Annotated in this window: 47 protein-coding genes, 1 tRNA gene, 1 pseudogene and 1 riboswitch (1 of these 50 running past the window's edge); of the genes and pseudogenes, 27 read left to right on the top strand and 22 right to left on the bottom strand. The window is 74.1% G+C overall.

Features of this window, described 5'->3' with window-relative positions; genetic code table 11:
* Positions 1-105 (top strand): annotated as a pseudogene (locus AB0N76_RS20010) (phosphomethylpyrimidine synthase ThiC); the annotation flags it as partial.
* On the opposite strand, the gene AB0N76_RS20015 reads toward AB0N76_RS20010, so the two are convergent.
* Both AB0N76_RS20015 and thiC read right to left on the bottom strand, forming a co-directional pair.
* The gene (locus AB0N76_RS20015) at positions 106-1,647 is read right to left on the bottom strand and encodes a serine/threonine-protein kinase (protein ID WP_363558819.1); all 1,542 of its coding nucleotides are present in this window, start codon (positions 1,645-1,647) and stop codon (positions 106-108) included.
* A gap of 444 nt (positions 1,648-2,091) precedes the next feature.
* Positions 2,092-3,909, bottom strand: a complete 1,818-nt coding sequence (thiC, locus tag AB0N76_RS20020; protein ID WP_363558820.1) for a phosphomethylpyrimidine synthase ThiC — start codon at positions 3,907-3,909, stop codon at positions 2,092-2,094.
* A riboswitch (TPP riboswitch) is annotated at positions 3,905-4,039 on the bottom strand. (Overlaps the previous gene by 5 nt.)
* Before the next feature lie 182 nt (positions 4,040-4,221).
* Between thiC and AB0N76_RS20025 the strand changes: the two genes are divergently transcribed.
* From AB0N76_RS20025 to AB0N76_RS20055, 7 genes are all read left to right on the top strand, one after another.
* A complete protein-coding gene (locus AB0N76_RS20025; RefSeq protein ID WP_363558821.1) occupies positions 4,222-4,428 on the top strand; it encodes a hypothetical protein in 207 nt (68 codons plus the stop codon).
* Between the two features lie 103 nt (positions 4,429-4,531).
* The gene (locus AB0N76_RS20030; protein ID WP_363558822.1) at positions 4,532-6,058 is read left to right on the top strand and encodes an SPFH domain-containing protein; all 1,527 of its coding nucleotides are present in this window, start codon (positions 4,532-4,534) and stop codon (positions 6,056-6,058) included.
* Between the two features lie 75 nt (positions 6,059-6,133).
* Positions 6,134-7,147, top strand: a complete 1,014-nt coding sequence (locus AB0N76_RS20035) for a 3-oxoacyl-[acyl-carrier-protein] synthase III C-terminal domain-containing protein (RefSeq protein WP_363558823.1) — start codon at positions 6,134-6,136, stop codon at positions 7,145-7,147.
* On the top strand, positions 7,144-7,929 hold the full coding sequence (locus AB0N76_RS20040) for a glycosyltransferase family 2 protein (protein WP_363558824.1): 786 nt from the start codon (positions 7,144-7,146) through the stop codon (positions 7,927-7,929). The genes AB0N76_RS20035 and AB0N76_RS20040 overlap by 4 nt, the downstream gene beginning before the upstream one ends.
* 34 nt (positions 7,930-7,963) lie before the next feature.
* Positions 7,964-9,445 (top strand): class I adenylate-forming enzyme family protein, encoded by a 1,482-nt coding sequence (locus AB0N76_RS20045; RefSeq protein ID WP_363558825.1) that lies wholly within the window; start codon positions 7,964-7,966, stop codon positions 9,443-9,445.
* Positions 9,442-10,518, top strand: coding sequence for a cytochrome P450 (locus tag AB0N76_RS20050; protein WP_363558826.1), 1,077 nt, complete (start codon positions 9,442-9,444; stop codon positions 10,516-10,518). Before AB0N76_RS20045 ends, AB0N76_RS20050 begins: the two co-directional genes overlap by 4 nt.
* A 67-nt stretch (positions 10,519-10,585) precedes the next feature.
* Complete coding sequence (locus AB0N76_RS20055; protein WP_363558827.1) at positions 10,586-11,536, top strand: NAD(P)-dependent oxidoreductase; 951 nt, start codon at positions 10,586-10,588, stop codon at positions 11,534-11,536.
* A gap of 46 nt (positions 11,537-11,582) precedes the next feature.
* Here the strand turns inward: AB0N76_RS20055 and AB0N76_RS20060 are convergent, their stop codons facing one another.
* The 3 genes from AB0N76_RS20060 to AB0N76_RS20070 form a co-directional block, all read right to left on the bottom strand.
* Positions 11,583-11,783, bottom strand: coding sequence for a DUF5326 family protein (locus tag AB0N76_RS20060; RefSeq protein ID WP_363558828.1), 201 nt, complete (start codon positions 11,781-11,783; stop codon positions 11,583-11,585).
* Positions 11,784-12,013: 230 nt separating this feature from the next.
* A complete protein-coding gene (tenA, locus tag AB0N76_RS20065) occupies positions 12,014-12,688 on the bottom strand; it encodes a thiaminase II (protein ID WP_363558829.1) in 675 nt (224 codons plus the stop codon).
* Positions 12,689-12,748: 60 nt separating this feature from the next.
* Positions 12,749-13,066, bottom strand: a complete 318-nt coding sequence (locus AB0N76_RS20070) for a cupin domain-containing protein (RefSeq protein ID WP_363558830.1) — start codon at positions 13,064-13,066, stop codon at positions 12,749-12,751.
* 102 nt (positions 13,067-13,168) lie between these two features.
* On the opposite strand from AB0N76_RS20070, the gene AB0N76_RS20075 reads away from it, so the two are divergent.
* Together AB0N76_RS20075 and AB0N76_RS20080 are read left to right on the top strand one after the other, a co-directional pair.
* Positions 13,169-13,552: a phage holin family protein gene (locus AB0N76_RS20075; protein ID WP_363558831.1), complete on the top strand. Its 384-nt coding sequence runs from the start codon at positions 13,169-13,171 to the stop codon at positions 13,550-13,552.
* A 104-nt stretch (positions 13,553-13,656) separates the two neighbouring features.
* On the top strand, positions 13,657-14,184 hold the full coding sequence (locus AB0N76_RS20080; protein ID WP_363558832.1) for an NUDIX domain-containing protein: 528 nt from the start codon (positions 13,657-13,659) through the stop codon (positions 14,182-14,184).
* 30 nt (positions 14,185-14,214) lie between these two features.
* Here the strand turns inward: AB0N76_RS20080 and AB0N76_RS20085 are convergent, their stop codons facing one another.
* The 4 genes from AB0N76_RS20085 to pdhA form a co-directional block, all read right to left on the bottom strand.
* Positions 14,215-15,810: a globin domain-containing protein gene (locus AB0N76_RS20085; protein ID WP_363558833.1), complete on the bottom strand. Its 1,596-nt coding sequence runs from the start codon at positions 15,808-15,810 to the stop codon at positions 14,215-14,217.
* A gap of 306 nt (positions 15,811-16,116) precedes the next feature.
* Positions 16,117-17,457 (bottom strand): dihydrolipoamide acetyltransferase family protein, encoded by a 1,341-nt coding sequence (locus AB0N76_RS20090; RefSeq protein WP_363558866.1) that lies wholly within the window; start codon positions 17,455-17,457, stop codon positions 16,117-16,119.
* A 5-nt stretch (positions 17,458-17,462) separates the two neighbouring features.
* Positions 17,463-18,470, bottom strand: a complete 1,008-nt coding sequence (locus AB0N76_RS20095) for an alpha-ketoacid dehydrogenase subunit beta (protein WP_363558834.1) — start codon at positions 18,468-18,470, stop codon at positions 17,463-17,465.
* Complete coding sequence (gene pdhA / locus AB0N76_RS20100; RefSeq protein WP_363558835.1) at positions 18,470-19,609, bottom strand: pyruvate dehydrogenase (acetyl-transferring) E1 component subunit alpha; 1,140 nt, start codon at positions 19,607-19,609, stop codon at positions 18,470-18,472. The genes AB0N76_RS20095 and pdhA overlap by 1 nt, the downstream gene beginning before the upstream one ends.
* A 149-nt stretch (positions 19,610-19,758) precedes the next feature.
* On the opposite strand from pdhA, the gene AB0N76_RS20105 reads away from it, so the two are divergent.
* Positions 19,759-20,229 (top strand): Lrp/AsnC family transcriptional regulator, encoded by a 471-nt coding sequence (locus AB0N76_RS20105; RefSeq protein WP_363558836.1) that lies wholly within the window; start codon positions 19,759-19,761, stop codon positions 20,227-20,229.
* 59 nt (positions 20,230-20,288) lie between these two features.
* Here AB0N76_RS20105 and AB0N76_RS20110 read toward each other — a convergent pair whose 3' ends face one another.
* A complete protein-coding gene (locus AB0N76_RS20110) occupies positions 20,289-20,873 on the bottom strand; it encodes a TetR/AcrR family transcriptional regulator (protein ID WP_363558837.1) in 585 nt (194 codons plus the stop codon).
* A gap of 175 nt (positions 20,874-21,048) precedes the next feature.
* On the opposite strand from AB0N76_RS20110, the gene AB0N76_RS20115 reads away from it, so the two are divergent.
* From AB0N76_RS20115 to AB0N76_RS20125, 3 genes are all read left to right on the top strand, one after another.
* Entirely contained in the window at positions 21,049-22,317 is a 1,269-nt protein-coding gene (locus AB0N76_RS20115; RefSeq protein WP_363558838.1) for a hypothetical protein, read from the top strand.
* A gap of 151 nt (positions 22,318-22,468) precedes the next feature.
* Complete coding sequence (gene paaN / locus AB0N76_RS20120; protein WP_363558839.1) at positions 22,469-24,169, top strand: phenylacetic acid degradation protein PaaN; 1,701 nt, start codon at positions 22,469-22,471, stop codon at positions 24,167-24,169.
* 134 nt (positions 24,170-24,303) lie between these two features.
* Complete coding sequence (locus AB0N76_RS20125) at positions 24,304-25,827, top strand: FAD-dependent monooxygenase (protein ID WP_363558840.1); 1,524 nt, start codon at positions 24,304-24,306, stop codon at positions 25,825-25,827.
* A 118-nt stretch (positions 25,828-25,945) separates the two neighbouring features.
* Here AB0N76_RS20125 and AB0N76_RS20130 read toward each other — a convergent pair whose 3' ends face one another.
* Complete coding sequence (locus AB0N76_RS20130) at positions 25,946-26,512, bottom strand: CGNR zinc finger domain-containing protein (RefSeq protein WP_363558841.1); 567 nt, start codon at positions 26,510-26,512, stop codon at positions 25,946-25,948.
* A gap of 233 nt (positions 26,513-26,745) precedes the next feature.
* On the opposite strand from AB0N76_RS20130, the gene AB0N76_RS20135 reads away from it, so the two are divergent.
* The 4 genes from AB0N76_RS20135 to AB0N76_RS20150 all read left to right on the top strand — a co-directional run bounded on the left by AB0N76_RS20135 (position 26,746) and on the right by AB0N76_RS20150 (position 31,066).
* Positions 26,746-27,768, top strand: coding sequence for a hypothetical protein (locus tag AB0N76_RS20135; RefSeq protein ID WP_363558842.1), 1,023 nt, complete (start codon positions 26,746-26,748; stop codon positions 27,766-27,768).
* 199 nt (positions 27,769-27,967) lie between these two features.
* Positions 27,968-28,435, top strand: coding sequence for a VOC family protein (locus tag AB0N76_RS20140; RefSeq protein ID WP_363558843.1), 468 nt, complete (start codon positions 27,968-27,970; stop codon positions 28,433-28,435).
* A 33-nt stretch (positions 28,436-28,468) separates the two neighbouring features.
* Positions 28,469-29,407 (top strand): pyridoxamine 5'-phosphate oxidase family protein, encoded by a 939-nt coding sequence (locus tag AB0N76_RS20145; RefSeq protein WP_363558844.1) that lies wholly within the window; start codon positions 28,469-28,471, stop codon positions 29,405-29,407.
* A 330-nt stretch (positions 29,408-29,737) separates the two neighbouring features.
* On the top strand, positions 29,738-31,066 hold the full coding sequence (locus tag AB0N76_RS20150) for a peptidoglycan-binding protein (protein ID WP_363558845.1): 1,329 nt from the start codon (positions 29,738-29,740) through the stop codon (positions 31,064-31,066).
* Here AB0N76_RS20150 and AB0N76_RS20155 read toward each other — a convergent pair.
* The 5 genes from AB0N76_RS20155 to AB0N76_RS20175 form a co-directional block, all read right to left on the bottom strand.
* Positions 31,063-31,851 carry a TrmH family RNA methyltransferase gene (locus AB0N76_RS20155; RefSeq protein WP_363558846.1) on the bottom strand — a complete coding sequence of 263 codons (789 nt, stop codon included), beginning with the start codon at positions 31,849-31,851 and terminating at the stop codon, positions 31,063-31,065. The two genes, AB0N76_RS20150 and AB0N76_RS20155, sit on opposite strands and share 4 nt — an antisense overlap.
* Before the next feature lie 34 nt (positions 31,852-31,885).
* Entirely contained in the window at positions 31,886-34,060 is a 2,175-nt protein-coding gene (locus AB0N76_RS20160; RefSeq protein WP_363558847.1) for an FUSC family protein, read from the bottom strand.
* Positions 34,061-34,065: 5 nt separating this feature from the next.
* Positions 34,066-35,181 (bottom strand): HTTM domain-containing protein, encoded by a 1,116-nt coding sequence (locus AB0N76_RS20165; protein ID WP_363558867.1) that lies wholly within the window; start codon positions 35,179-35,181, stop codon positions 34,066-34,068.
* 161 nt (positions 35,182-35,342) lie between these two features.
* On the bottom strand, positions 35,343-36,002 hold the full coding sequence (locus tag AB0N76_RS20170) for a DUF5819 family protein (RefSeq protein ID WP_363558848.1): 660 nt from the start codon (positions 36,000-36,002) through the stop codon (positions 35,343-35,345).
* Between the two features lie 135 nt (positions 36,003-36,137).
* Positions 36,138-37,316: a rhodanese-like domain-containing protein gene (locus tag AB0N76_RS20175; RefSeq protein ID WP_363558849.1), complete on the bottom strand. Its 1,179-nt coding sequence runs from the start codon at positions 37,314-37,316 to the stop codon at positions 36,138-36,140.
* A gap of 265 nt (positions 37,317-37,581) precedes the next feature.
* Between AB0N76_RS20175 and AB0N76_RS20180 the strand changes: the two genes are divergently transcribed.
* Complete coding sequence (locus tag AB0N76_RS20180) at positions 37,582-40,410, top strand: SpoIIE family protein phosphatase (RefSeq protein ID WP_363558850.1); 2,829 nt, start codon at positions 37,582-37,584, stop codon at positions 40,408-40,410.
* Here AB0N76_RS20180 and AB0N76_RS20185 read toward each other — a convergent pair.
* Together AB0N76_RS20185 and AB0N76_RS20190 are read right to left on the bottom strand one after the other, a co-directional pair.
* Positions 40,407-41,171, bottom strand: a complete 765-nt coding sequence (locus AB0N76_RS20185; protein ID WP_363558851.1) for a hypothetical protein — start codon at positions 41,169-41,171, stop codon at positions 40,407-40,409. The two genes, AB0N76_RS20180 and AB0N76_RS20185, sit on opposite strands and share 4 nt — an antisense overlap.
* 218 nt (positions 41,172-41,389) lie before the next feature.
* Positions 41,390-43,156: a phosphatidylglycerol lysyltransferase domain-containing protein gene (locus AB0N76_RS20190; protein WP_363558868.1), complete on the bottom strand. Its 1,767-nt coding sequence runs from the start codon at positions 43,154-43,156 to the stop codon at positions 41,390-41,392.
* Between the two features lie 291 nt (positions 43,157-43,447).
* Here AB0N76_RS20190 and AB0N76_RS20195 point away from each other — a divergent pair, with 291 nt between their 5' ends.
* Together AB0N76_RS20195 and AB0N76_RS20200 are read left to right on the top strand one after the other, a co-directional pair.
* Entirely contained in the window at positions 43,448-44,161 is a 714-nt protein-coding gene (locus AB0N76_RS20195; RefSeq protein WP_363558852.1) for a response regulator transcription factor, read from the top strand.
* A gap of 10 nt (positions 44,162-44,171) precedes the next feature.
* Entirely contained in the window at positions 44,172-45,311 is a 1,140-nt protein-coding gene (locus AB0N76_RS20200; RefSeq protein ID WP_363558853.1) for a histidine kinase, read from the top strand.
* A 102-nt stretch (positions 45,312-45,413) separates the two neighbouring features.
* Here AB0N76_RS20200 and AB0N76_RS20205 read toward each other — a convergent pair.
* Positions 45,414-45,497 (bottom strand) — tRNA-Leu (locus tag AB0N76_RS20205).
* A 416-nt stretch (positions 45,498-45,913) separates the two neighbouring features.
* On the opposite strand from AB0N76_RS20205, the gene AB0N76_RS20210 reads away from it, so the two are divergent.
* The 6 genes from AB0N76_RS20210 to pknB all read left to right on the top strand — a co-directional run bounded on the left by AB0N76_RS20210 (position 45,914) and on the right by pknB (position 54,514).
* Complete coding sequence (locus AB0N76_RS20210) at positions 45,914-46,801, top strand: DUF3662 and FHA domain-containing protein (protein ID WP_363558854.1); 888 nt, start codon at positions 45,914-45,916, stop codon at positions 46,799-46,801.
* Between the two features lie 13 nt (positions 46,802-46,814).
* Positions 46,815-47,351, top strand: a complete 537-nt coding sequence (locus AB0N76_RS20215) for an FHA domain-containing protein (protein WP_363558855.1) — start codon at positions 46,815-46,817, stop codon at positions 47,349-47,351.
* Positions 47,352-47,404: 53 nt separating this feature from the next.
* The gene (locus AB0N76_RS20220; protein WP_363558856.1) at positions 47,405-49,078 is read left to right on the top strand and encodes a protein phosphatase 2C domain-containing protein; all 1,674 of its coding nucleotides are present in this window, start codon (positions 47,405-47,407) and stop codon (positions 49,076-49,078) included.
* 166 nt (positions 49,079-49,244) lie between these two features.
* On the top strand, positions 49,245-50,624 hold the full coding sequence (locus tag AB0N76_RS20225; RefSeq protein WP_363558869.1) for an FtsW/RodA/SpoVE family cell cycle protein: 1,380 nt from the start codon (positions 49,245-49,247) through the stop codon (positions 50,622-50,624).
* Positions 50,621-52,078 (top strand): penicillin-binding transpeptidase domain-containing protein, encoded by a 1,458-nt coding sequence (locus AB0N76_RS20230; RefSeq protein ID WP_363558857.1) that lies wholly within the window; start codon positions 50,621-50,623, stop codon positions 52,076-52,078. Before AB0N76_RS20225 ends, AB0N76_RS20230 begins: the two co-directional genes overlap by 4 nt.
* Positions 52,079-52,339: 261 nt before the next feature.
* On the top strand, positions 52,340-54,514 hold the full coding sequence (pknB, locus tag AB0N76_RS20235) for a Stk1 family PASTA domain-containing Ser/Thr kinase (RefSeq protein ID WP_363558858.1): 2,175 nt from the start codon (positions 52,340-52,342) through the stop codon (positions 54,512-54,514).
* Positions 54,515-54,661: 147 nt separating this feature from the next.
* Here pknB and AB0N76_RS20240 read toward each other — a convergent pair whose 3' ends face one another.
* The 3 genes from AB0N76_RS20240 to AB0N76_RS20250 form a co-directional block, all read right to left on the bottom strand.
* Positions 54,662-55,384, bottom strand: coding sequence for a class E sortase (locus AB0N76_RS20240; protein ID WP_363558870.1), 723 nt, complete (start codon positions 55,382-55,384; stop codon positions 54,662-54,664).
* Between the two features lie 130 nt (positions 55,385-55,514).
* A complete protein-coding gene (locus AB0N76_RS20245; RefSeq protein WP_363558859.1) occupies positions 55,515-56,891 on the bottom strand; it encodes a class E sortase in 1,377 nt (458 codons plus the stop codon).
* Between the two features lie 5 nt (positions 56,892-56,896).
* Positions 56,897-57,041: the 3' end of an aminodeoxychorismate/anthranilate synthase component II gene (locus tag AB0N76_RS20250; RefSeq protein WP_363558871.1), read on the bottom strand. Its footprint extends 503 nt past the window's final position; only the last 145 of its 648 coding nucleotides appear in the window; the start codon falls outside the window, past its right edge — the gene reads right to left on this strand; its stop codon occupies positions 56,897-56,899.

Genomic DNA, 57,041 nt, shown 5'->3' on the forward strand with positions numbered 1-57,041 from the left:
TCCGGCATCGGCGCCGCGATGATCGCCTGGTGGGGCACCGCGATGCTCTGCTACGTCACGCCCAAGGAGCACCTGGGCCTGCCCACCCGGGGCGGCGTTCAGACGTCATGGCTCGGAAGAGCCGCTCCACTCCGCCTCAGTAGGCTGACCCTGGTCGCGAGACTTGGCGATCTTGACCCCGACGGGGATCAACATCCGACCGAGCGGGGTGCCCGGATGGTCGCGAAGAAGGATCCGAGGGTCCGTTCGAATGGACCGGTCGACGAACCGAAGCAGCTCGCGTTCTATGTCATTCGCAGTCGGCCGGTTCCCCGGCTCCAGGTCAAGCATCGCGGTGATGAGTCCACTCAGCGCGGGACCGGCGTGCGTTGCGGGCGGGTACTCCCCATTGGTTATCCGATAACCGACGACGCCCGGAGAAGCATGATCGAACGGGCTTCTGCCCTCGACCATCGTGTAGAGCACGGCACCGAGGGACCAGAGGTCGGAGGCTGGAAGATCTCGGCCTCGCCAGCGCTCCGGCGCGATGAAGGGCGGTGAACCCATGACCGCGGCTTCGGCGGTCACAGGGCTTGCTCTCTCGTTGAACACAGCCAGCCCGAAGTCGACAAGGACAGCGCTTCCGTCCTGCCGGAACAGGACGTTCTGCGGCTTGACGTCCCTGTGCAGGATGCCATGGCCGTGAACAGCCGAGATTCCGTGCAGGAGATCGAGACCGATGCGGGCCGTCTCATCGACCGGCAGTGGAGCATGGTCGCGCAGGACCCGGTCCAGGCTGCGCGGATTGAGGAGTTCCATGACGGTCCAGACCTCGCTCCCGAGGTCGACCACATCGTGAACGGCAACCACGTTCGGATGGTTCACACGGGCGAGGGCCCATGCCTCGGTGCGAGCCCTGGCGAGGAAGCCTTCCCGGTCACGGGAGTGTGGAGGCTCGATCAGCTTGAGCGCGACGCGGCGGTCGAGACGCGTGTCGATCGCCTCCCAGAGTGCTCCGGTACCGCCCCGGCCGATCAGTTCGCGCAGGCGGTATCGGCCGTCGATCAGCTCCGCATCGAGACTGACGTGGGGTCCGGGGTTGTGCGGGATTGTTCCGAACAATGTCCCGATGCCGGGCTCCTCACCCTCACCGGCTCGCGCGGTGTGAGGGCGCTGAGCAGCCAGGAGTGTGATCAGCAGGAGGACCGTCTGTTCGGCCTCGTGCCGGGTCCGTTCGCTCTCGTCGATCCTCAGCCGGAGCCGGTCGACTTCGTCCTGGGTGGCCAGCAGCCGAACCATGAGCTGGTCACGGTCTACGACGGGACCTATGGTCATCGTCACGTCGTTGGCCCCACGCCATAGTGGGGCGACCTGATCAAGCTTGCGCCTGCGTTCGGCGTAGTCACTTGAGCAGATGTCTGCCACGGCCTCGACGAATTCCCAGGAGAGCCTTTCACCCTTGAGCGCCTCGTACAGCTGGCGCTGCGATGGGACAAGTGTCTCGTCGGCGTGACCGAAGTGTTCGGGGCGGAGTTGCGCGTGCAGGCCACCGACGGTCAGGCCGACCTCCTTGAGCCAGGTCCGCAGCAGAGCTGCTACCTGTTCCGGTGGGCTGTCGCCTAACTCTTTGAACCGCCGCCCTGGTTTCTTCGGCTCGGCTGTCGCCACCGGCGCTCCCCCGAATTGTCACCGGACAACCGGCGTTGTCCGCGTACTACACCCCAAGGGCAAGACTGCCGCACCAACCCAGGCCATAGTCAACTCCCGGGCCTCCGAAGGTAGATGGCCCTGAGCAACTCACGGGAGATGGCCATGTTGCGCTCGTCGAAGTCATTCCTCAGCCGCATGTCCGGTCTGCTTCGCTGGCTGGACTCGCCGAGCGGGAGGGGATTTCAGTGGATCGTCACAACCGCGTTGGCGGTGACCGCACTGGCGCTGGGGGTGGACCGGGCCTGAGGCATGAGGAGCTCCTCCGGGAGTGCCCGGCGGCCCGACGTCAGAGAGACGGCCGCAGAGCAACCGGAGCCGATCGTGAGCGTCTGGGCCACCTGAGCACACATGGGCGGCCGCGCCGGGTGAGATCCCGGCGCGGCCGCCCGTGTGGTTCAGGTGTCAGTCGGCCAGGGGCAGGTAGACGCGGTTGCCCTGGGCGGCGAACTCGGCGGACTTCTCGGCCATGCCGGCGATGGCTTCGGCGTCGTAGTCGGAGGGGGCCGCGGTGGCGCCGTCGCCGTGCTCGGCGCGGATCCGCTGGGAGATCTTCATCGAGCAGAACTTCGGACCGCACATCGAGCAGAAGTGGGCGGTCTTGGCCGGCTCGGCGGGGAGGGTCTCGTCGTGGAAGTCGCGGGCCGTCTCCGGGTCGAGGGCCAGGTTGAACTGGTCCTCCCAGCGGAACTCGAAGCGGGCGTCGGAGAGCGCGTCGTCCCAGGCCTGGGCACCGGGGTGGCCCTTGGCCAGGTCGGCGGCGTGGGCGGCGATCTTGTAGGTGATGACGCCGGTCTTCACGTCGTCCCGGTTGGGCAGGCCCAGGTGCTCCTTGGGCGTGACGTAGCAGAGCATCGCGGTGCCCCACCAGGCGATCATCGCGGCGCCGATGCCGGAGGTGATGTGGTCGTAGCCGGGCGCGACGTCGGTGGTGAGCGGGCCCAGGGTGTAGAACGGGGCCTCGTCGCAGATCTCCTTCTGGAGATCCATGTTCTCCTTGATCTTGTGCATCGGGACGTGGCCCGGGCCCTCGATCATCACCTGGACGTCCTTGGCGCGGGCGATCCGGCCGAGCTCGCCGAGGGTCTGGAGCTCGGCGAACTGCGCCTCGTCGTTGGCGTCGGCGATCGAGCCGGGGCGCAGGCCGTCACCGAGCGAGAAGGTGACGTCGTAGCTCGCGAGGATGTCGCAGAGCTCCTCGAAGTTGGTGTAGAGGAAGTTCTCCTCGTGGTGCGCCAGGCACCAGGCGGCCATGATCGAGCCGCCGCGCGAGACGATGCCGGTCTTGCGGCGGGCGGTCAGCGGCACGTACCGGAGCAGCACGCCGGCGTGCACCGTCATGTAGTCGACGCCCTGCTCGCACTGCTCGATGATGGTGTCGCGGTAGACGTCCCAGCTGAGTTCCTCGGCCTTGCCGTCGACCTTCTCCAGCGCCTGGTAGAGCGGCACGGTGCCGATCGGCACGGGGGAGTTGCGCAGGATCCACTCGCGGGTGGTGTGGATGTTGCGGCCGGTGGAGAGGTCCATGACGGTGTCGGCGCCCCAGCGGGTGGCCCAGGTCATCTTCTCCACCTCCTCCTCGATCGAGGAGGTGACGGCGGAGTTGCCGATGTTGGCGTTGATCTTCACCAGGAAGTTGGTGCCGATGATCGCCGGCTCCACCTCGGGGTGGTTCACGTTGACCGGGATGACGGCGCGGCCGCGGGCCACCTCGTCGCGGACGTACTCGGGCGCCAGGCCCTCGCGCAGGGCGACGAACTCCATCTCGGGGGTCACGACGCCGCGCTTGGCGTAGGCCAGCTGGGTGACGGCGGTGCCGTCGCGGCCGCGCAGCGGGCGGCGCGGGCGGCCGGGGAAGACCGCGTCGAGGTTGCGCAGGTTGCCGCCGCGCGGCGAGGTGTGCTTGATGCCGTCGTCCTCGGGGCGCGCCTCGCGGCCGTCGTACTCCTCGACGTCGCCGCGCTGGCGGATCCACGGGTCGCGCAGGGCGGGCAGGCCGCGGCGCACGTCGGGCTCGTAGGCCTGGTCGGTGTACGGGCCGGAGGTGTCGTACAGCGGGACGGTCTTGCCGTTGGTGAGGACGACCTCGCGGTACGGCACGCGGAGGTCGGGGCGGGTTCCCTCGCGGTAGGCCTTGCGCCAGGCCGGGGTCGGGTAGCCGGTGCCCGCGCTGGAGACGTCGCCGTTCTGGGCAGACTTCGGCTGTGCCTCAAAGGTGGTCATCAGACCTTCAACTCCCTACGCCGGCATTACCCGGTCAGGTTCCTGCGGTCGACGCAGCCGCCGGTCCGTCCGTCGACGTCCCGTTCAGCGCCCTCTCAGCCCGGTGCTCCGAGCTCCCGCGTCCGCAGGCGGTGTTGCCTGCGCATGACGTCCAACACCGTAGCGAGCCGATCGCCGGAGGTCCAGAGCGGGTCCGGCGGGAGGAATGGCGAGGTCCGGACGGTGAACGGTGGGGCGCGGAGCCGTCCGGGCGGGCAGACTGGCAGGGCGAGCGAGCGGGCGGGTGGGCGGACGAGGCGAGGGAGGGCCGGCGTGGTCGGGAGTGCGGGGCGGGTCACCGGGGCGGTGGGCGCGGGACTGGTCGGCGAGGTGATGGTGCACGTCCCGCAGCGGCAGGGCACCGAGGCGTTCCTGGCCTACCTGGCCGTGCCGGGGGACCGACTGCCGGTCGGCACGCCGGTGGTGGTGATCGAGTACCACCCGCCGAGGACCGTGTACGTAGCGCCCGTCGTTCCGTGACGAGGCTGTGACGGGATGTCATGTCGGTTCCCTTTCCAATGGTTTGCCCCCGGCGGACAATCCGAATCGGCGCATCTCCTGCGCCGGAAGGGGGAGTTGCACCATGGGGTACGTCATCGCCGGTGCGGTCGCCGGCGCACTGATCGTCGGGATCACGCTCTTCAAGATGATGTGGCGGGTCGCCGAGCCGAACGAGGCGCTGATCATCTCCGGCTCGCGGCACCGCACCGAGGGGGTCGGTGACGGACTGGGCTTCCGGATCGTCACCGGCCGGGGAACACTGGTCACGCCCGGCCTGCAGGGTGTCCGGCGGCTCTCGCTGGACCTCAACGAGGCCGAACTGAACGTCGAGTGCGTCACCACGCAGGGCATCCCGGTCCGGGTCAAGGGCGTGGTGATCTTCAAGGTCGGCGACGACGACGTGTCGATCGCCAACGCCGCCCGCCGCTTCCTGGACCAGCAGAAACTGATCAGCCAGCGGGTCCACAACGTCTTCGCCGGCCACCTGCGGTCGATCGTCGGCGGGCTCACCGTCGAGGACATGATCCGCGACCGCGAGCGGCTCACCGGCGAGACCAGGGCCGCCTCCGGGCTGGAGATGGAGAAGCTCGGGCTGATCATCGACACCCTGCAGATCCAGGAGATCATCGACCCGACCGGCTACATCAAGAACCTCGCCATCCCGCACGCCGCCGCCGTCCAGCGGGACGCCCGGATCGCCCAGGCCGAGGCCGACCGGCTGGCCACCGAGGCCGAGCAGGAGGCCGCCGCCCGCAAGGCCGAGGCGACCCGCAACAGCGAGATCCAGCAGTCCTCGTACCAGGCCGAGCGGGACACCGCCAACGCCCGTGCCCGCCAGGCCGGTCCGCTGGCCGACGCCGCCGCCCGGCAGCAGGTGGTGGTCCAGGAGACCCGGGTCGCCGAACTGGAGGCGCAGCGCAAGGAGCAGCAGCTCCAGATCGACGTCCGCAAGCCGGCGGACGCGCGGGCGTACGACACCCGCACCTCCGCCGAGGCGGACCGCGACGCCCGGATCTCCGCCGCCCAGGCGCAGGCGCAGGAGACCGAGCTGCGGGCGGCGGCCGAGGCCGGCCGGGTCCGGATCGCGGCCGAGGCGGAGGCCGCGGCCACCAAGCTGCGCGGGCTGGCGGCCGCCGAGGCGACCACGGCCACCGGGCAGGCGGAGGCCTCGGCGGTGGAGGCGCGCGGTCTGGCGGACGCCTCGGCGGCCCGGGCGATCGGGCTGGCCCGGGCGGAGGGCATCAAGGCCCGGGCGGCCGCCCTGGCCGAGAACCAGGACGCCGTGGTGGCCCAGGAGTTGGCGGAGAAGTGGCCGCAGATCGTGCGGGCGGCCGCCGAGTCCTTCGGCAACGTCGAGCACATGGTGCTGCTCAACGGGGCGGACGGGATGGGCGAGTTGTTCGCCAAGGCGCTCACCATGGGCGGCACCGGGCTCGGCCTGGCCCGCCAACTGCTGAACACCGTCGGCGCGGACGGCGGTGCGGCGTCGGCCGGCCCGACCGCCGCCCCGGTGCCGGTGCAGCCGGTCCCGGTCGACGCGGTACCGGTCGACGCGGCGCCGTCGGACGCCGTCCCGGCCGACGCGGTGCCGGAGGGGGGCCGGAGCTGATTGGGTAGCGTGCCCGCGCCCAGCTGAGTACCCGTACTCAGGTGGGCGCGGCCGCGTCCGCCGGACGATGAGGGCATGCAGCCAGCAGCCACCGCCCGGATCGGCATCACCGCCGTCGGCGCCCAGCTCCCCGCCCACCGACTGACCTCCCGCCGGCTCCAGGACGAGATCACCGCCGGCGGCCGGCTGCGGCTGCCGGAGCGCACCTTCGAGAAGGCCACCGGCATCGTCACCCGGCACTTCGCGGCCGAAGGCGAGTACGCCTCCACCCTGGCGCTCGGCGCCGCCCGGCGCGCCCTGGCCGCCCGCGGCCTGGACCCGCTCGACGTCGACCTGCTGCTCTACGCCTCCGCCACCCGGGACGTCTGCGAGCCCGCCACCGCACACCTGGTGCAGGCCGAACTCGGCTCCCGCGCCCACGCGTTGGACGTCTCCAACGCCTGCAACAGCTTCCTCAACGGGATCGACCTGGCCCGCGCGATGATCCTGGCCGGACGGGCCCGGCGGGCCCTGGTGGTCACCGGCGAGACGCCCAGCCGGGCGATGCGCCGCGACCCGAGCGGCCTGGCCGACTTCCGCGAGGGCTTCGCCGGCTACACCTTCGGCGACGCGGGCGCCGCCGTCGTGGTCGAGGCGGTGGAGCGCGGCGGCATCCTCGACATCGAGACCGAGACCGCCTCCGAGCACTGGGAGGTCGGCGGCATCCCGGGCGGCGGCTCGCGCCACCCGCGCGGTGACGAGTACAGCTACTTCCGGGGCGGCGGCAAGGAGTTGCGCGGCGTCTTCGAGAAGATCGGCGCCGACATCCTGACCCGGGTGGCCGCCCGCACCGGCTTCGGCTGGGACGACTACGCCCGGGTGCTGGTGCACCAGGTGACCGTCCCGTACCTGGAGCGGTTCGTCGAGCTCACCGGGGTCCCGGCGGAGAAGCTGGTGGTCACCGTGCCGGAGACCGGCAATGTCGCCAGCGCCACGCTCGGCATCCAACTCGACCGGATACAGCACGAGTTGTCGCCCGGCGACAAGGTGCTGCTGGTCGGGCTGGGCGGCGGCGTCAGCCTGATGACGATGGTCTGGGAGGCGTCGTGACCCCGCCGGAGATGACCTCGCCGGACGCGACCCCGCCGTGCGCGACCGAGCTGTGGGTGGTCGTCCCCGCCTACCAGGAGGAGGCCCGGATCGCCGCCACCCTGGAGGCCCTGGCCGCCCAGCGGGACCGGGAGTTCACCCTGCTGGTCGCCGACAACGGCTCCACCGACGGCACCGCCGACGCCGTCCGCGCCTTCGCCGCGCGGGCCCCCTTCCCGGTCGAGCTGCTGGTCGAGCCGGAGAAGGGCGTCGGCTCGGCGGTCGACACCGCGTTCCGGTACGCCATCGCGCACGGCGCCACCCTGCTCGCCCGCACCGACGCCGACTGCCTGCCCGAGCCCGGCTGGACCGCCGCCGCCCGGGCCGGGCTGCGGGCCTCCGGCGGGCTGGTCTGCGGCCGGGTCACCGCCCGCCGGGACGAGCACGGACCGGCCGGACGCGCCGTCTTCCTGGTCCTGGTCGCGCTGGGCGCGTTCTTCGGCCGGATCCGGCCCGCGCACCACCGCCGGCACGGCTACCTCACCCCGTACCGGATGCACGCCGGCAACAACATGGCGATCACCGCCGAGCTGTACCGGGCGGTCGGCGGCATGCCGCGCCGGCCCTCGCCGACCGACCGGACGTTCATCAACCGGGTCCGCCGGCACAGCACCGCGATCGTCCACCGCCGCGACATGGTGGTGCAGAACTCCACCCGGCGGATCCGCGCCTACGGGGTGATCGGCACCGCCCGCTGGTACCTGGAGCGGGGCGCCGGACCGCGCTCCGCGGACGTCCGCTGACCCCCGACGTCCGCCGAGACCCCGAGGACCCGCCATGCTCGACCGGCTCGCGCACAGCCTGCGCACCGTCCACCCCGACCGCCCCGCCGTGCTGCGGCTCACCCGCCTCGGCACCACCCGGGCCGGCCTCCGCCGCGGCGAACTCGCCGACCTCGCCGACACCTTCGCCACCGCCCTGCACGCCCGCGGCCTCACCGCCGGCGCCACCCTCGGCGTCGCCGTCCGCCCCGGACCGCGGGCCCTCGCGGTGATGCTCGCCGCCCACCGGCTCGGCCTGCGGATCGCCGTCCTCGACCCGACCGCCGGACCGGACGTGCTGGCCGCCCGGCTGTCGCTGGCCCGGCCCGACCTGGTGCTCGCCGACGCCGCCGCCCAGGCGGTGGCCGGCTGGGCCGGACCGCTGGCCCGCCGTGCCGACCTCGCGCTGCCCCCGCTGGCCACGCTCGGCCCGGTCGCCACCCTCGGCCGCCGACTGCCCGGCGGCGCGCCCCGGCTGCGGCCCGGCCGGTCCGCGGCCCCGCTGCCCGAGGCCCCCGGCGCCGGCGGACGCGACACCGACGCCGTGATCGTCTTCACCTCCGGCACCACCGCCAGCCCGCGCGCCGTCGTGCACACCCGGGACGGCCTGGCCGCCGGCCTGCGCACCGTCACCGAGCTGGTCGACCCGCGCCCCGGCACGACCGTGCTCGGCGGCACCTTCTTCGTGCTGGTCCCCGCGCTCACCGCGGGCGCCGCCGTCGCCCTGCCCGCCCGCGCCCCGGCCGCGCTGGCCCGCCAGCTGCACCGGCTGGCCCCCGCCCACACCTACCTCACCCCGCCGCAGCTGCGCGCCGCGCTCACCGCCGGGGCCCGCTTCACCGGCCGGGTCTGGACCGGCTCGGCGCCCGCCGACGCGGCCCTGCTCCGCCGGGTCAAGCAGGCCGGCGCCGACCAGGCCTGGGGCGTCTACGCGCTCACCGAACTCTTCCCCGCGGCCGCCGTCGAGGAGGCCGAGAAGAGCGCCTTCACCGGCCCCGGCGACCTGCTCGGCGCCCCGCTGCCGGGCGTCCGCACCCGGCTCGGCGCGGACGGCGAACTGCTGCTCACCGGCCCCGGCGCCCGCCACCGCTACCTCGGCGAGGAACCCGACCCCTGGGTGCGCACCGGCGACCGCGCCACCCTCGCCCCGGACGGCCGGATCGTGCTCGCCGGCCGGCTCAAGGACATGGTGCTGCGGCGCGCCGAGAACATCTACCCCGGCCTGTACGAACCGACGCTGCACCTGCCGGGCGTCGAACTCGCGGTGCTGGTCGGCGTCCCCGCCGGGGACGGCGACGAACGGCTGGTCGCCCTGGTCCAGCCCTCGCCCGGCACCGACCCGCGGCGGCTGCGCGGCGCGCTGGCCGGGCCGCTGGAGCGGATGGGCGCGGCCCGGCCGGACGCCGTGCTGTTCGGCGAGGTGCCGCTGGCCGGCCGCTCCCGCAAGCCCGACCGGGCGGCCGCGGCCGCCCACTGCGCGAGGGAGTTGCGGGCATGAACGAGCAGCCGTCCGGGCACCGCGCGGCCCGCCGCCGGGACCGCCGGGTCTACCTGCGCAGCCACCCGCTGCTGTTCGCGCTGCTCGCCGCCACCCGGCGGCGCGCGGTGGTCCGGCTCGGCCGCACCGTCCTGGTGCACGGCGCCGAGGCCTACCGCGAGGCGCTCACCCGGATCCCGCTGGACCGCACCGCCCCCGGCACCACCGGCGGGGCGGCGGCCGAACTCACCGACGGGGGCCTGCTGTTCGACCAGGACGGTGCCGAACACCGGGCCGCCCGCCGGGAGTTGTCCGGCGAGCTCGGCGCGGCAGCGGTGGACCGGCTCCGCCCGCACTGGCAGGCGGTGCTCGCCACCCGGATCCCGGCGCTCGCCGGGGGAACCCTCGAACTCGTCGAGCTGTCCCGCGAGTTGGCCGGAGCGACCGCCGCCGCCCTGACCGGCGCGGCGGCCTGCCCGCACGCCCTGGCCGGCGCCGCCACCGAGGCCGCCGCGGCCGCCGCCCGCGACCACCTGCCCGGACCGCGTCCGCGCGACGCCGCCCGCACCGCCGCCGCCCGGGCCGCCGAACTCGCCGCGCTGCTGCCCGACCCCCGGGACGCCATGGTCGCGGTGGCCGCCGTCAACACCACCGTCGCCGCCCTCCCCCGGGCCGCCGCCTGGTGCTCCGACGCCGGGCTCTGGCCCTCGGTCGACGCGGACCGCGCACCCGCGCTCGCCGCCGAGCTGCTCCGGCTCACCGCCCCCTCGCCGCTGCTCCCCCGGGTGGCCGCCGCCGACGCCGTCCTGGCCGGACGCCCGGTGCGGGCCGGCGACCGGCTGATCCTGGTCGCCCGGCACGCCGCCGGGGCGCACCGCCCGGCCCCGTCCCCCGGACCGGCCGCCGCCCAGGCCGTGTTCGGCGCCGGGCCGCACGCCTGCCCGGGCGCCGGACTGGCCCGTGCCCTGCTCGCCGACCTGCTGCTCGCCCTCGCCCCGTACCGGCCGGTGGTGGTCCGGGCCCGGGTCGACCGCCGGGCCGCGCTCCCCGGCTGGGCCGAACTCACCGTCCGGGCCACCCGCCTCCCCGGCTGAGTGCTTGTTTCACGTGAAACATCGCCTCCCCACGAAGCCCCCCACCCCACCTCCCGAGGAGCCCCCGATGCGGATCGCCGTCACCGGCGCCAGCGGATTCTGCGGCTCGCACGTCGTCCACGCCGCCGTCGCCGCCGGCCACGAGGTGCTCTGCTACGGCCGCCGCCCCGGCCCGGCCGGCCGCCACGTCCCCTGGGACGCCACCGCCGCCGACCCCGACCTCACCGGCGTCGACGCGGTCGTGCACTGCGCCGCCGCCGTCGCCGACCTGCCCCCGGGCGCCGCCGCCGAGGCCGCCCAGTACGCCGTCAACGTCACCGGCACCGAGCGCCTGCTGCGCGCCGCCGGCGACCGCCCGGTCGTCTGGGTCTCCAGCGCCAGCGTCTACGACCCCCGCCCCGACCGCGGCTCGGTCCGCGAGCACCACCCCACCGAGGGCGGCCACCTCAACGCGTACGGCCGGACCAAGGCCGCCGGGGAACGGCTCGCGCTCGCCGCGGGCGCCGTCGTGCTGCGCCCGCGCGCCGTCTACGGCCCGGGCGATCCGCACCTGGTGCCCCGGCTGCTGGAACGGGTCCGGCACGGCCGGCTGCTGCTGCCCGGCGGGGACGTCCGGCTCAGCCTCACCGCCGTGCAGAACCTCGCCGACGCCTGCCTGTCCGCCGTCGGCGCCGGCCGGACCGGCGACCGCCCGTGGACGCCGGTCGCCTACAACATCGCCGACGCCCGCCCCTACCGGCGCGACGAGGTGGTCCGCGCGGTGCTGGCCGCGCACGGGGTGACCGCCCGGATCCGGCACGTCCCGGCACCGCTGGCCCGGCTGGCCGCCCGCACCGGCCGGCTCCCCGGGCTGACCCCGTACGCGGTGGACCAGCTCTCCCGCGAGGTCGTGCTGGACCTGGCCCGGGCCCGCGCCCAGGGCTGGCGCCCGCACCGCGACCTGTCCGACTTCCTCGGCGAATCCGCGCCCGAAGCCGCCCCCGCCACCGTGCCTGAAACCGAGCCCGGAAACGCCTGACGCCCGCGCCCCCGGGGAGGGGACGCGGGCGTCGGGTCGGTCCGTCCTAACTCTTGGCGGCCTTCTTCACCAGGACCACCACGGCGGCGGCTATGCCGACCACCACCAGCGCCTTGATCGCGAAGGCCAGCAGCGCGCCGACCACGCCGAAGACGAACATGATCAGGTTCCAGGCGAGCACCACCGCCAGGATCGGCACCACGATGTTCCGCACCCACGAGGGCAGCGACTTCCAGAGCTCAGCCATGTCCGTTCCTTCTCTCCCCATGGGGTCGGCTGCCGTCCTGGTGCCGCATCCCGTTCGCTTTCGGTACTTCGATCGTACGGGGGCGCAAGCGGCGGAACGAGGCCCAACGGCCCCGAGAGAACCCGGAGATCACCCCTACCCCGGACCCCGGGTGAACCCCCGCCCCGACCTCGGGGAACGACCTCGGGGAACGGGCTCGGGAACGCCCCCGGGGCCGCCTGCCCGGGACCTCAGACCGGCCAGGTCTCCCGCCGCCACGCGGCGTCCCAGAACATCCACTCGTACCGCGAGGTGGTGACGAAGTGCTCCACCACCCGGCGCCGCTCGGCCGGCGAGATCTCCTCGCCGAGCCGGTCGGTGAGCGCCAGCACCCGCCGCACCACCGACTGGAACGCCTCGTCGCCGTAGGTGGCGATCCACTTGGCGTAGAGCGGGTCGGGGGAGCCCCGGTCGAGCAGCCGCTCGCCGACCCGGGCGTAGATCCAGTAGCAGGGCAGCACCGCGCCGACCGCCTCCGCGAAGGAGCCGCCGTAGACGGTGGCGAGCAGGTAGCTGGTGTACGCCCGGGTGGTCGGCAGCACCGGTTCGGCGGCGGCCTCGTCGGCGGTGCCGCCGAAGGCGTCCATGAACTCGGCGTGCATGCCCTGCTCGGCCGCCAGCGCGCCGATCGCGTCGTCGGCGAAGGCCCGCACCTGCTCCTCGCCCGGCGCCTTGGCCGCGCAGACGGCGAGCGCGCGGGCGTAGTCGCGCAGGTAGTGCGAGTCCTGGACGACGAAGTGACGGAACGCCTCGCGCGGCAGGGTGCCGTCGGTGAGGCCGGCGATGAAGGGGTGGGCGAGGATCTCGGCGTAGACCGGTTCGATCGCGGCCCAGAGTTCTTCGGTCAGGCTCTGGCTCTGGCTCATGCCCCCGACCCTAACCGGGCCCCCGCCACCGCCCCCGGGCCGCTCGGTCCTCCGGGCCGCTCAGTCCTCCGGCGGGGAGAACACCACCAGCACCCGCAGTTCCTCGGTGATGTGGTGGAACCGGTGCGGCGTCCCGGCCGGCACGTAGACCACGGTGCCCCGCGCCACGGTCGCCGTCTCGGCGCCGACGGTCAGCTCGGCCCGGCCGCTGATCACCTGGTAGATCTCGTCCTGGTCGTGCGCGGTCTGGGTGTCGGTGTCCCCGGGGGACAGCGCGTACAGCCCCGCGGACATCCGCGGCTCGCGCAGGAACCGCAGGTACGCGCCGTCGTTGGCGGCACGCTCGGCGTCCAGGTGGTCCAGCCGGAACAGCTTCATCGGGGCACCCCTCCTCGTCCGGGCCTCGGCCCACCCGCATTGAACACCAACATGCCGGTCGGGAGCTTCGCCGGGCCTTGACCGACCTGGGACGCTGACCCCATGAAGGGTTTCGTCATCAAGACACTGATCAACGCGGCGGCCATCTGGGTCGCCGCCTGGATCGTCTCCGGGATCTCGCTCACCGGGGACGACTGGCAGCACAAGACGCTCACGGTGATCGCCGTGGCGCTGGTCTTCGGGGTGGTGAACTGGCTGATCAAGCCGGTGGTGCGGTTCTTCTCCTTCCCGTTGTTCATCCTCACCCTGGGCCTGTTCACCTTCGTCGTGAACGCGCTGATGCTCTGGCTGACCTCCTGGGCCTCGGACAAGCTCGACCTGGACTTCAAGGTCGACAACTTCTGGTCCGCCCTGCTCGGCGCACTGATCATCAGCCTGGTCTCCTGGGGTCTCAGCCTCGCCATCAAGGACGACAAGGACAACTGAGCCACCCCGCGGTCCCCGAAACGGATGCTCCCCGGGCCGGGCGCGTTTCGAGCGCACCGGGCCGCGGGAGACTCCCGCACAACGCTCCAGCCCCGGAGGTCGCCATGCGCACCCCACCCCGCCCCGTCGTCAAACGCACCGCCCGGGCGATCCTGCTGGAGCTGGACCCGGCCGACCCGTTCGGACCGGCCTCGATCGTGCTGATCAGACGGGACCGGCCGGGCTCCCCGCACCCGTACTGGATCACCCCCGGCGGCGGCGTCGAGCGCGGCGACCGCACCGTGGTGGAGGCCCTGCACCGCGAGGTGGACGAGGAGCTCGGCGGGAAGGTCGTGGACGTCGTCCCCGCCTTCGTCGACACCATCAGCCACACCCACCACGACGACGGCACCCCGCTGCACCCGCACGGGGTCAAGGTGCAGCACTTCTTCGTCTGCCGGCTCGCCTCGATGGACCTCAGCCGCCGGCACGGGCCCGAGGTGGACGACCCGAACGGCGGTTACGAGGTGGTCCGGGTGCCGTTCACCCGCGAGGGCGTCACCTCGGTCAACGTGGTGCCGCCGAGCCTGCGGGCGTACCTGGCCGCCAACATCGAGGGCGTCCGCGCGCTGCTCGCGCCCGACCTCGGCTGACCGCCGGCCGGTTCACGTTCCGTCAGCGCGCTACGGCGTGGCCAAGTCGCCGACCAGGTCGTGCCGGATCCGCTCGGCCGGCACCCCGGCCCGCCGCAGCACGCCCACCGCCCGCCGGACCATCGCCGGCGGACCGGCCAGGTACGCGGTCCGCCCGGCCCAGGGCCCGAACCGGCCCACCACCTCCGGGAGTTCACCGGCCAGCAGGTCCCCGCCGGCCGCCCAGGCGCCGGGCCCGGACAGCACCGGGCGGACCGAGAGCCAGCGGTGGCGATCGGCCAACTCCCGCAGCCCAGCCAGCTCGTACAGCTCGGCCGCCTGCCGGGCCCCGTAGAAGACCTCCACCGAACGCCCCGCCGGGCCGCGTTCGGCCGCCTCCTCGACCAGCGCCCGCAGCGGCGCGATGCCGGTGCCGCCGCCCACCAGCAGCAGGTCCTCCGCCCCGGCGGCGCCGTCCAGGGTCATCGCGCCGGCCGCCGGACCGAGCCGCAGCACGTCGCCGGGCGCGGCCCGGTGCACCAGCGCGTTGCTCACCCAGCCCGCCTGCACCGCCTTGACGTGGAAGGTCAGCAGGCCGTCCGGCCGGGGCGCGGAGGCGAACGAGAAGTGCCGCCAGACCCGCGGCCACCAGGGCGTCTCCAGGCTGGTGTACTGCCCGGCGCGGTACGGGTACGCCTGGTCGGGGCGGACGGTGAGCACCGCGACGTCGGGGGTGCGGCGCTCGTGCGCGACCACCTCGCCCTGCCACCAGGGCGGCGAGGTCCGGGCGTCCTCCTCGGCGGCCTCGATCATGATCGAGGAGATCACCCGGTAGACCCGCCGCCAGGCCAGCTCGGTCTCCGCCGTCCACCGGGCGCCCGCGTACTTGGCCAGCGCCGCCACCAGGCACTCGCCGACCGGGCCGTAGTGGCCGGTCAAGGTGCCGTAGCGGCGGTGCCCGCGGCCCAGCCCGCTCAGGTACGCGGCCAGGCCCTCCGGGTCACCGGCGCTGCGGGCGGCCGTCAGCAGGGCGCGGAACAGGCGGTCGCGCTGGACGTCCATGGCAGCCGGGAAGAGCGCCCGGATCTCGGGGTGGTGCAGGAAGATCAGCGCGTAGAAGTGCGCGGTGGCCCGGTCGGCGACCGGCTCGACCACCGTCAGGCTGGTCCGGATCAGCTCGATGTCCCGTGCGGTGGGCGGCAGTTCGGCTGCCGCCCGGAGGTCGGGGGCGGTCGCCGGGGCCACCGTCGGAGCCGGGGCGGCCGGACCGGTGGCGGCGGGGGCCGGCCGGTCCTGCTCCAGGGTCCGCAGGGCCCAGGCCCGGGACCACTGGTCGCCCGGGCCCGCCCAGTTGAGGCCCGGCGCGCTGGGGAACAGCGGCTCGATCGCGGGCATGGACGCCGGGACCTCGGCCGCCGGGGCGACGGGCCCCGTGACGAAAGGCGCCGGGACGGCGGGCGGCGTGCTGGGCGGCGGCGGGATGACCGGCGGCGCGGCCGGGGGCTCCGGAACCGCCGGGACCACCGGGACCACCGGCCGGACGGCCTGCGGCGGGGCGGGCTGCACCGGCACCACCGGCTCGCCGACGGGCGGCAGGTCCGGCGGGTCGAGCGGCACCGGCGGAGCCGGCGGCACCGAGGGCGGCACCGGCGCCACCTCCGGCAGGCCCGGTACGGCCGCGGCCGCCGCCGACCCGTGCCCGGTACGGACCAGAAGTGTCCTGCGGGACTTCACCGCAACGTTTCGAGTACCCAAGAGAATCGTTTCGCCTCCGGCCGGCCTGCGCCACCACCTGGCTTGTCCCTGTTGACGCCTAGGCAGCGTGGCACGCCCGAACTGCTCATCCGACAAATCGCGCGAAGCGCGGACACCCGCCCCCCGGACGCGCTACTCTCGCTCGATTCGCGATCGCCCTGGGTGGCGGGTCAACCACCCAGGGCGAGCACGCCCTGCTCAGAGCCGCCGCAGCAGCACCCCCGGCTGCTCGACGCAGTCCGCGACGAACCGCAGGAAACCGCCCGCGGTGCCGCCGTCACAGACCCGGTGGTCGAAGGTGAACGACAGCTGGGTGACCTCTCGCACCGCCAACTCGCCCTGGTGGACCCAGGGTTTGGCGACGATCCGGCCGACGCCGAGCATCGCCGCCTCCGGGTGGTTGAGGATCGGCGTGGAGCCGTCCACCCCGAACACCCCGTAGTTGTTCAGGGTGAACGTACCGCCGGTCAGCTCGGCCGGGACGATCGAGCCGGTCCGCGCCGCCTCGGTCAACCGGCCCAGCTCGACGCCGAGTTGCTCGGTGGTGAGGCGCTGCGCGTCCCGCACCACCGGGACCACCAGCCCGCGCTCGCCCTGCGCGGCGAAGCCCAGGTGCACCGCCGAGTGCCGCAGGATGCCCGAACCGTCATCGGTCACACTGGAGTTGAGCTCGGGGAAGCGCTCCAGGGCGACCGTGCAGATCCGGGCGAGCAGCGCCAGCACGCTCACCTTCGGCCCCACGGCGGCATTCAACTGCCGCCGCAGTGCCATCAGTTCGGTGGCGTCGGCGTCCACCCAGCAGGTCGCGGCGGGGATCTCCCGGTGGCTGCGGCCGAGCTTCTCGGCCACCGCCTTGCGCAGCCCGCGCAGCGGTACGACCTCCCCGGCGGCGGGTGCCGGAGCAGCCGGGACGACCGCCACCGGGGCGGCGACCTTCGCGGCGACCGCCCGTTCGACGTCCGCCCGCATGATCAGCCCGTCCGGCCCGCTGCCGGCCACCGCCGCCAGGTCGACGCCCTGCTCCCGGGCCAGCCGCCGCACCAGCGGCGAGATCACCGGCAGCACCACCGGCGCCTCGACGACGGGCACCTGAGCGGCGGGAGCCTGAACGGCCGGCGCCTCGACGACCACCGGAGCAGCGGCAGCGACCGCGGCCGCCGCACCGCCGACCCGGCGCCGCCGGCCGGACCGCCCCGGCTCCGCGATCCCGTAGCCGACCAGCGGCCGCTCCACCGCCGCGGCGAGCTCCGCCGTCGCCGGCACCGCCGCCGCGAGCGGCGGTTCGCCCTCGCCCGGCGCCACCGCGACCGTGATCAGCGGCGCGCCGACCGCCACCTCCTCGCCGGCCGCGCCGAACAGCGCGGTCACCACCCCGCCGTACGGGCAGGGCACCTCGACCACCGCCTTGGCGGTCTCCACCTCCACCACCGGCTGGTCGACCGCGATGACCTCGCCGACCTCGACCAACCAGCGCACCACCTCCGCCTCGGTGAGTCCCTCACCGAGGTCGGGCAGGGTGAACTCGCGCACCACGGGCATCATCCTCAGTCCTCCCACTGGAGCCGGGCGACCGCGTCCAGGATCCGGTCCACCCCGGGGAGGTGGTGGTGCTCCAGCATCGGCGGCGGGTACGGGATGTCGAAGCCGGTGACCCGCAGCACGGGCGCGGCCAGGTGGTGGAAGCAGCGCTCGGTGACCCGGGCGGCGATCTCCGCGCCGGTGCCGCCGAAGCCGCTCGCCTCGTGCACCACCACGGCCCGGCCGAGCGAGCGCACCACCCGGCAGACCGTCTCGTCGTCGAACGGCACCAGGGTGCGCAGGTCCAGCACGGCGAGGTCCCAGCCCTCGGCCTTCGCCACCTCGGCCGCCTCCAGGCAGACCGGCAGCGAGGGGCCGTAGGTGATCAGCACCGCGGAGGTGCCGGTCCGCCGGAGCACGGCCTTGCCGATCGGCTCGACCGGCGCGGCCGGGTCGAACCCGTCCTTGCCCCAGTACATCCGCTTGGGCTCCAGGAAGACCACCGGGTCGTCCGAGGCGATCGAGGCGCGCAGCAGCCCGTACGCGTCGGCCACCGTCGCCGGGGTGACCACGTGCAGGCCGGGGGTGGCGGTGTAGTACGCCTCGGAGGCGTCGCTGTGGTGCTCGACGCCGCCGATGCCGCCACCGTACGGGACCCTGACGGTGATCGGCAGCGGCAGCCGGCCGGCGGTGCGGTTGCGCATCTTGGCGACGTGCGAGAACAGCTGCTCCAGCGCCGGGTAGGCGAAGGCGTCGAACTGCATCTCGACCACCGGCCGCAGCCCGTACATGGCCATGCCGATGGCGGTGCCGAGGATGCCCGCCTCGGCCAGCGGGGTGTCCAGGCAGCGGTCCGGGCCGAACTCGGCGGTCAGGCCGTCGGTGATCCGGAAGACGCCGCCGAGCGCGCCGACGTCCTCGCCGAGCAGGTGCACGGTCGGGTCCTCGCGCATGCTGTCGCGCAGCGCGGCGTTGAGCGCCTGCGCCATGCTGGCGGTGCGGTGCCCGGTGGCGGGCGAAACGGCCGTGGTCATCAGTGCTGCACCTCGGCCTCGGCGGCCAGTTCCTCGGCCAGCCGCGCCGCCTGCTCGCGCAGTTGCGGCGTCGGCTCGGCGTACACATGGGCGAACAGGGACATCGGGTCGAGCTCCGGGTCGGCGTGGAACTCGGCGCGCATCCGCGCCGCCAGCGCCTCCGCCTCCTCGGCGGCCTCCCGGACGAGGGCGTCGTCCAGCACGCCGAGCCCGCGCAGCGCCCGCTCCATCAGCAGGATCGGGTCGTGCTCCCGCCAGGCGGTCACCTCGGCCTCGGTCCGGTAGCGGGTGGCGTCGTCGGCGTTGGTGTGCGCCTCGACCCGGTAGGTGAGGGCCTCGACCAGGGTCGGGCCGCCGCCGGTGCGGGCCCGCTCGACCGCCTCGGCCAGCACCCCGTGCACGGCGGGCGCGTCGTTGCCGTCGACCAGCCGGCCGGCCATCCCGTAGCCGACGGCCTTGTGGGCCAGGCTCGGGGCGGCGGACTGGGCGCTCAGCGGGACGGAGATCGCGTACCCGTTGTTCTGGACCAGGAAGACCACCGGCGCCTGCAGCACGGCGGCGAAGTTCAGCGCCTCGTGGAAGTCGCCCTCGCTGGTGCCGCCGTCGCCGAGCATGGCCAGCGCGACCACCGGCTCGCCGCTCAGCCGGGCGGCGTGCGCCAGCCCGACGGCGTGCGGGGCCTGGGTGGCCAGCGGGGTGCAGAGCGGGGCGGTGCGGGTGGCGCGCGGGTCGTAGCCGGTGTGGGCGTTGCCGCGCAGCAGGGTGAGCGCCTCCAGCGGGTCGACGCCGCGGGAGACGACCGCGAGGGTGTCGCGGTAGCTGGGGAAGAGCCAGTCGCGCTCGCCGAGCACCAGCGCGGCGGCGACCTGGCAGGCCTCCTGGCCGGTGGAGGCCGGGTAGACGGCGAGCCGGCCCTGCTTGGTGAGGGTGGTGGCCTGCTGGTTGTAGCGGCGGCCGACCACCAGGCGGCGGTACAGCTCGCGGAGCAGCGCGGGGTCGTGCTTCTCCAGCGCGGGGGTTCCGAGCACGCGGACGGGAGCGGAGTCCGGGAGCAGCGGGGCCGGGTCGGTGCGGGGGGCGGTGGCGCCGGGCAGCCAACCGGGCACGGCCGTGTGGTGTCTGTGGTCGAGAACGGTCATCTCGGGGCACCTCCAGGGGTGGCGGGGGCTCCCTACCGATTGTTCGGTCGTCTGTTCATCTTGACCAGAAGCGTGCGAAGGTGGTGGACAATCGGCCCGGGTGGCGGTCGACTGGTGGCAGTGCGTCCAATCGCTGAGGGTGGGGGGTCATGTCGGCTGAACAGACGTCCAGACTCGACCGGGTCGACCGGGCGATCCTGCGGCTGCTGCAACAGGACGGTCGCGCCTCGATCCGCTCGGTGGCCGAGCGGGTGCACGTGTCCCGGGCGAACGCCTACGCCCGGATCTCCAGGATGGTCGAGGACGGCGTCATCCGCGGCTTCACCGCCCGGGTGGACCACGAACGCGCAGGTCAGGGCGCGTCCGCGTACATCACCCTGAAAATCGTGCAGAACTCCTGGCGGACGGTGCGGGAGCAGCTGCTGGCCCTGCCCGGGGTCGCGCACATCGCGCTGGTCGGCGGCGACTACGACGTGTTGCTGCTCGTGCACACCGCCGACAACCACGCCTTGCGGGAGCTGGTGCTCAACCGCATCCAGTCCATCCCCCAGGTGCTCGGCACCCGGACGATGCTGGTCTTCGAGGAGACCGACCAGGTCCCCCCGGACCCCGCCCCCTGACGAACGACTCCCTGACGAACGGCTCCCTGGCGAAGGGCCCGCTGACGAACGGCCCCCGGCTAGCGCGCCCGCAGGCCGTCGAAGGCCAGGTGGACCACCGCGTCCGCGACGCCGTCGGCGGCCTTGAGGCCGGGCCGGTACCACTCCACGATCGAGTTGATCATGCCGAAGAGCAGCCGGGTGGCGAGCCGCGGCTCGACGTCCGCGCGCAGCGAACCGTCCGCGACGGCGGCCCGCAGCAGCTCCGCCACCTGGTGGTCGAACTCCCGGCGGCGCTCCAGCGCCCACTGCTCGGTGGCCGTGTTGCCGCGCACCCGCAGCAGCAGGGTGACGTACGGCAGCTCCGCCAGCAGCACCTCGGCGGTCCGCCGCACCACGTGCTCCAGCCGCTCCACCGCCGGACCGGAGACCGCGGCCGGCTCGGCCAGGATCCCGAACAGCCCGTCCAGCGCCCGCCCGACGGCCAGCCGGAGCAGCTCCTCCTTGCCGCGCACGTGGTGGTAGATCGACGACTTGGAGATGCCGGCCGCGCGCGACAGGTCCTCCATCGAGGTGCCGTCGTAGCCCCGCTCGTTGAAGACGTCGACGGTCACCGCGAGCAGGGACTCCACGGTGTAGGCGGTGCGCGTGGTGTGATCGGCCATCCCCCGAGTATCCCCGCCCACCGTGCCGACGGGACGCCCGGGTGGCCTCGGTCCGCACCGGCCCGGCCCCTCGGTCCACACCAAACCGGCCCCTTGGTCCACACCAAACCCGCACCCCACGCCCTAGACTCGGCGGACGATCCGTCCACGGCAGAGCAGGGTGGGGTCCACACCGATGACTGCAATACCAGCCGTCGCCTCCGACGTGCCCGAGCAGCGCAGCGAGGAGTCGGCGACCGAGCCCGGCGCCGACTGGCGCGAGCGCGCCCGCGGGCTGGTGCTGCGCTTCGGCCCGGCCGTGTGGTGCTACGCCGTCCTGAAGCTGGTCGGCTTCACGGTCTTCATGAAGCTGCTCTCCTTCTCCGGGGACTACCTCAAGAAGCACCCGCGGTTCGGCGGCGGCGCCAACCCCTGGGACGTGCTGGCCAGCTGGGACGGCTGGTGGTACCAGCAGGTCGCCCAGTTCGGCTACCACCCGGCGCTGGTGCCGGTCCCGGGCGGCTCGCCCGGCTTCACCATCGAGCAGAACTCGGCCGCGTTCTTCCCGCTCTACCCGGGCCTGATGCGGCTGGTCTCGGACGGCACCGGCCTCGGCCTGTACGGGGCCGGGATGCTGGTCTCGGTGCTGGCCTCGCTGTTCGCGGCGGCCGGCATCTACGCGGTGGTGGACCGGATGGCCGGGCCGCGCGCGGGCGTGATCGCGGCCGGGCTGTGGGCGATCGCCCCGGGCTCGGGCGCCGAGTGGGCGCTCTACTCGGACTCGCTGTTCATCGCGCTGGCCGCCTGGTCCTGCTACTGCGTGATGACCAAGCAGTGGGTCGCGGCGGGCGTGCTGACCCTGGTCGCGGGCCTCAACCGGCCGACCTCGGCGGCGCTGATCGGCGCGGTCGGACTGGCCGCCCTGGTGGAGCTGTACCGGCGGGAGAGCGGGGTGCTGCGTCCGCTGGCCGCGATGCTGCTGGCCCCGCTCGGGCTGCTCGGCTACGTCGGCTGGGTGGGCTGGCGGACCGGCGAGTGGGGCGGCTACTTCTCGCTCCAGCGGGACGCCTGGCTGCACTACTTCGACTGGGGCCAGGGCACCTGGAACGCGATCCGCGGGATCCTGCTGGGCCGCAACGACTACCCGTTCGCGTACCAAACGGCGGACATGCTGGCGACGCTGATCGTGTTCAGCCTGCCGGTGCTGATCGTGCTGCTGGTCCGGCTGCGGCCGCCGCTGGTGCTGACCGCGTACACCCTGGCCACGATCGTCTCGGTGCTCGGCAGCCTGGGCATCTTCGGCAACACCTCGCGCTACCTGCTGCCGGCGTTCCCGCTGCTCATCGCGCTCGCGGTGGCGATGCGGAAGCTGAGCTGGCCGGTGCTGGCGGCGGTGCTCGGGACGGGGGCGCTCGCCTCCGGCTGGTACAGCGGGTACGTGATCTTCGAGCTGGGCATCCCGTAACGGCCGGTGACCCGGTCACCGTGGGGGCGCGTCCGATCCGGACGCGCCCCCACGTGCTTCCACGGTTCCGTTCCGATTTGCCCTCTTGAGCCGACCGATCGTTCGGTTACTCTGTGACGTGTCCCGTCCTCCCCTCTGAGGAGCGCACACCATGTCCGCAGCGGTCACCCACCCTCTCGTCGCCGAGCTCGTCGCACGCCACCAGGACACCCTGCGGGCCGCCGTCGACGCCGCCGCCAAGCGCGACTACTGGTCGCCCTACCCCGAGTTCCCGAAGGCCTACGGCGAGAGCGCCGCCGCGGACGGCAAGGCCGCCTTCGAGTCGCTGCTGAACCGGCCGTTCGAGCTGCCCGGCCACCCGGCCGACGGCGACCTGGTCGGCGGCGAGGTCTCCCCGTACGGCATCGAGCTGGGCATCGGCTACCCGCACGCCGGGCCGGACACCCTGATCGCCGCGCTGGGCGAGGCCCGGCCGGCCTGGGCCGCGGCCGGTCCGCTGGTCCGCGCCGCCCTCTGCCTGGAGATCCTGGGCCGGATCAACGCGCGCTCGCACGAGTTCGCCAACGCCGTCATGCACACCACCGGCCAGGCCTACGCGATGGCCTTCCAGGCCGGCGGCCCGCACGCCCAGGACCGCGGCCTGGAGGCCGTCGCCTACGCGTACGCCGAGCAGACCCGGCTGCCGGAGAGCGCCGGCTGGACCAAGCCGCAGGGCAAGCGCGACCCGCTGGTGATGACCAAGGAGTTCACCGTCGTCCCGCGCGGCCTGGCGCTGCTGATCGGCTGCAACACCTTCCCCACCTGGAACGGCTACCCCGGCCTGTTCGCCTCCCTCGCCACCGGCAACCCGGTGCTGGTCAAACCGCACCCGCGGGCCGTCCTGCCGCTGGCGCTGACCGTCCGGATCGCCCGCGAGGTGCTCGCCGAGGCCGGCTTCGACCCCAACCTGGTCTGCCTGGCCGCCGAGCACGAGGGCGGCACCGTCGCCAAGACGCTCGCGGTCCGCCCCGAGGTCAGGCTGATCGACTACACCGGCTCCACCGCCTTCGGCGACTGGCTGGAGGAGAACGCCCGGCAGGCCGAGGTCTACACCGAGAAGGCCGGCGTCAACACCGTCGTCGTCGACTCCACCGCCGACTACAAGGGCATGCTGGCCAACCTGGCCTTCTCGCTCTCGCTGTACAGCGGCCAGATGTGCACCACCCCGCAGAACCTGCTGATCCCGCGCACCGGCATCGACACCGACCAGGGCGCCAAGTCCTACGACGAGGTGGTGCGCGACCTCGCCACCGCCATCGAGGGCCTGCTCTCCGACGACGCCCGCGCCGCCGCGATCCTCGGCGCCGTGGTCAACCCCGGCGTGCTCCAGCGCACGGCCGCCGCGGCCGGCGGCGAGTACGGCGAGCTCGCCCTCGCCCCGCGCGCGGTGGAGTCCGCCGAGTTCCCCGGCGCGACCGTCCGCACCCCCGCGCTGGTCAAGCTGGACGCCGACAAGCCGGACGACCGCGCGGTCTTCCGCAGCGAGTGCTTCGGCCCGGTCTCCTTCGCCGTCGCGGTCGAGAACACCGCCGCCGCGGTCGAGCTGCTGCGCGACACCGTCCGCACCCAGGGCGCGATGACCGCCTCCGGCTACACCACCGCCCCCGAGGTCGAGGCCGCCCTGGTCGAGGCCGCCCTCGACGCCGGCGTCTCGCTCTCGCTCAACCTCACCGGCGGGGTGTACGCCAACCAGACCGCCGCCTTCTCCGACCTGCACGGCACCGGCGCCAATCCGGCCGCCAACTCCGCCTACTGCGACGGCGCGTTCGTCGCCAACCGGTTCCGCACCGTGGAGATCCGCCGGCACAGCTGAGCGGTCGTGAACCTCCGGGCCCGGCACCCGTCGGGCCCGGAGATTCACACTCAGCCCCCCGGGCAGCGATGATGGAGGCCGGGAGCACGCCGAACGCGGCGTCCAACCTCTGTTCGCACACCGGGAGCTGACACATGAGCGAGACGCAGACCGTCACCGACGTCCTGATCGTCGGCGCCGGACCGACCGGCCTGCTGCTGGCCGGCGACCTCGCCGCCGCCGGCCTGAGCGTCACCGTCCTGGAGAAGCGCGGCGCCGAGTCCAACCTCACCCGGGCCTTCGCCGTGCACGCCCGCACCCTCGAACTCCTCGACGCCCGCGGCCTCGCCGACGAGCTGATCGCCACCGGCCGCCCGCTCACCTCGCTGCGGATCTTCAACCGGCTCCGGGTCGACCTCGCCGAGCTCCCCAGCCGCTTCCCGTTCGTCCTGATCACCCCGCAGTACCAGACCGAGCGCCTGCTGCACGACCGCGCGGTGAAGGCCGGCGCCACCGTGCGGCGCGGCGCCGAGGTGGTCGCGCTGCGCCAGGACGCCGAGGGCGTCACCGTGGACACCGTCGAGGACGGCGCCACCGTCAGCCACCGGGCCCGCTACGCGGTCGGCGCGGACGGCGTCCACTCCACCGTCCGCGACCTGCTCGGCCTGCCGTTCCCCGGCGAGTCGGTGGTCAACTCGGTGCTGCTGGCCGACGTCCGGCTGGAGCGCGAGCCCGACCAGGCGATCACCGCCGCCGCCAACGAGCACGGCTTCGCCTTCCTGGTGCCGTTCGGCGACGGCTGGTACCGGGTCATCGCCTGGGACCGCACCGGCGAGTTCCCCGACGGCGCCCCGGCGCCGCTCGACCGGATCGCCGACATCGCCCGCGACACCCTCGGCGAGGACTACGGACTGCACGACGTCCGCTGGAGCTCCACCTTCCACAGCGACGAGCGGCAGGTCCCCAACTACCGCTCCGGGCGCGTCTTCCTGGCCGGCGACGCGGCCCACTGCCACTCCCCGGCCGGCGGCCAGGGCATGAACACCGGCCTGCAGGACGCCGCCAACCTGTCCTGGAAGCTCGCCGCCGCCGTCCGCGGCCGGGCCACCGACGCGCTTCTCGACACCTACCAGACCGAGCGGCACCCGGTCGGCAAGTCGGTGCTGCGCACCTCCGGCGCGCTGATCCGGCTCGCCCTCGCCCAGTCCGCCGCCACCCGGGCGCTGCGCGGGGCGCTCGCCTCGATCGCCGAGCACCTCGACGTGGTCGCCGAGCGCGGCGCCCGCACCGTCTCCGGCATCGGCATCGCCTACCCGGCCGCCAAGGACGCCCACCCGCTGGCCGGCAAGCGCGTCCCGGACCTGCGGCTGACCGGCCTGGAGCCGCCCCGCGAGGGCGGGCCGGCCGCCCCCGAGCGGCTCTACGAGGCGCTGCGGGCCGGGAAGTTCGTGCTGGTCAGCAATGACGAGGTGGCGGCCGCCGACCCGTGGGCGGACCGGCTGGTCACCGCCGCTCCGGCCGACCCGCACGGCAAGCTGCGCGACACCGTGCTGCTGATCCGCCCCGACGGCTACGCCGCCTGGGCCGCCGTCGACCCGGGCGACCGCGAGCTGCGCGAGGCGCTCACCCACTGGCTGGGCGAGGCTGTGACTCGCCCGCTCGCCTCCGGGGCGCTCTGACCCGGCGCCGACGGTCGGCGGGCACTGCACCACCTCCTCCGTCGGCGGCTTGGCCCTTCTCCCTTTCGGCACCGGCGCGCCCCTTCGGCTCGGGGCGGGGCACGAGAAGGCGCGGGCCCTACCCCCGCGCCTTCTCGTAGTGCCGCGCCGCCTTCGCCCGGTTCCCGCAGACCGCCATCGAGCACCAGCGCCGCCGGCCGTTCTGCGAGGTGTCGAAGAAGTGCAGGATGCAGGCCTCGTGCGCACACTTCTTGATCCGGTGCGCGCCCTGCCCCAGCAGCCCCAGGAAGTCGTCCGCGGCCAGCCAGGCGGCCAGCCACTGCGGCCCGTCCACCTCGACGTGCTCCGCCGGGCCCTGCGGGCCGAGCTCCCGCCGCAGCCGCCCGCGCTTGAGCACCTCGTTCAGCCCGGCGGCGGCCGCCGCCCCGATCGCACCGTGCTCGTCCAGGTCCCGGACCGCCGCCGCGAGCGCCGTCCGGGCCTCCCGGACGGCGGCCAGCCCGGCCTCCTCGGCCCGGCACCGCTCGGCGAGCCCGGCGGAGGAGAGCCAGATCGCGAAGCCGTCCGGCCGGTCCAGCAGGTCGTTGACGGGCGTGCCCGCCCAGCGGGTGTTCAACAGGTCGAGCGCGAGCGGCTCGCCGGTCAGCGGGCGCGGATCCCGCGGGTCTGCTTTCCGGTCCGTCATCGGCCATCCCTCGCTCTCGCCCGGTCCCGGACGCCGCCGGGACCGTATGTTTCCGTACTGTTTCAAGATCGCTAACCCTGCGGTCCGGCCCTCGTGACCACTGTCATACGCAGGACTGATGACGTAGCCTCTCGACCGTGCATAGGGTTCCCCACAGCTCGGCGAGGCCGTTGACGGCGCGTTCCGGCGCCACGACGGGTCTGCCGAACCCGCTCGGTGGGGAGGGTACCCGCATGGCCTCACAACACCCCCAGGACGCCCGGCTCCGACTGGTCGGCCCGCGCCCCGGCGCGCCCGCACCCGCACCCAGGCCGCCGGCTCCGCCGCTGTCCCCCGCTCCGACGGCCGGCCGCCCCAGCCCCACCGGCGGCTTCGCCGACACCCTGCACCTGGCCATCGAGGCCAGCGGGCTCAGCCTGGACCGGATCCGGGCCGCGCTCGCCCAACGGGGCGTCAGGGTCAGTGTGACGACGCTGAGTTACTGGCGGCGCGGCCGCAGCCAGCCCGAGCGGGCCAGTTCGCTGCGCGCCGTGCACCTGCTGGAGGAACTGCTCGGCCTGCCGCACTCCACGCTGTCCTCGCTGCTCGGCCCGCCCCGCCCGCGCGGCCGCTGGGCGGCCAACGCCGGCACCAGCCACCTGCGGCTGGAGGAGGTCTGGCCGGGCGAGCAGGAGATCGCCGACGTCTTCGCCGAACTGGACGCGCCGCCGGCCGGCGAACTGGAGCGGCTGTCGATCCACGACTCGTACTACGTGGACGCCGAGCGCCGCGGCAACCTGCTGCGGATGCGCCAGGTGGTCCGGGCGACGGTGGCCGGGGTGACCCGCTGCCTGGTGGTGCACAAGGCCGACGAGGAGGCCACCGGCTGCCCGGAGATCACCGGGGTCCGGCACGGCCGGCTCGGCCGGGTCCGGCGCCGCCCGGACACCGGGCTGATCGTCGGCGAGGTGATGCTGGACCGCCCGCTGGGCCTCGGCGACAGCACCGTCTTCGAGTACGAGGTGGAGATCCCGTCCGGCGGCGCCGAGACGACGGAGTACAGCCGCCGGTTCGCCACGCCGGTGCGCGAGTACGTGCTGCAGGTGCACTTCGACCCGGCCACCGTGCCGGCGCACTGCGAGCGCTACGACCGCGACCCGGGCGCGGACGTCGACCGCCGCCGCGAGCAGCTCTGGATCGGCGCCTCGGCCTCCGCCCACGTCCTCGCCCCCGACCAGCAGCCCGGCCACATCGGCGTCCGCTGGGAGTGGGAGTAGCCGCACCGCGGCCCGGCGCCCGCGCGCCCCTGCCCCGGTCGGTCCCGTCCGCACTCTTGTCATGGCAGAGACATGCCCGCACAACCTAACCACTAAACCGGCAAGTACCGGTTGACCCTCCCCTGGCTAACCACTACTGTCATGTTTAACGGTTAGCCAGCGGCGCCCCGAGGCGCCCTGACCACGGGAGTGATCAGGCATGTCCGGCACCATCAGCAGCACCCTCCAGACCGGCCACGTGGGTCTGAACGTCACCGACCTCGCCCGCTCGACCGCCTTCTACCGGCGCGTCCTCGGCCTGGAGCCGGTCCGCGAGGGCACCGACGCCGAGCACCGCTTCGCCTTCCTCGGCCGGGACGGCCGCCTGGTCCTCACCCTCTGGCAGCAGAGCGAGGGCCGCTTCGCCACCGCCGCCCCCGGCCTGCACCACCTCTCGTTCCAGGTCGACACGCTCGACGAGGTCCGCGCCGCCGAGGCGCTGCTGCGCGAACTGGGCGCCGAGTTCGCCTACGACGGCGTCGTCCCGCACGGCGAGGGCGCGGCCTCCGGCGGGATCTTCTTCACCGACCCGGACGGCGTCCGGCTGGAGATCTACACCCCGGCCGGCGTCGACGAGACCGGCGCCGAGGCCCCCAGCAAGTCCGCCCCGACCTGCGGGTTCTTCTAGGACCCCGGGGCCCCGCGCAGGAAGGCCGCCGCGATGACCACCACCGACACGCCCTACCACCCCGGCGAACGGGCCGTGCAGTCCCGGGCCGGCCGGCTGGACCGGGCCGACCACTCCGGACGCGCCGTCGGCAGCACCATCCCGGCCGTGGCCGCCCGCTTCCTCACCGAACGGCGGGTCCTGGTGGTCGGCGCCGCCGACGCCGCCGGCCGGCTCTGGGCCACCCAGCTCAGCGGCCCGGCCGGCTTCCTGCGGGCCGCCGACGAACGGACCCTGGCGGTGGCCGCCCGCCCGGCGGAAGCCGACCCGCTGGCCGCCGCCCTGGCCGGCCCCGCCGAGGTCGGCACCATCGCGCTGGACCCGGCGGCCCGGCGCCGGATGCGGGTCAACGGCCGCGCCGTCCCGGACGGCCGGGGCGGCCTGGTGATCGCCGCCGACCAGGTCTACGCGAACTGCCCGAAGTACATCCAGCGCCGCAGCCCGGTGGACCGCCCGGCGGCCGGCCCCCCGCGCCGGGTGGCCACCGGCTCCGCGCTGAGCACCGTCCAGCAGCTGCTGATGAGCACCGCCGACACCTTCTTCGTCGCCACCGCCGGGCCGGACGGCCGGGTGGACGCCTCGCACCGGGGCGGCAACCCGGGCTTCCTCCGGGTCCTCGGGCCGGACCGGCTGCGCTGGCCCGACTACGCCGGCAACAGCATGTTCATGACCCTGGGCAACCTGGAGCTCGACCCGCGGGCCGGTCTGCTCGTCCCGGACTGGGAGACCGGCGGCGCGCTGCTGGTCACCGGCGAGGCCCGGACCGACTGGTCCGACCCGGCCGCGGCCGGCCTGCCCGGCGCCGAGCGGGTGGTCGACCTGACCGTCACCGGCGTCGTCGAACTCGCCGACGCCACCCCCCTCACCTGGACCGACCCCGAATACTCACCCGCCAACCCGGCTAGTCGCCCGCTCGCCTCCGGAGCGCTCTGACCCGGCGCCGACGGTCGGCGCTCCCTCGCTCCTACGTCGCTCCCTCGCTTCTCCCTTTCGGCACCGGCGCGCCCCTTCGGCTCGGGGCGGGAGGCCTTCGGCCCGCACGGGGCGGGCCTCCTCCACCGCCGGCCCTACCGCCTCCCGCCACGCCGCGCCACGCCCGGGCGCCGAACGGTCGTCACCCGACCGGCGCAGTCCGCCGTGCCGACCAGGCGTCCGCTTTGGGACTTTGGTCCCGATAACACGCGCTGATGCCCTGGGAAGGAGCGTGCTGTCGGGCCGTCAGCGGCCCGGCCGTCCCCCACCAGGAGAAAAAAGAGGCGGAGCATGACTCCCACCGACCACCCCACCCCGCTGCTCCGGTTCGACGAGGTCGAACCGGACGACGACTGCATATGCGGGGGCTGCAACGCCCGTCGCCGCGCCCGGCTGCGCTCCGCACCGGAGAGCCGCAGCGTCCGCCGCCGGGCCGCCGTGCTGGTGGCCGCCGTCGGCACCGCCCTCGGCGGCGGCGCGACCGGCGCGGTCACGGCCGTCGCAGCCCCGACCCCGACGCCGACCCCGGCCCCCGGCGGCACCGGCAGCACCCGCTCGGCCACCCCGCAGGGCGAGGTCGGCGACCTCTACGGCACCCCGTCCGGCGCCCCGTCCGCCCGGGGCCTCGCCTCCCCGCGGGCCGCCGCCCAGCCGGTCACCCGGGCGCAGATCATCGAGCGGGCGCAGCGCTGGGTCGACCAGAAGGTCCCGTACAGCATGGGCCGGTACTGGTCCGACGGCTACCGCCAGGACTGCTCCGGCTTCGTCTCGATGGCCTGGGGGCTGGGCAGCAACCAGACCACCTGGACCCTGCCGGACTTCGCCGAGCGGATCACCCGGGCCGAGCTCCAGCCCGGCGACATCCTGGTCCACAACAACCCGGCCAGTCCGCAGTCCGGTTCGCACGTCACCGTGTTCGGCGGCTGGACGGACTCCGGCCGCACCCGCTACCTGGCGTACGAGCAGACCTCCCCGAACACCACCAAGCGCGCCACCCCGTACGCCTACTGGAACAACTCGGCCTCGTACGTCCCGTACCGCTACAAGGGGCTCTCCACCGGCGGCGGCAGCAACGACGGCACCTCCGCGACGGCCTTCCCGGGCGCCGACAAGTTCGGCCCGGGCGCGAACAACGCGTACGTCACCAAGCTCGGCCAGCTGCTGGTGCAGCGCGGCGGCGGCCGGTTCTACGACGAGGGGCCGGGCCCGCGCTGGAGCGAGTCGGACCGGCGGGCCACCGAGGCGTTCCAGCTCGCGCAGGGCTGGCGCGGCGCCGAGGCGGACGGCATCCCGGGCAAGGACACCTGGGACTACCTGGTCAACGGCAAGGGCCGGAACATCGACGGCGGCGGCCCGCTGCCGCCGCCCCCGCCGACCGTCGTCCCGCCGTTCCCCGGCGTGGCCCGGTTCGCCCCGGGGGCGGTCGACGAGGCCGTCCGGCAGCTCGGCGAGCAGCTGGTCCGCAAGGGCTACGGCCGGTACTACACCACGGGTCCGGGCCCGCGCTGGACGGAGTCCGACCGGCGCAACGTGCAGGCCTTCCAGCAGGCCCAGGGCTGGCGCGGCGCGGAGGCCGACGGCTACCCCGGCCCGGACACCTGGCGGCGGCTGTTCTCCTAGGAGAGGCCGTCGACCCCGCCCGGGAGCGGTGCCCCGGGCGGGCGGCCGGACATCCAGTGGAAGAGGCCCATCGCCACGCTGGTCGCCAGGTTGAAGCTGGAGACGCCGGGCCGCATCGGCACCGCGACCAGCTCGTCGGCGCGCGCCTTCAGCTCCGCCGAGACGCCGTGCCGTTCGGTGCCGAAGGCGAGCACCGCGTCGTCCGGGAAGTCCGTCGCCCGGATGTCCGCGCCCTCCGGGTCCAGTACGTACAGCGGGCCGGGCGGCAGCTCCGGCAGGGTCAGCCGCTCGACGGCGGTGGCGAAGTGCAGGCCGGCGCTGCCCCGCAGCACCGCCGGGTGCCAGGGGTCGAGCTCGCCGGTGGTGACCACGCCGGCCGCGCCGAAGCCGGCCGCCAGCCGGATCACCGCGCCGACGTTGCCGAGGTTGCGCGGGTTCTCCAGCAGGACGACCGGCGCCGGCCGGGGCCGCCGGGCGAGGGCGGCGCGGTTGGCCGCCGGGGTGGGCCGGAGGGCCAGCGCGATCACGCCGGTCGGGTGGAGCCGGGGGGCGAGCGTGCGCAGCGCGCTCTCCGGCAGCTCGACGGCCAGTGCGGCCAGCGCGGGGGAGACGTCGGGGGCCAGTTCGGCGGCGAGCGCGAGCAGCGCGGCCCGGTCGGCGGTCAGCACCTGCCGGACGGCGCCGTCGAAGCGCAGCGCGTGCTTCAGCGGGTGGAACCCGTCCAGCAGGACCGTCCCCGGCTCCTCGGCGCCGGTCCGCCAGGCGCGCAGCAGTTCCTCGTTCACGCCGCCCACTCTGCCACCCGTGCGGCGGCCGGGATCACCGGCCTCGGCGCCCGGTCGGCTCCGGCGCCGGCTCGGGCCCCGGCTCCCGCCGCTCGGGGCCGGCCGCCGTGCCGCCGCCGCGCAGGGCGCGTTCGAGGTCCTTGAGCGCCTGGAGCAGCATCCGGCTGCCGGCCCGCACGACGTCCCGCTGCACCCCGGCCGGGGCCTGCGCGAGCTGCCGTTCCAGCCGCTCCTGCGCCGCCCGGACCTCGCCGAACTCGACCGGCTGCCCGGTCAGCAGCGCGGCCGCCGCCAGCGCCGTGGCCAGCCGCAGCTCCTCGGCGAACTCCGCCGCCCCCGGCACCGGGTCGGCGTCGGCGGCGGGCAGGTGGGCCTCCAGCAGCACCCCGACCCGGCCGAGGTGGCCGACCGCGGCCCGGGCCCGGTCCAGCTGGCGGCGGCTCACCGCGGGCAGTCCGGAGGCGTGCCGGCCGGGTTCGGCGTCGGCCCGCTGGATCGCCTGGAGCAGTTCGGAGCGGGCCTCCCGGGAGTCCAGCAGGGCCGCCCGGACGGCCCGGCCGCGCGGCGCCGCAGGGCGCTCGTAGACGGCGAGCACCTCGGCCGCGTACCGCCCGGCGGCGGCCAGCCACTCGGCCAGCCGTTCGCCGAGCCGGGCGGTCTGCCAGGTCGGGAAGAGCGCGTAGACGAGCAGCGCGACCGAGCCGCCGAGCAGCGTCAGCCCGACCCGTTCGACGGCGGTGACCAGCGGGTCCCCTTCCTGGAGGCCGAGCAGGAAGACCACGTAGGAGGAGATGCAGGCGGTGACCACCGCGTAGCCGGTGCGGAAGGCGAGGTAGACGCAGGCGATGGAGAGCACCGCGAGGGCGGCCAGCACCCACTCGCCGGGTCTGGCCAGCTGCACCACCAGGGTGGAGGCGGCCACCCCGACCACGGTGCCGGCCAGCCGGGCCACGCCGCGGCTGTAGGTCTGCGCGAAGTCGGGCCGCATCACCATCGCGGCGGTCATCGGCGCCCAGTAGCCGTGCTCGAAGCCGGCCAGCCGGGCCAACACATAGGCGGCGGTGACCACGCCGGTCAGCCGGACGGCGTGCTGGAAGATCGCCGAGCGCGGCCGGACCTGCCGCCGCACCGCCCGCAGCGCGGTCGGCAGCATCCGGAACAGCGGCGGCTTGCGCAGCGCCCCGCCGGCCTGGACGACGGGGATGTCGATGGTGTCCTCGGAGCTCCGGTCGAGGGCGTCGGCGGCCTTGCGGAGCAGCCCGGCCAGCCGGCGCGCGGCCCGGCGGGCGGCGCCGCGCAGCTCCGCGCCCTCGGTCCGGGCGACCAGGGTGAAGGCCGGACCGGAGCGGGGCAGCTGGACCGGGTCGCCGGTGCGGACGGCCCGGGCCAGCGCGTCCATCGCCTCGGCGGCGGCGGCCAGCACCTCGCGGGCCCGGTCGCGTTCCGGGCCCTCCTCGGGGGCGCCGACCTTGGGGTCGGCGATCGCGGCCAGGGTCGGCCGGATCCGTTCGGCGAGGCCGCGCAGGCCGCGCAGTTCGGGCGGCCGGTGCCGGTCCTGCCAGGGGGTGAGCGCGGCGGCGTGCCGGGCCGTCATGAACGGCGCCGGGTCGACGTGCGCGGTCGGGTCCTGGCGCAGTCGGCGGGCGTAGTCGGCGAGTTCGGCGTAGGTGTCGGCGAGCGCCTCGCGCTGGGCGGTCCAGCTGCCGATCGGCCAGACCGTGATGACCAGCGCCTGGACCGCGCCGCCGAGCGCGCAGACCAGCCCGTGGCCGAGCGCGGTGAGCGGGCTGACCGGCAGTTGGACGACGATCAGCATCACCGAGAGGGTGTTGGCGGCGACCACCCCGGCGGTCGGTCCGATCGCCCAGGCGAGCCCGGCCCCGAACGCCCAGACCGCGAGCAGCACCGGGAAGGCGCCGGCCACGCCGACCGCGAGGTAGCCGAGGAAGGTGCTGACGCCGAGCCCGATCCCGGCGGCGACGGCGAGCGTGGCGCGGGGGCGGAAGCTGCGCTGGAAGGTGGCGGTGCCGGCGATGAAGGCGCCCATCGCGGCCGAGGTGGCGAGCCGGGCGTCGCCGAGCGCGAGGGTGGGGAAGAGCACCAGGGCGACGGCGACCGCCCCGCGCAGCGCGCGTTTGGGGTCGGTGAGCGCCCGGTCGACGGTCAGTCCGGTCCGCGCGGTGTCTCGGAGGGCGGCGAACCAGGACATACCGGTCAGCTTAGTGGTGCCCGTCCCGGCCGGATCCGCCCGACCCGCCTCCCGAGCCGCGCACCCCGCTCGCCGACCTGCCGGCCGACCCAGCGCAGCGCCCCGGTCGGCAGGAAGACCGCGTCCGCCGCGATCATCGCCAGCGAGAACACCGGCAGCCCGAGCAGCACCGCGATCCCCACGTGCTCGGCCATCATCACCACCAGCAGCGCGTTCTTGACCCGCCGGTTGACCAGCGTGAACGGGAACGCCACCTGGAGCAGCACCGTCCCGTAGGAGATCAGGAAGACCGGCAGCAGCGCCGTGCCGACCAGCCCGGACAGCCCCGGCCAGGGCGTGAAGTAGTCCAGGTGCAGCGGGTAGTACAGCGCGGTGCCGTCCTGCCAGCGCGAGCCCTGCACCTTGTACCAGCCGGCCGTCGCGTAGATCAGCACCACCTCGGTGGCGATCACCAGCATCGCGCAGTTGTGCAGCATGGTGGCCAGCGCGTCCAGCACCGCCCGCAGCTCGCCGTCCGCTGCCAGCCGGCCGGCCAGCCACCAGAGTCCGGCCACCGCCCAGAGCCCCCAGAACAGCGGCGCCCAGCCGAGGTACGGGAAGGCCGCGGCGGTCCAGTCCAGGCTGGTCCCGGCGAAGCCGCCCAGCTGACAGACCAGCAGCACCGCCCCGAGCAGCGCCCACAGCAGCACCCCGGTCCGTCCGGAGGAGGCCCGCCGGGCGTCCAGCGACCAGACCTCGGCGCACCGGGTGAAGACCAGGTAGACGGCCATCAGGTGGACGATGTTGTCGCCGCCGTCGCCCAGGAAGACGTTGCGGTTCTGCAGCGACAGCACGGTGACCAGGAACAGCACCGTGCTCGCCCGGGTCCGCCAGCCGAGCAGCACGGCCAGCGCCGCCAGCACCGCGAGGTGGTAGACCAGCTCGAACCAGAGCCGCCCGCCGAACCAGGGCAGCACGGTCAGCGCCCCGTTGTCGGCCAGCAGCCGCTCCGCGAGCTCCATCGACCAGGGCGAGGTGTCGCCGTAGAGCAGCCGCCGGTTGGGCCACTCCCGGAGCAGGTGGGCCAGCCAGACCAGCCCGAAGCCGATCCGCACCGTCGCCGCCTGGTGGCGCCCGAGCACCCGCCCGGTGAACGCCTCGAACGCCCGGGCGGCGAACTCGACCGGGGCCGGCCGCCGCGGCGCCGGGGCGGCCTCGTCCACCGGACCGGGCTGCCGGGGGATCCCGTCGAACAGCGGCTCCCCGGGCTCCGGGGCCGTCTCCGTCCTCGCCGTGACCTCGTTCACCCGAGCCCCCGCAGGTCCTCGTCCCGCACCTGCCACCAGGGCAGCTCGCGGACCCTCGGCGCGGCCGGCGCCGCCTCCTCGCTCCACTCCGGCGGGGCCAGGGTCGTGCTGGTCACCCGCAGCTCGACCGCCACCACCGGCCGCCCGGCCACGCTCCGGCCGATCCGCTGCACCGCGATCCGCTTGAGGTAGTCCTCGGCGAGCCGCCCGCGCGGGTTGGTGAGCGACTCGTCCTGGGCGCTGTGCGAGCCGTCGTAGAAGTCCCAGGCCCGGCGGAGCAGGTTCTGGTCGGCGTGGCCGGGCGCCGGGTTGCCGCGGATCGCGGCGATGTCCTGCGCGGTCAGCCCGACCCAGTCGTGGGTCCGGGTCGCGCCGTCGCCCTCGTCGGTCCGCACCCGGGCGTCCACCGCGACGTTCTGCTGCAGCGGGTTGGGCGCGAACAGCTTCCAGTTCTGCTCGAACTCCGGGTAGATCAGCCCGTCCACCTGCTCCCGGTACTCCCGGGAGAGCGGGTTGGCCGGCGCCACGTGCAGGAAGACCGCGCCGAGGAAGAGCCCGGTGGCCGCCGTCAGCAGGACGGCGGCGGCGCCCAGGACGACCCGCGCGGGCGCCGACCAGGCCCGCCGGACGGGCGGCGGGTCCGTGCTCTCGGCCATGAACTCCCCCGGGGACGGATGGGGCCGGCACCGCGCCGGCCCGGTCGCGCGCCCATCCTGCCCTACTCCCGGACCGGGTGGACCCCCCTGATCCGCCCGGCTCCCCGCCGCGGGACGAACCGGCCTCGGGACGGCCTACAGGACGAAGGCGTCCTGCCCGGCGCCGCCCACCATCGGACGGCCCGCGCCGTCCCAGGCGAACATCCCGCCGTCGACGTTGACCGCGTCCCGGCCGTTCTGCACCAGGTACTGGACGACCTGCGCGGAGCGCCCGCCGACCCGGCAGAGCACGTACAGCTTCTCGTCCGGCAGCTCACCGATCCGGGCGACGACCTGGCCGATCGGGATGTGCAGCGCGCCGTCCACGTGTCCGGCGTCCCACTCGTCCTGCTCGCGGACGTCCAGCAGGGCGGCGTCGGCGGGCACGGAGGCGGCGTCGATGGAGGGGATCTGCGCGAACATCGTCTGGTTCTCCTGGGCGTCGTGGTCGGCCCCGCCATTGTCCCCCACCGGGGCGGTCCCGAGGAGCCGTTCCAGTTCGGCCTGCTGGTCGGCGGCCTTGGCCAGCAGCTGCTCGGCCAGCTCGGCGAGCAGCTGGTCCGGGTCCTGCGGGGCGAGCGCGAGCAGTTCGCCCATCGCGGTCCGCTCCAGCCGGACCTGCTCGGCGGCGAGCTCGCCGATCCGGCCGGTCAGCCACTCCAGCCGGCGGCGCAGCCAGCCGAGCCGGTCGGGGGAGTCGAGGGCGGGCGCCGCCTCGGGGGCGGTGGACCACTCGGTGGCCAGCGCCTCCAGCGCGGCGGTGTCGCCGTACGCGTAGGCCTCGTTGACCCGGATCAGGAACGCGGCCCGGCGCTCCTGCTCGTCCGGGTCGGTGGACAGGTCCGGGTGGGCGCGCCGGACCAGCTCGCGGTAGACCCGCTGGGCGTCCCGGCCGGGCCGCACCCGGGCGGGCGCGGCGGGCGGCGGCGGGGCGTCCTCCCCGTCCGCTCCGCTCTGCTCCCGGAAGGTGTCGAACAGCGCGTCCAGGTCGGGGAGCTCGTCCACCCGGCGGCGCGCCTCGTGGGCCTGCCGGAGGTCCTCCGGGTCGCCGGTGCGGGCCGCCACGGCCTCCGCGACCAGCGCGTCCAGCTCGTCCAGCCGGGCGTACAGCGGCCCGAGCAGCTGGTGGTGGATCAGCGCGAAGTTGTCGATCTCGACCCGCAGGGTCCGCACGTCGACGTCCATGGTGAGCCAGGCGAGTTCGGCGGCGGCGACCCGCTCCTCCAGCTCCTGCTGCTCCGGATCCGTCCAGCGGACGGGGATCTGCGCGCTCACCTCTCGCCTCCGTGTGGTCCCGTGTCGTCCGGTCCCGACCGGTACCGTCCTGCGACCCTACCCCCCGCGCGCGCCCCTCCGGCGGGGTGGACGGGGAGTGCGGAAGGGCGCACGGCGCGTGACACGCAACTGATACCGAGGAATCTCCCCGTTTCGCTATCGAGTCCCGGCCCGTCCGTGCTTCGCTGGTATCCGCACAGCGTGCCTTCCTCCAAAGAGACGGCCGCCTCCAGGCGTGGCGGCCAGGCGGGAGCAGACCGAATCCATGGTGGACGATCCCAACTCCACACCGCGTCCGACGGGCACCGAACCGGGGCCCGGCACCACACCGGGGGACCAGCCGTCAGGGGTGGTCGCCCTGGTCCGGCTCGCCCTCGTGCTGGTCGACCGGAACGGGCGGGTCGCCCAGTGGAGCCGGACCGCCGAGGAACTGTTCGGGCACCGCGCGGACGTCGTCCACGACCGCCCCGCCGACGGACTGCTGCCCGCCGCCGAACCGCGCAGCGTGCCCGGCCCAGCCGCGCTCCCGGCCGCCGGCCGCCGCCGGGACGCCTTCGCCACCCTCACCGCCCTGACCGCGGACGGCGCCGCCTGGGCGGGCCAGCTGCCGGTGGTCGACCGCGAGGAACACCTGCGCGACGTGCTCTGGTGGGCCTACCCGGTGGACGGCCCGGCCGGCGGGCTGCTCGCCCTGGCCGCCGACGCCCGCCCGCTGCGCTCCGCCGGCTCCCGGCTGGCGCTCGGCGAGCGGCTGCTGCCGTTCGCCGCCGCCCCCGGGGCCCGCGGCGGCTTCCACCGGCTCTCCGCCGCGCTGACCGCCCCCGGCCGGCCGGTCCCCGAGCCGCTCGCCGCCCTGCTGCCCGGCTCCGCCGAGCGCCGCCAACCGCTGCTGGCCGCCCTGGCCCGGGCCGGACTGCCCGCCCTGCGGGTGGACCCGGTCACCGTGGTGCCGGTGCTCCCGGCCGACCCGGCGGCCGGCACCGCGCACGCCGCGGCCGGCCTCGGCCGCCGCTACCCGACCGCCCAGCAGCGCACCGCCCGGCTGGGTCCGCCGCCGCAGCCCGAGCAGTCCGCGCCCGGCCGCCGCCCGGCCGGCCCGCTGCCCGGCCAGCGCGAGGCCGCCGGAGCACCGGCCACCGCCGCGACACCGGCCACCGCCGCCCAGACCGGCGCCCAGGCCGGCGGCGCGCCGAAGGCCGTCCCGGCCCCGCCGAGAGGAGGCACCACCATCGAGCAGACCGCCGTCGGACAGAGCCCGGTCGGACAGACCGCCGTCGAGTCGTCCGCCAACGGGCACCGGCTCCACCCGGGCGAGCCGGCCGCGCCGGCCACCCCGCCGACCGTCCCCGCCCCCGTGCCCGTCCCCGTCCCGTCCGCCGCCCCCGCGCAGCCGGCCGGCCGGTTCGGCCCGTTCCTGACCAACGGGCACGCCGGCGAGCAGCTGGCCCTGCTCAACGAGGTCGGCGGCAAGGTCGGCACCACCCTCGACCTCGGCTTCACCGCCCACGAGCTCTGCCGGGTGCTCGTCCCCCGGGTCGCCGACTTCGCCTGCGTCGACCTCGTCGACGGCCTGATCTCGGACGCCGAACTGCCCGCCGCCCGCCCGGACGACGACACGATGCTCCGCCGGGTCGCCCTGGCCTGCAACGAGTCGACCGGCCAGTGGGACCACGTGCTCGCCGAGGGCTCGCTGGTCGCCATGCCCCGCCGCACCCCGCCCGGCATGGCCCTCCAGCTGAACCAGCCGGTGCTGGTCCCGGTGGTCACCCGGGACGTCGCCGTCGACTACGCCGCCGCGCTCGGCGGCCCCGAACTCGAATCCGTGGTCGCCGGCCGCTCGATGCTGGTCGTCCCGCTCTCCGCCCGCGGCACCGTGCTCGGCATCCTCAAGCTGCTCCGGCTGCCCGACCGCGGCTCCTTCGACGAGGGCGACGCCGCCACCCTCAAGGAGCTGGCCGCCCGGGCCGCGCTGTCGCTGGACAACGCCCGGCTGCACCGCGCCGAGTCCCGGGTCGCCACCACCCTCCAGCGGTCGATGATCCCGACCCGCCCGCCGCAGATCCCCGGCGTCCAGATCGCCCACCGCTACCTGCCCGGCGACTCCCGGGCCGAGGTCGGCGGCGACTGGTTCGACGCGATCCAGCTGCCGGGCAGCCGGGTCGCCCTGGTGGTCGGCGACGTCATGGGCCACGGCCTGCACTCGGCCGCCGCGATGGGCCGCTTCCGCACCGCGATGCAGACCCTGGCCGCGCTCGACCTGCCGCCCGGCCAGCTGCTGCGCCACCTCGACAACCTGGCCCACAAGCTCGGCGACGACCACCTCGCCACCTGCCTGTACGCGGTCTACGACCCGATCAACCGGACCTGCGAGCTGGCCAGCGCCGGCCACGTCCCGCCGGTCCTGGTGCACCCGGACGGCTCCGGCGAGCTGCTGGAGATCCCGGCCGGCGCGCCGATCGGCGTCGGCGGGGTGCCGTTCGTCGCCAAGACCATCGACGTCTCGGACGGCTCGATGCTGGTGCTCTGCACCGACGGCCTGGTCGAGGTCCGGGGCGGCGACATAGGAGCCGGGCTGGCGGCGCTCTGCGGCAACCTGATCGACCCCCGGCAGAGCCCCGAGCAGGCCTGCGACGTGGTGCTGGACCGGCTGCACTCGGACGACCGCAAGGACGACGTGGCGCTGCTGGTGGCCCGCTTCGACGGGGTCGCGCCGAGCGAGGTCGCCACCTGGGACCTCACCGTCGACCACCGCGAGGTCCGCCGGGCCCGCGCCCTGGTCCGCGCCCAGCTGGCCGCCTGGCACCTGGAGCCGCTCAGCGACACCGTCGTGCTGCTGGTCAGCGAGCTGGTCACGAACGCCGTCCGGGTGGCCCGGGACCGGGTCCAGCTCCAGCTGATCCGGGTGGACAAGCTGCTGGTCGAGGTCAGCGACGACAACCACAACCTGCCCTCGCTGGAGCCCGCCGAGCAGCTCGGCGAGACCGGCCGCGGGCTGACCCTGGTCACCAAGCTCGCCGAACGCTGGGGCACCGCCCGCAAGGCGGTGGGCAAGGTCGTCTGGTTCGAACTCCCGCTGCCCGCGAGCCGGAACTAACCCACCGCGCGGACCGGGGCCCGGCGGCGGGCCTCGGCGGTCGCCGCCTCGATCGAGGCGGTGGCCGCGGCCACCACGGCCGCCGCGCCGACGCCCGCCAGCACCCGCGGCCAGAAGTCCCCGAACACCTCCACCGACACCGCGATCAGCAGCGCCGCGATCACCGCGACCACGTGCTCCATCCCGGCCAGGTTCGGCAGCACGATCGCCTCGCCGACCATCAGCGCCACCACCAGCCCGGCGGTGAACCAGGCCCGGCAGCGGAACGCGATGCAGATCGCCAGCGCCACCACGGCCGCCGACGGCCCGGTGTCCCGGACGTGCGCGACCCACTTCGGGAAGCCGAAGAGGTGGTCCGGCCCGATCGCCACCCCGACCCGGGCGAACAGCGTCCCGGCCAGGGTGCAGGTGTAGGCGACCACCAGGGTCAGCCGCCGGCCGAGCACGATCTCGGCGATGCCGAAGACCACGAAGACCTGCGCGAGCGCCCCCCACACCGGCAGGTCCAGGGCCGGCACGTACAGCGACAGCGGTGTGCGCAGCAGCGAGACCTCCAGCGGCAGCGCGGCCTTCACCACCCCGATCTGGGTGACGAAGCGCTCCCCGCCCGGCAGGTGCTGGACGATGCTGAACACCAGGATCAGGCAGGTCGCCGCGGTGGCCAGCGGAACGGACGCGAACTTCTTGCGCGCCACCCGCTCCCGGACCGTGCCGAACAGCGTTCCCCACTCGGCGACAGCGGCCTCTCTGGCAATAGCCACCGGCCCCTTTCGCACGCCCCCCGCGTGGGTCCTCCGACTCACAACCGTCTCTCCAATTCCGCGACGCCGCGCATGCTCCTCGAACTACCCCCACATTAGAAGCCGATTAACGAATCCACATCGGCATAATTGCGGATCCCCGTCATCCTCTGGGGGGAGAAGCCACCCCGAAATCCCCCCATCCGGGCGACCGGCCCCCTCCGCCCCCCGGCGGAGGGCTACCCCTTCCCGTCCTGTGCCGCCACCGGCACCCGGTCCGCCACGGCGGTCTCCCGGTGTCGACGACGGAACAGCGCGGGCAGGCTCGGTGCGGTGATGAACCCCTCGGCCCGGGCGCTGGCGATGCCGATCCGCGGAATCTCGCTGCTCTTCTCGAAGAGCAGATAACGCGGCTCCCAGATCGGCCGGTACTTGGCGTTGGCCCGGTACAGCGATTCGATCTGCCACCAGCGGGAGAAGAAGCCCAGAACGGAACGCCAGAGCCGCAGCACCGGGCCGGCGCCGAGCTTCGAGCCGCGCTCGAAAACGGAACGGAACATCGCGAAGTTCAGCGAGACCCGGGCCAGGTTCACCTCGCGGGCGCGCTGCAGGAGTTCGATCACCATGAACTCCATCAGGCCGTTCTCGGTGTCCCGGGCGCGCCGCATGAGGTCCAGCGAGAGGCCGTCCGCGCCCCACGGGACGAAGCTCAGCAGCGCCTTCAGCTCGCCGTCGCCGTCGTGGCACTCCAGCATCACGCAGCGCCCGTCACCCGGGTCGCCGAGCCGGCCGAGCGCCATCGAGAAGCCGCGCTCGGTCGCGCCGTCCCGCCACTGGTCGGCCTTGGCGACCAGCTCGGCCATCTCGCTCTCGGGGATGTCCTCGTGCCGGCGGATCCGGACGGTGTACCCGGCCCGCTTGACCCGGTTGTACGCCTGGCGCACCACCCGCATGGCCCGGCCGTCCAGCGAGAACTCGTCCAGCTCGACGATCGCCTCGTCGCCCAGCTCCAGCGCGTCCAGCCCGTGCCGGGCGTAGATCACGCCGGCCTCCTCGGAGGCGCCCATCACGGCCGGCGCCCAGGCGTGCTCGCGGGCCTCGGCCAGCCAGGCGTCGATCGCGCCGGGCCAGGCCTCGGGGTCGCCGATCGGGTCGCCGGAGGCCAGCGAGACGCCGCCGACCACCCGGTAGGTGACCGCCGCCTTGCCGCTCGGCGAGAAGATCACCGCCTTGTCCCGGCGCAGCGCGAAGTAGCCGAGCGAGTCCCGCTCGCCCTGCTTGTCCAGCAGCGTCCGCAGCCGCTGCTCGTCCTCGGCGGTGAGCAGCTCCTTGTTCCGGGGGCTGCGGAAGGCCGCGTAGAAGACCAGGACGAAGAACACCGCGCCCATCACGTTGATGACCGCGTCCACCCAGGTCGGGGCGTGGATCACGGAGCGCAAGTGCTCGGACGGGTTGATGGTGACCATCCGGCCGACCGAGTAGCGGAACATGTCCCAGAAGCCGGCGCCGGGCAGGTCGTTGGTCAGCGCGACCAGCGCCGCGCCGACCACCCCGCCGAAGCCCAGGCCGGCCACGAAGGCGGCGGCGGCGGTCTTCGGGTTGGCCTCGTCGCCCTTGGAGGTGAACTCCTTCCGCCCGACCAGCAGCGCCAGCACGAACCCGCAGGTCAGCACGGTGGAGACGTAGTTCAGCGGGTGCCGGTTGAAGCCCTCGTCGGGCAGCGCCATGGCGAGCAGGTAGAGCAGCGCGAACAGGCCGGCGAGCGCGAGGTTGAAGATCCAGGCGGCCCGCTTGCGGCGCCGCATCACGATCGCCAGGAAGACCGAGAGCACCGCGCTGCCCAGTCCGGCGGTCATCAGGTACGGGGTGAAGTACTCGCCCTCGTTGTGCGTCTCGACCTGGTCCCGGAACGGCGTCAGCAGCACGGTGACGACGTTCAGCAGCGCGATCAGCCGCAGGTACCAGACGGTCGACGCGGCGGCCTTCGGGCGCCAGTACGCCGCCAGGGCGGCGGACCGGGACCCGGCGGGGGCGGCGGACGGCTCCGGCTTCACAGTGGACGACACAGCTCAATTCCAAACGATCAATCGGTGGGTCGCATCCGCACCCGGCCCGGCACTGGACGCCCACCTCGGCCGGCAGACCGACTGAACGGCAGCCAATTCCATGGTTCCCCACCACGGATGAGAATCGCGTGAACCAGGTAGCGGATTCACACCCCCGCCGAACGGCGGGGGTGACCCCGGAGGGCCGGGCCCGACGAAGCCGCCGGTCAGGCCCTACTCTCGATTCCAGTCATGCGGACCGGCCCGGCCCGGCCGCCGAACCGAGGAGGGACCATCACCACCACCCGCGTGCTGATCGTGGACGACGAGATCCTGGTGAGGTCCGGGCTCGGGCTGATCGTCGGCTCGGCCCCCGACCTGGAGGTGGTCGGCGACTGCTCCGGCGGGCAGACCGAGGAGTACGTCCGGCGGCTGCGTCCGCACGTGGTGCTGCTCGACATCCGGATGCCCGACCTGGACGGCATCTCGGTGCTCCGCCGGCTGCGGGCGCTGCCCGACCCGCCGGCCGTGGCGATGCTCACCACCTTCGACACCGACGAGTACATCGGCACCGCGCTGCGGGCCGGCGCGTCCGGCTTCCTGCTCAAGGACACCGCCCCGGACCAGCTGGTGCACGCCGTCCGGGTGCTCGCGGCCGGCGGGAACATCCTCTCCCCGACCGTCACCCGCACCGTGATCGGCGGCTACGTCGACGGCGGCGGCCCGGACGCCGAGGCCTCCTCGCTGGCCCGCACGCTGACCGGCCGGGAGCTGGACGTGCTGGCGCTGCTCGGCGAGGGCCTGTCCAACGCCGAGATCGCCGACCGGCTCTTCCTGGGCACCGGCACCGTGAAGGACCACATCAGCGCGATCCTCGGCAAGCTCGGCGCCGCCAACCGGGTCCAGGCGGCGGTCATCGCGCACCGGGCCGGCCTGGTCCGGCCGAAGCCGAACGACGGGGCCTGAGCGCCCGGGCATGAGCGATTCCTCCCCCGGCAAACGGCTGCCGGCCCGGCTCACCGCGCCCTGGCTGATGCTGCTGCTGCCGGCCCTCTACTCGCTCGTCGACGCCGCCCTGGTGGCCCGGGGCGCCCCGCTCTGGCAGACCCTGCTCTCGGTGCTGGCCGCCGTCGCCCTGCTGTGGCGGCGGCGCTTCCCGGTCCTGGTGTTCCTGCTGATCATGCCCGGCAGCTACCTCGACGACATCTGGCTCGCCCCGATAACGGCCGTCTACACGGTGGCCGCCGAACGCCCCCGCCGCCGGGTGGTGGTGCCCTGCGCCGTGCTGTTCGCGCTGATCGAGTTCTTCCACTGGCCGGTCTCCGAGCAGACCTTCTCGCTCAGCCGGGACACCGCGCTGTACGCCATCCAGTCGGTGATGCTGGCGGCCGGCCCGGCCGCCACCGGCCTGCTCTCCCGGACCAGGCGCGAGCTGGCGGCCCGGCTGGACGAGCTGACCCGCGGCCAGGAGCGGGAGAGCCGGCTGCTCGCCGAGCGGGTGCTCAGCGACGAGCGCGGCCGGCTCGCCCGGGAGATGCACGACGTGGTCTCGCACCAGGTCAGCCTGATCAGCATCCAGGCGGGCGCGCTCCAGGTGTCCACCCCCGACCCGGCCGCCGTGGCCACCGCCCGGACCATCCGCGAACTGTCCGTGCGCACCCTGGAGGAGCTGCGGCAGATGGTCGGGGTGCTGCGGGCCGGCGGGCCGCGGATGGGCACGCCGCTGGCCCCGCAGCCGCGGCTGGCCGATCTGCCCCGGCTGATCGAGGAGAGCGGGCTGGCCGCCGACAGCGAGCTGTGCCCGGGGGACCGGCCCTGGCCGGAGGCGGTCGAGCGGGCCGCCTACCGCACCGTCCAGGAGGCGCTCACCAACATCACCAAGTACGCGCCGGCGGCCGCGGTGCACGTGAAGGTGAAGGCCCGGGGCCGGAAGCTGCGGGTCGAGGTGCGCAACGAGGCGCCGCCGGTCCGGCCCGCCCAGACCCTGCCGGGCGGCGGCCACGGCCTGGTCGGCCTGCGCGAGCGCGCCCAGCTGCTGGGCGGCTCGCTCACCGCCGGCCCGACCCCGGACGGCGGCTTCGAGGTCCGCGCCGACCTCCCGGCCGGCCGCGGCTGACCCGGTCCGCCTGCGCCGAAGGCCCGCGCCGTCCCGGCGGCTAAGCAGGACCCCGGAGAACGAGAAAGCCCCGCAGATCCGAAGATCTGCGGGGCTTCGCTGTGCGCGAGGGGGGAGTTGAACCCCCACGCCCTTTCGGGCACTGGAACCTGAATCCAGCGCGTCTGCCTATTCCGCCACCCGCGCAAGGGTGTTTTTCGTGCTTGCCGGTCGATCAGCCGATCCGCTCGGTACCATGTGGCCTTCGCGGTTCTTCGATCGGGCCGCCTTGCGGGCGCCCCTTCCGACATGGAAAACAGTAGCACGACCTGCGGGCCACCTCCGAATCCGTTCCCCGGAGCGGCCGAGCGCATCCGAACGGATGCCCGGCGAACAGGCGAGCGAGGGATGACGGCCCCCGCGGGCGGGTACCCCTGGCATGCTGCCGCCCGAATGCGTCACCCTGTGTGTCCGAGCCCACCCCCGGGCACCACGTGGTCCGGGAACCGTACGGATGGCCCCGGCGTGGATACGATCAGTACGGAAGTACCGCAAGTAGGCGCGACCGGCTCCCCGGGATCCGGTCGGCAGGCAGGCGAACGAACCCTGGAAGGGGGTGCCCCATGGGAGTGCTGAAGAAGTTCGAGCAGCGACTCGAGGGTCTCGTCAACGGCACCTTCGCCAAGGTGTTCAAGTCCGAGGTCCAGCCCGTGGAGATCGCCGGCGCGCTGCAGCGCGAGTGCGACAACAACGCGAGCATCTGGAACCGCGACCGCACCGTCGTGCCCAACGACTTCATCGTCGAGCTCAGCCCGCACGACCACGAGCGACTGAGCCCCTACTCCGGGCAACTGGGCAACGAGCTCGCCGGCATGGTCCGCGAGTACGCGGAGGCCCAGCGGTACACCTTCATGGGCCCGCTCCAGGTGAACCTGGAGAAGGCCGACGACCTGGACACCGGGCTGTACCGGGTGCGCAGCCGCACCCTCGCCGCGGAGGAGCCGCAGCAGCAGGCCCCCGCGCCGGCCCCCGCGCAGCCGACCCAGGCCGGCTACGGCCGCCCGCCGGCCGCCCCGGCCCCCGGCGCACCGTGGCAGCAGCAGGGCGCCGCCCCGTTCGGCGCGCCCCCGCCGCCGGCCGCGCCCCCCGCGATGCCCGCCGGCCCGCCCGCGACCGCCCCCGGCGGCGGCGGCAACGTGCGCCCGTTCCCGGGCGCCGGCCACGGCACCTCGCTGCGGCGCTGGATCGAGGTGAACGGCGCCCGGCACCAGATCACCGGGAACGTCTGCGTACTGGGCCGCTCCACCGAGGCGGACGTGCGCATCGACGACCCCGGGGTCTCCCGCAAGCACGCCGAGATCCGCCCCGGCACCCCCTCGATGGTGCTCGACCTGGGGTCGACGAACGGCATCGTGGTGGACGGGCAGCACACCCAGCGCGCTACGCTCCGCGACGGCTCTCGAATCGTCGTGGGCTCCACCACCATCGTCTACCGACAGGTCGAAGGGTAGAGCGGGCGCGGTTATGTCAGAACTGACCCTCACGGTCATGCGGCTGGGCTTCCTGGCCGTGCTGTGGCTGTTCGTCATCGTCGCGGTCCAGGTGATCCGCAGCGACCTCTTCGGGACCCGGGTGAACCCCCGGGCCTCCCGCCGGGGTGGCGCGGCCACCGCGGCCGCTCCCCCGGCCCCACCGGCCGGGCGGCCCCCGCAGGGCCCCGCGCCCACCGGCGGGCCGCAGACCCAGGGCGGCGGGCGCCGCCGCGGCGCGCCCACCCAGCTCGTCGTGGTGCAGGGCTCGCTGGCCGGCACCACGGTCGCGCTGCAGGGCCAGACCATCACGCTGGGCCGGGCCCACGACTCCACCATCGTGCTGGACGACGACTACGCGTCCTCCCGGCATGCCAGGATCTATCCCGACCAGACTGGGCAGTGGACGGTGGAGGATCTAGGCTCCACCAACGGCACCTATCTGGACCGTCAGCGCCTGACCGCGCCGACCCCGCTCCAGCCGGGCATGCCGATCCGTATCGGCAGGACCGTCATCGAACTGCGGAAGTAGTAGCGCATGAGGGACAGCATCCCGTCCATGACCCAGAGGGGGGCACAGGTCGCATGACCCTGGTGCTGCGCTTCGCCGCCGGCTCCCACAAGGGACTGATCCGGGAGGGGAACGAGGACTCCGGCTATGCCGGCCCGCGGCTGCTGGCCGTGGCCGACGGCATGGGCGGGGCGGCGGCCGGTGAGGTCGCGTCCTCCGAGGTGCTCGGCTCGATCGTCCGCCTGGACGAGGACGTGCCCGGCGCCGACCTGCTGACCCTGCTCGGCGACGCGGTCCAGGGCGCCAACGACCGGCTCCGGCAGATGGTCGAGGAGGACCCGCAGCTCGAAGGCATGGGCTGCACCCTCACCGCGATGCTCTGGACCGGCCAGCGGATGGGCCTGGTCCACGTCGGCGACTCCCGCGCCTACCTGCTGCGCGACGGCGCGCTGGTGCAGATCACCCAGGACCACACCTGGGTGCAGCGGCTGGTCGACGAGGGGCGGATCACCCCCGAGGAGGCCGAGACCCACCCGCAGCGCTCGCTGCTGATGCGCGCGCTGGACGGCCGCGGCCAGGTGGAGCCGGACCTGTCGATCCGCGAGGTGCGGGCCGGCGACCGCTACCTGATCTGCTCCGACGGCCTCTCCGGCCCGGTCAGCCACCAGACCCTCCAGGACACCCTGGGCAGCTACTACTCGCCCGAGCAGACCGTGCAGGAGCTGATCCAGCTCGCGCTGCGCGGCGGCGGCCCGGACAACATCACCTGCATCGTGGCGGACGTCCTGGACGTCGGCGCCACGGACACCCTGAGCGGCCAGTTCAACGACGTCCCGGTGGTGGTCGGCGCGGTCGCCGAGACCCCGCCGTCCTCGGCCGCCGCCGACCGGTCGATCCGCGACACCCCGGCCGGCCGCGCCGCCGGGCTGGGCCGCGGCCCGCAGGGCGCCTTCGGCCCCGCCGAGGGCTACGGCCACGCCGACGGCCAGGGCGGCTTCGGCCCGGCCGCGGGCTACGACCCGGGCTACCCCGAGGGCCACGGCGCCGGCGAGCCCGCGGTCTACGGGACCGAGGACTACGACGACGAGCCGCGGCCGCGCCGGAAGAAGAACCGGGCGCTGACCTTCTCGCTGGTCGGCCTGGTCACCGTCGGCCTGCTCGGCGCGGGCGGCTTCTTCGGTTACCAGTGGACCCAGAGCCAGTACTACGTCGGCGCCGAGGGCGACCACGTCGCGGTCTACCAGGGCGTCAACCAGAGCCTGGCCGGAGTGAACCTGTCCTCGGTGCACACCCCGTACAAGGACATCGAACTCAAGTACCTGCCGCAGGACCAGCGCACCCACGTCACCAACACCATCTCGGCGAGCAGCCTCGGCGACGCCGACGACAAGGTGAAGAAGCTCGGCGAGCAGGTCGCGTTCTGCAAGAAGGTGGACGCCGCCCGCAACACCGCCGCCAACCCGACGACGCCGCCCGCCACCACGCCGGCGGTCCAGCCGGCCGGCGGCACGCAGGCGACGCACGCCGGGTTCGTGACGGCCACCACGGTGCCCAGCCCGTCCGCGACCGGCCGCGCCCCGGCGGCCGGCGTGCCCACCCCGACCCCGTCGACGGGCACGCCCGGCACCAGCGCCCCGGCCACCGCCGCGCCCAGCCAGAGCGCCGCCGCCCCGGCCGCCCCGCAGGGCGACCTGCCCGGCCTGAGCGACGAGGAGCGGCAGCGCGCCGACTCCTGCCCGAAGCCGTGACGGACCCGACCCGACATAGGCCCGCCCGGCGCGGGCCCGCCGGCCGTCAGGGAGCGGTCATCCAGTGAGCTTTGATGTGAGCAGCGAACCGAACCGGTCCGGCCGCCGCCGGGCCGACGGCGTCCCGGCCGACCGCGCGTCCTCGCGGCGCCGCGGCAACACCACCATCTCCCCGCAGGGCACGCCGAACCGGCGCAACACCGAGCTGGCGATGCTGGCCTTCGCGGTCGTGCTGCCGGTGCTGGCGTACGCCAACGTGGGCCTGGCGATGGACGACGGCAAGCTGCCCGCCGGCATGCTCGGCTACGGCCTCGGCATGGGCGCGCTCGCGCTGATCGCCCACCTGCTGATGCGCAGGTTCGCGCCCTACGCGGACCCGCTGATGCTGCCGATCGCCACCCTGCTGAACGGGCTCGGCGTGGTGATGATCTGGCGGCTCGACAAGGCCGGACCGCTGCTCCACAACAACTTCCCGGCCGCCGCGAACCAGCTGATGTGGTCGGGTCTCGGCATCGCCTTCTTCATCGTGGTGATGGTCTTCCTGAAGGACCACCGGGTCCTCCAGCGCTACACCTACATCTCGATGGCGGTGGCCCTGGTGCTGCTCGCCGCGCCGGCCTTCTTCCCGGAGCGCAAGGAGGACCTCGGCGCCAAGATCTGGATCCGGATGGGCGCCTTCTCGATCCAGCCCGGTGAGTTCGCCAAGATCATCCTGACCGTGTTCTTCGCCGGCTACCTGATGGTCAAGCGGGACGCCCTGGCGCTGGCCAGCCGCCGCTTCATGGGCCTGTACCTGCCGCGCGGGCGCGACCTCGGCCCGATCATCGTGATCTGGCTGCTCAGCCTGCTCATCCTGATCTTCGAGAACGACCTCGGTTCGTCCTTCCTGTACTTCGGCCTCTTCGTGGTGATGCTCTACGTCGCCACCGAGCGGACCAGCTGGATCGTCTTCGGCCTGCTGATGTCGGTCGGCGGCGCGGTCGCGGTGGCCTCCACCGCCAGCCACGTCAAGGTCCGCATCGACGCCTGGCTCGACCCGATGGCCGCGTTCGGCCCGAAGCCGCCCAGGGGCGCCACCGAGCAGATCGGCCAGTCGCTGATGGCGCTCGGCTCCGGCGGGGTGACCGGCTCCGGACTGGGCCAGGGCCGCTCCTGGCTGATCGACTTCGCCGCCAAGAGCGACTTCATCCTCGGCTCCTTCGGCGAGGAGCTCGGCCTCACCGGCATGATGGCGATCTTCATGCTCTACGCCCTGCTGATCCAGCGCGGCCTGCGCACCGCGGTCGCCGCCCGCGACCCGTTCGGCAAGCTCTTCGCGGTCGGCCTCTCCTCGGCGATGGCGCTCCAGGTCTTCGTGGTCGCCGGCGGTGTCACCGGACTCATCCCGCTGACCGGTATGACCATGCCGTTCCTCGCCCAGGGTGGTTCCTCGGTGGTCGCCAACTGGGCCCTGGTCGCGATCCTGCTGAAGATCAGCGACAACGCCCGCCGTCCCGGGGTGGAACCCACCCCCACACCCGAGATCCAGGGGGGCAACGCCTCGTGAACAAGCCGATCCGCCGGGTCTCGATCTTCTGCCTCGTGCTGATCCTGGCCCTCATGGTGCGCAGCAACTGGATCCAGGGCGTCCAGGCCGACGCCTGGGCCTCCAACAAGAACAACAAGCGCCAGGTCTACGACCGCTACGCCTACCCGCGCGGCAACATCATCGTGGACGGCCAGCCGATCACCCAGTCCACCTTCGTCAACGGCCTGCGCTACAAGTACAAGCGGTCCTGGACCGACGCCCCCATGTACGCCCCGGTCACCGGCTACTCCTCGCAGGCCTTCGGGGCCAGCCAGCTGGAGCAGCTGGAGGACGGCGTCCTCTCCGGCAGCGACGACCGGCTGTTCTTCCGCAACACCCTGGACATGCTGACCGGGGAGCAGAAGCGCGGCGGCGACGTCGTCACCACCATCAACGCCAAGGCCCAGAAGGCCGCCTTCGACGGGCTCGGCAACAAGAAGGGCGCGGTCGTCGCGCTGGACCCGAAGACCGGCGCGATCCTCGCGCTCGTCTCCACCCCGTCCTACGACCCGGCCTCCTTCGCCGGCAACGAGTCCGCCGACTCGAAGGCCTGGACCGACCTCAACGCCGACCCGAACAAGCCGATGCTCAACCGGGCGCTGCGCGAGACCTACCCGCCCGGCTCGACCTTCAAGCTGGTCACCGCGGCGGCGGCGTTCGAGAACGGCCTCTACCAGAACATCGACGACCAGACCGCGACCCCGGACCCGTACACCCTGCCCGGCACCAACTTCGTGCTGAAGAACGAGTCCGAGCGCGAGCAGTGCGGCAACGCCACCATCAAGTCCGGCATGGACCAGTCCTGCAACACCGTCTTCGCCAAGATGGGCGCCGACCTCGGCAAGGACAAGATGCGGGCGCAGGCCGAGAAGTTCGGCTTCAACAGCACCGTCGACACCCCGATCCGCTCCGAGAAGAGCGTCTACCCGTCCGACTCCACCCCGGACGGCACCGCCCAGGACTCGATCGGCCAGCACAACACCCAGGCCACCCCGCTCCAGATGGCCATGGTCTCCGCGGCGATCGCCAACAACGGCTCGCTGATGCAGCCCTACCTGGTCGCCGAGGAGCGGTCCGCCTCGCTGACCACCATCTCCAAGCACACCGAGAAGCAGTTCTCCCAGCCGATCAGCCCGGGCACCGCGCAGAAGCTGCAGGACCTGATGGTCTCGGTGGTCGAGAACGGCACCGGCAAGAACGCCCGGATCCCCGGCGTCAACGTCGGCGGCAAGACCGGCACCGCGCAGAACGGCGAGGGCAACTCGGGCCTGCCGTTCGCCTGGTTCACCTCCTACGCCAAGGCCTCCGACGGCCGCATGGTCGCGGTCGCGGTGGTGGTCGAGGACGGCTCCAGCAACCGCGACGGCATCAGCGGCGGGCGGCTCGCCGCGCCGATCGCCAAGTCCGTGATGCAGGCCGTCCTGGGGAAGTAGTGACGGGGCTCCGCGAGTGAGGGAAATGTCACGATCGGCAGCCCTGTCCGGATACCGGTCTGATATCGGCCTGCGGTCGACTCGGGTCCGGTGCGGTCCGACCGGTAGCGTATCCGCAGCAGCGGGTGTACCCGTTGCCGCCCGCGAGACGCCCTACGGCCCTTCCCGCAGAACCACCCGGGGCCCGGCCGGCGTCCCAAAGAGCGTGCGGGGACACCTACGTCACAACCTCACCGGCGGGTGAGGGAGAGGGTCGGAACTATGGAAGAGCCTCGTCGCCTCGGCGGCAGGTACGAGCTCGGCGGCGTCCTAGGACGCGGCGGCATGGCCGAGGTGTACCTCGCCCATGACACCCGGCTCGGCCGTTCCGTCGCAGTGAAGACGCTCCGGGCCGACATGGCCCGGGATCCGTCGTTCCAGGCCCGCTTCCGCCGCGAGGCCCAGTCCGCGGCGTCCCTCAACCACCCCGCCATCGTCGCCGTGTACGACACCGGCGAGGACTACATCGACGGCATCTCGATCCCGTACATCGTGATGGAGTACGTCGAGGGCTCCACGCTGCGCGAGCTGCTGCACTCCGGGCGCCGGCTGCTGCCGGAGCGCGCGCTGGAGATGACCATCGGCATCCTGCAGGCCCTGGAGTACTCGCACCGGGCCGGCATCGTGCACCGCGACATCAAGCCCGCCAACGTCATGCTCACCCGCCAGGGCAACGTCAAGGTGATGGACTTCGGCATCGCCCGCGCGATGGGCGACGCCGGCATGACGATGACGCAGACCTCCGCCGTCATCGGCACCGCCCAGTACCTCTCCCCGGAGCAGGCCAAGGGCGAGCAGGTGGACGCCCGCTCCGACCTCTACTCGACCGGCTGCCTGCTCTACGAGCTGCTCACCGTCCGCCCGCCGTTCATCGGCGACTCCCCCGTGGCGGTCGCCTACCAGCACGTCCGGGAGGAGGCGCAGCCGCCGTCCGCCTTCGACCCCGAGGTGCGCCCCGAGGTCGACGCGATCGTGCTCAAGGCGCTCGCCAAGGACCGCGACTACCGCTACCAGTCCGCCGACGAGATGCGCGACGACATCGAGCGCTTCCTCGACGGCCTGCCGGTGGCCGCCGCCCAGCAGGCCGCCGCCTACGGGATGGGTGCCGCCGCCGGGTACGGCTACGACCAGAACGGCTACCCGCAGCACGACCCGTACGGCCAGACCAACATGCTGCCGCAGCAGGCGCCCGGCGGTCCGACCACCGTGCTGCCGCAGGCCGCCCCGGCCGGGTACGCCCAGCCGCCGGCCCCCGGCTACGACGACGGCTACGGCCAGACCTACGCCGGTGCCCCGGGCGGCGGCGGCAACGACGGCTACGACGACGGGTACGGCCGCGGTGGCGGCCGGCGCGGCGAGGAGCCGCCGAAGAAGAGCAACACCTCCTGGATCGTGCTGGCGGTCGCCGCCGTGCTGGTCCTGGTCGGCACCTTCTTCGTCGCCCAGGCGATGTTCAGCGACAAGAAGGGCGAGACCGCCAAGGAGGCGCCGAAGGTCACGGCGCCCAACCTGGTCGGCAAGAGCCTGGCGGAGGCCAAGACGCTCGCCGCGCAGGCCGGTCCCAAGCTGGTGATCGCCGAGGGCGAGAAGGTCGCCTGCCCGGACACCAACGTGAAGAAGGACCAGGTCTGCACGCAGAACCCGGCCGCCTCCACCCAGGTCGCCGAGGCCGCCACGATCACCGTGCAGCTCTCCTCCGGCCCGGCCAAGGCGACCGTGCCGAGCGTGGTCGGCAAGACCAAGGACCAGGCGATCAAGGCGCTCAACGACGCCGGCTTCGCCAACGTCTCCGCGTCCGACTACAAGGACGACGACAACGCCCCGCTGGACCAGGTGCTCGCCCAGGACCCGCCGGCCAACGCGGGCGCCGACCCGTCCGCGCAGGTCAAGCTGACCATCTCGCAGGGCAAGGCGAAGATCAACGTGCCGAGCGTGGTCGGTCAGCAGAAGGAGGCCGCGCAGGCCGCCCTGGAGACCGCCGGCTTCCAGGTGGACGCCTCGAAGACCACCCCGACCAACGACCCGGCCAAGGTCAACACGGTCGCCCAGCAGTCGCCCGCGGGCGGCAAGCAGCCGGCCAACACCAAGATCACCCTGACCATCTTCAAGGCCCCGGAGAAGGTCAGCGTCCCGCCGCTGCAGAACCAGCTGCTCAAGGACGCCATCAAGACCCTCCAGGGCATGGGCCTGCAGTACACCGTCGTCCAGGGCCCGCAGGACCCGAACTCGGTGGTCATCGCCTCCAACCCGGCGGCCGGCACCCAGGTCGACCCGAACACCTCGGTCGGCCTGATGACCAAGCCGGTGGACCCGCCCAAAGGGGGCGACACACCCACCCTCCCCGGGATCCCCGGCCTCCCCACCCCCAGCAACACCAAAGGGGGACCCAACGGCTAAGCCCTGGTTCCCCTGGTTCTGAGGCCTGGACCGTTTCCGGTACGGACTGAAGCCCGAGGGCCCGTCGACGTGATGTCGGCGGGCCCTCGGGCTTTCCGGCCTGCCGCGGTCCGGAGCGCCTGCCGCGGTCCGCAGCGCCGGACGCGGTCAGGAGTGGCGCAGCTCGGGCGGCGGGGTGCGCTTGGCGTCCATGTCGTCCACCCGGACCAGGCTCCCCCAGACCGCCATCCGGTAGCGCGAGGTGTAGACCGGCGTGCAGGTGGTCAGCGTGATGTACCGGCCGGGAGCGGTGTAGCCGGAGCCCTTGGGGACCGGGGCGACGATGCCGGTGTCGTACTTGGAGGTCTCCGGCAGGGTGCTGTCGACCTGGTAGACGTACCACTTGTCGCGGGTCTCGACGACGACCGCGTCGCCCTTGCGGACCGCGTCGAGGTCGTGGAACTTCGCCCCGTGCCCGTCCCGGTGGGCGGCCAGCGCGAAGTTGCCGGCCGCGTCCCAGGGCATCCCCGAGCGGTACGGCTGCTCGTACACCCCGGCGACACCCTCGGCCAGGGTGGCGGTGTCGGTGCCCATCCGGATCAGCACCTGGTAGTCCCGGCCCATCGCCGGGACGTGCAGGAAGCCGATCCCGTCGCCCGCCGCGTAGGACGGCCCGGCCGACGCGCCGGCGGACGGGGCGGCGCCCGGGGTGCCCGGGGCGCCGGACGGGGGAGCGGCCGGACCGCCGGCCGCCCAGGAACCGCGCAGCTGGTCGGAGGCCGCGGCGGCGGAGCGGTCCGCCAGCACGTCGGTCCACCAGAGCGAGTAGGCGACGAACAGGCCCAGCACCAGCCCCAGGGTGATCAGCAGCTCGCCGAAGACGCCCAGCACGGCGAGCGCCCGTCCCCGGCCGCGGCCCGGCCGCCGGGGGGCGTCCGCCGACCCCGGCGCCGGCGGTGGAAAGGCTTCCTCGGTCACCTGGGTCACGTGCATCCCCCTCCGTATCGTCGCCCGCTCGGGGTCAGCCCGCCGTGAGCGCGGCCGGCTTGCCCTGGCTGCGCGGCCGTTCCTCGATCATCTTGCCAAAGACGATCAGCCGGAACTTGGAGCTGAACTCCGGCGTGCAGGTGGTCAGCGTGATGTACCGGCCCGGTTCCTTGTAGCCGGAGCCGTCCGGGACCTTTTTGATCACGCTCACGTTGGACGGCGGCGTCTCCGGGATGCCGCCGGTGACCTCGTAGGTGTAGTACGCGGTCGCGGTCTCCACCACGATCTTGTCGCCCTTGCCGAGCTGGTTGATCCGCCGGAACGGTTCGCCGTGCGTGTTGCGGTGCGCGGCCAGCGCGAAGTTGCCCGCCTTGTCGGCCGGCATGCCGGTACCGGTGTAGTGGCCGACCAGACCCTTGTCGAGCACCGGCCCCTTGGCGGTGCCCTCGGCGATCGGGAACTTCTGGCCGAGCTTCGGCAGGTGGATGATCGCGAAGCCCTTGCCGGGCTCGAAGGTCTCCGGTTTGGCCGGGTCCGGGGCCGGCTGTCCGGGCGCGGGCGTGGCGCCCGGGCCCGGGCCGGCGTCGAACTGCTCCTCCAGCTGGCTGCGGGCGCCGTCCGCGGCCGCGTCGGCCTGCACGTTGGTCCACCAGAGCTGGTACGAGACGAAGAGCAGCATCACCAGGCCGAGGGTGATGCAGAACTCACCGAGGAACCGGGCGCCGACCACCGCCACCGACTCCTTGGGCCGGGGCCGGCCGTCGGCGGCGGCCCGGCCGCCCGCCCGGCGGCGTCCGTTGCCGGAGCGCACCGCCATCCGCCCCTGGGCGGCGCGCCGGCGCTCGGCCCGGCCGCCCGGAGCGGGCGGCTCGGGGGTGCCGGCCACGGCGGCCATGGTGACCGTCTCGGCCGCCGCGAGGACCGCCGTCTCGGCGCTCGGCCCGTCCGGGGCGGCCGGGTGCAGCAGGAGCGTCTGCTCGGCCGGTGCGGGAGCCGCGACGGCCGCGGCCGGCTCGTACACGCCCCAGCCGTCCTCGGCCCCGTGCTGGGCCGGGTAGCCCTGTCCCTGGGCCTGGCCCTGGAGCTGCTGCCCCTGGAGCTGCTGGCCCTGGTACGGGTCGTACTGCTGGTACTGGCCCTGCTGGCCCTGCGGGTACGGCTGGCCCTGCTGGTACTGCCCGTACTGCCCGTACTGGTCGTAGGAGCCGTAGCCGCCGCCCTGCTGCTGCGGCGCCTGCTGGTACTGCCCCGACTCGTACGGCCCCTGCTGGGCCCCCTGCTGGTACCCGCCGCCCGGAGGGTACGACTGCCGGTACGGGTCCTGCTGCTGGTACGGGCCACCCTCCTGGTACGCGCCGCCCTGCGGGTCCGCGTCCGGCTGGTAGCGCCCCTCCGGACGCACGGCGGTCACGCCGCTCAGCCCCGGCCGATCACCGGGGCGAGCCCGGCCGACCGGTCGACGGCCTGCGGGTGGCCGCACTCGGCCAGCCAGTTGGCGAGCATCCGGTGGCCGCCCTCGGTGAGCACCGACTCGGGGTGGAACTGCACCCCCTCGACCGCG

Source organism: Kitasatospora sp. NPDC093806 (assembly GCF_040683335.1).
Lineage (GTDB): Bacteria > Actinomycetota > Actinomycetes > Streptomycetales > Streptomycetaceae > Kitasatospora.

Excerpts from the sequence above, each read along its gene's own strand:
- pknB (WP_363558858.1), top strand. The coding sequence starts at position 52,340 with ATGGAAGAGCCTCGTCGCCTCGGCGGCAGGTACGAGCTCGGCGGCGTC.
- paaN (WP_363558839.1), top strand. The coding sequence starts at position 22,469 with ATGTCCGCAGCGGTCACCCACCCTCTCGTCGCCGAGCTCGTCGCACGC.
- AB0N76_RS20050 (WP_363558826.1), top strand. The coding sequence starts at position 9,442 with ATGAACGAGCAGCCGTCCGGGCACCGCGCGGCCCGCCGCCGGGACCGC.
- tenA (WP_363558829.1), bottom strand. The coding sequence starts at position 12,688 with ATGAGCCAGAGCCAGAGCCTGACCGAAGAACTCTGGGCCGCGATCGAA.
- AB0N76_RS20035 (WP_363558823.1), top strand. The coding sequence starts at position 6,134 with ATGCAGCCAGCAGCCACCGCCCGGATCGGCATCACCGCCGTCGGCGCC.
- AB0N76_RS20200 (WP_363558853.1), top strand. The coding sequence starts at position 44,172 with ATGAGCGATTCCTCCCCCGGCAAACGGCTGCCGGCCCGGCTCACCGCG.
- AB0N76_RS20160 (WP_363558847.1), bottom strand. The coding sequence starts at position 34,060 with ATGTCCTGGTTCGCCGCCCTCCGAGACACCGCGCGGACCGGACTGACC.
- AB0N76_RS20150 (WP_363558845.1), top strand. The coding sequence starts at position 29,738 with ATGACTCCCACCGACCACCCCACCCCGCTGCTCCGGTTCGACGAGGTC.
- AB0N76_RS20130 (WP_363558841.1), bottom strand. The coding sequence starts at position 26,512 with ATGACGGACCGGAAAGCAGACCCGCGGGATCCGCGCCCGCTGACCGGC.
- AB0N76_RS20220 (WP_363558856.1), top strand. The coding sequence starts at position 47,405 with ATGACCCTGGTGCTGCGCTTCGCCGCCGGCTCCCACAAGGGACTGATC.
- AB0N76_RS20090 (WP_363558866.1), bottom strand. The coding sequence starts at position 17,457 with ATGCCCGTGGTGCGCGAGTTCACCCTGCCCGACCTCGGTGAGGGACTC.
- AB0N76_RS20030 (WP_363558822.1), top strand. The coding sequence starts at position 4,532 with ATGGGGTACGTCATCGCCGGTGCGGTCGCCGGCGCACTGATCGTCGGG.
- AB0N76_RS20080 (WP_363558832.1), top strand. The coding sequence starts at position 13,657 with ATGCGCACCCCACCCCGCCCCGTCGTCAAACGCACCGCCCGGGCGATC.
- AB0N76_RS20070 (WP_363558830.1), bottom strand. The coding sequence starts at position 13,066 with ATGAAGCTGTTCCGGCTGGACCACCTGGACGCCGAGCGTGCCGCCAAC.
- AB0N76_RS20195 (WP_363558852.1), top strand. The coding sequence starts at position 43,448 with ATGCGGACCGGCCCGGCCCGGCCGCCGAACCGAGGAGGGACCATCACC.
- AB0N76_RS20105 (WP_363558836.1), top strand. The coding sequence starts at position 19,759 with ATGTCGGCTGAACAGACGTCCAGACTCGACCGGGTCGACCGGGCGATC.
- AB0N76_RS20045 (WP_363558825.1), top strand. The coding sequence starts at position 7,964 with ATGCTCGACCGGCTCGCGCACAGCCTGCGCACCGTCCACCCCGACCGC.
- AB0N76_RS20125 (WP_363558840.1), top strand. The coding sequence starts at position 24,304 with ATGAGCGAGACGCAGACCGTCACCGACGTCCTGATCGTCGGCGCCGGA.
- AB0N76_RS20055 (WP_363558827.1), top strand. The coding sequence starts at position 10,586 with ATGCGGATCGCCGTCACCGGCGCCAGCGGATTCTGCGGCTCGCACGTC.
- AB0N76_RS20215 (WP_363558855.1), top strand. The coding sequence starts at position 46,815 with ATGTCAGAACTGACCCTCACGGTCATGCGGCTGGGCTTCCTGGCCGTG.
- AB0N76_RS20110 (WP_363558837.1), bottom strand. The coding sequence starts at position 20,873 with ATGGCCGATCACACCACGCGCACCGCCTACACCGTGGAGTCCCTGCTC.
- AB0N76_RS20210 (WP_363558854.1), top strand. The coding sequence starts at position 45,914 with ATGGGAGTGCTGAAGAAGTTCGAGCAGCGACTCGAGGGTCTCGTCAAC.
- AB0N76_RS20145 (WP_363558844.1), top strand. The coding sequence starts at position 28,469 with ATGACCACCACCGACACGCCCTACCACCCCGGCGAACGGGCCGTGCAG.
- pdhA (WP_363558835.1), bottom strand. The coding sequence starts at position 19,609 with ATGACCGTTCTCGACCACAGACACCACACGGCCGTGCCCGGTTGGCTG.
- AB0N76_RS20075 (WP_363558831.1), top strand. The coding sequence starts at position 13,169 with ATGAAGGGTTTCGTCATCAAGACACTGATCAACGCGGCGGCCATCTGG.
- AB0N76_RS20140 (WP_363558843.1), top strand. The coding sequence starts at position 27,968 with ATGTCCGGCACCATCAGCAGCACCCTCCAGACCGGCCACGTGGGTCTG.
- AB0N76_RS20180 (WP_363558850.1), top strand. The coding sequence starts at position 37,582 with ATGGTGGACGATCCCAACTCCACACCGCGTCCGACGGGCACCGAACCG.
- AB0N76_RS20115 (WP_363558838.1), top strand. The coding sequence starts at position 21,049 with ATGACTGCAATACCAGCCGTCGCCTCCGACGTGCCCGAGCAGCGCAGC.
- AB0N76_RS20095 (WP_363558834.1), bottom strand. The coding sequence starts at position 18,470 with ATGACCACGGCCGTTTCGCCCGCCACCGGGCACCGCACCGCCAGCATG.
- AB0N76_RS20170 (WP_363558848.1), bottom strand. The coding sequence starts at position 36,002 with ATGGCCGAGAGCACGGACCCGCCGCCCGTCCGGCGGGCCTGGTCGGCG.
- AB0N76_RS20060 (WP_363558828.1), bottom strand. The coding sequence starts at position 11,783 with ATGGCTGAGCTCTGGAAGTCGCTGCCCTCGTGGGTGCGGAACATCGTG.
- thiC (WP_363558820.1), bottom strand. The coding sequence starts at position 3,909 with ATGACCACCTTTGAGGCACAGCCGAAGTCTGCCCAGAACGGCGACGTC.
- AB0N76_RS20135 (WP_363558842.1), top strand. The coding sequence starts at position 26,746 with ATGGCCTCACAACACCCCCAGGACGCCCGGCTCCGACTGGTCGGCCCG.